The organism is Falsirhodobacter sp. 1013 (genome assembly GCF_051195255.1).
Taxonomy (GTDB): domain Bacteria; phylum Pseudomonadota; class Alphaproteobacteria; order Rhodobacterales; family Rhodobacteraceae; genus Falsirhodobacter.
In genome coordinates, this window is record NZ_JBNJLK010000004.1 from 162,036 (window position 1) to 216,139 (window position 54,104).

General features: G+C 65.8%; 61 protein-coding genes and 1 tRNA gene (2 of these 62 cut by a window edge). 31 read left to right on the forward strand and 31 right to left on the reverse strand.

Annotated elements, in window-relative coordinates; translation table 11 throughout:
• The 3 genes in view from sufB to ACSHZY_RS08845 are tightly spaced (at most 12 nt apart) and all read right to left on the reverse strand, a layout consistent with a single transcriptional unit that may run on beyond the window.
• Window positions 1–1,076, reverse strand: the 5' portion of a protein-coding gene (gene sufB / locus ACSHZY_RS08835; RefSeq protein WP_435168245.1) for a Fe-S cluster assembly protein SufB. 445 nt of this gene lie to the left of the window's left edge; 1,076 of the gene's 1,521 nt are visible here — the first part of the coding sequence; its start codon is at window positions 1,074–1,076; its stop codon lies beyond the left edge, outside the window.
• Between the two features lie 12 nt (window positions 1,077–1,088).
• Window positions 1,089–2,135 carry a cysteine desulfurase family protein gene (locus ACSHZY_RS08840; protein WP_435168246.1) on the reverse strand — a complete coding sequence of 349 codons (1,047 nt, stop codon included), beginning with the start codon at window positions 2,133–2,135 and terminating at the stop codon, window positions 1,089–1,091.
• A complete protein-coding gene (locus ACSHZY_RS08845; RefSeq protein WP_435168248.1) occupies window positions 2,132–2,593 on the reverse strand; it encodes an Rrf2 family transcriptional regulator in 462 nt (153 codons plus the stop codon). Before ACSHZY_RS08845 ends, ACSHZY_RS08840 begins: the two co-directional genes overlap by 4 nt.
• A gap of 139 nt (window positions 2,594–2,732) precedes the next feature.
• Here ACSHZY_RS08845 and ACSHZY_RS08850 point away from each other — a divergent pair, with 139 nt between their 5' ends.
• From ACSHZY_RS08850 to typA, 4 genes are all read left to right on the forward strand, one after another.
• Complete coding sequence (locus ACSHZY_RS08850; RefSeq protein WP_435168250.1) at window positions 2,733–3,392, forward strand: alpha/beta hydrolase; 660 nt, start codon at window positions 2,733–2,735, stop codon at window positions 3,390–3,392.
• Window positions 3,392–3,976 (forward strand): HD domain-containing protein, encoded by a 585-nt coding sequence (locus ACSHZY_RS08855; protein ID WP_435168252.1) that lies wholly within the window; start codon window positions 3,392–3,394, stop codon window positions 3,974–3,976. Before ACSHZY_RS08850 ends, ACSHZY_RS08855 begins: the two co-directional genes overlap by 1 nt.
• Before the next feature lie 81 nt (window positions 3,977–4,057).
• Entirely contained in the window at window positions 4,058–5,269 is a 1,212-nt protein-coding gene (locus ACSHZY_RS08860; RefSeq protein WP_435168253.1) for an NADP-dependent isocitrate dehydrogenase, read from the forward strand.
• Window positions 5,270–5,641: 372 nt separating this feature from the next.
• Window positions 5,642–7,462: a translational GTPase TypA gene (gene typA / locus ACSHZY_RS08865; protein WP_435168254.1), complete on the forward strand. Its 1,821-nt coding sequence runs from the start codon at window positions 5,642–5,644 to the stop codon at window positions 7,460–7,462.
• Between the two features lie 62 nt (window positions 7,463–7,524).
• Here typA and ACSHZY_RS08870 read toward each other — a convergent pair whose 3' ends face one another.
• Genes ACSHZY_RS08870 through recA form a run of 3 tightly spaced genes read right to left on the reverse strand, consistent with a single transcriptional unit; the run spans window position 7,525 to window position 11,592 of the window.
• On the reverse strand, window positions 7,525–7,812 hold the full coding sequence (locus ACSHZY_RS08870) for a DUF1330 domain-containing protein (RefSeq protein ID WP_435168256.1): 288 nt from the start codon (window positions 7,810–7,812) through the stop codon (window positions 7,525–7,527).
• A 3-nt stretch (window positions 7,813–7,815) separates the two neighbouring features.
• Window positions 7,816–10,464 (reverse strand): alanine--tRNA ligase, encoded by a 2,649-nt coding sequence (gene alaS, locus ACSHZY_RS08875; protein ID WP_435168257.1) that lies wholly within the window; start codon window positions 10,462–10,464, stop codon window positions 7,816–7,818.
• Between the two features lie 60 nt (window positions 10,465–10,524).
• Entirely contained in the window at window positions 10,525–11,592 is a 1,068-nt protein-coding gene (recA, locus tag ACSHZY_RS08880) for a recombinase RecA (RefSeq protein ID WP_435168259.1), read from the reverse strand.
• 187 nt (window positions 11,593–11,779) lie between these two features.
• Here recA and ACSHZY_RS08885 point away from each other — a divergent pair, with 187 nt between their 5' ends.
• Window positions 11,780–12,367 carry a hypothetical protein gene (locus ACSHZY_RS08885; protein ID WP_435168261.1) on the forward strand — a complete coding sequence of 196 codons (588 nt, stop codon included), beginning with the start codon at window positions 11,780–11,782 and terminating at the stop codon, window positions 12,365–12,367.
• Here the strand turns inward: ACSHZY_RS08885 and ACSHZY_RS08890 are convergent.
• From ACSHZY_RS08890 to ACSHZY_RS08930, 9 genes are read right to left on the reverse strand one after another with little or no spacing between them, the layout of a single operon-like run.
• Entirely contained in the window at window positions 12,360–14,390 is a 2,031-nt protein-coding gene (locus ACSHZY_RS08890; RefSeq protein WP_435168262.1) for an ATP-binding protein, read from the reverse strand. The genes ACSHZY_RS08885 and ACSHZY_RS08890 overlap by 8 nt on opposite strands.
• A 35-nt stretch (window positions 14,391–14,425) precedes the next feature.
• Window positions 14,426–15,571, reverse strand: a complete 1,146-nt coding sequence (locus ACSHZY_RS08895; protein WP_435168264.1) for an RsmB/NOP family class I SAM-dependent RNA methyltransferase — start codon at window positions 15,569–15,571, stop codon at window positions 14,426–14,428.
• 48 nt (window positions 15,572–15,619) lie between these two features.
• The gene (locus ACSHZY_RS08900; RefSeq protein ID WP_435168266.1) at window positions 15,620–17,383 is read right to left on the reverse strand and encodes an adenine deaminase; all 1,764 of its coding nucleotides are present in this window, start codon (window positions 17,381–17,383) and stop codon (window positions 15,620–15,622) included.
• Entirely contained in the window at window positions 17,380–18,282 is a 903-nt protein-coding gene (locus ACSHZY_RS08905) for a nucleoside hydrolase (protein WP_435168267.1), read from the reverse strand. The genes ACSHZY_RS08900 and ACSHZY_RS08905 overlap by 4 nt, the downstream gene beginning before the upstream one ends.
• Entirely contained in the window at window positions 18,275–19,282 is a 1,008-nt protein-coding gene (locus ACSHZY_RS08910) for an ABC transporter ATP-binding protein (protein ID WP_435168269.1), read from the reverse strand. The genes ACSHZY_RS08905 and ACSHZY_RS08910 overlap by 8 nt, the downstream gene beginning before the upstream one ends.
• A complete protein-coding gene (locus ACSHZY_RS08915; RefSeq protein WP_435168271.1) occupies window positions 19,275–20,048 on the reverse strand; it encodes an ABC transporter permease in 774 nt (257 codons plus the stop codon). The genes ACSHZY_RS08910 and ACSHZY_RS08915 overlap by 8 nt, the downstream gene beginning before the upstream one ends.
• Entirely contained in the window at window positions 20,045–20,869 is an 825-nt protein-coding gene (locus tag ACSHZY_RS08920) for an ABC transporter permease (RefSeq protein WP_435168273.1), read from the reverse strand. Before ACSHZY_RS08920 ends, ACSHZY_RS08915 begins: the two co-directional genes overlap by 4 nt.
• A 3-nt stretch (window positions 20,870–20,872) precedes the next feature.
• A complete protein-coding gene (locus ACSHZY_RS08925) occupies window positions 20,873–21,886 on the reverse strand; it encodes a polyamine ABC transporter substrate-binding protein (RefSeq protein WP_435168274.1) in 1,014 nt (337 codons plus the stop codon).
• Window positions 21,883–22,842, reverse strand: coding sequence for a LacI family DNA-binding transcriptional regulator (locus tag ACSHZY_RS08930; protein ID WP_435168276.1), 960 nt, complete (start codon window positions 22,840–22,842; stop codon window positions 21,883–21,885). The genes ACSHZY_RS08925 and ACSHZY_RS08930 overlap by 4 nt, the downstream gene beginning before the upstream one ends.
• Window positions 22,843–23,005: 163 nt before the next feature.
• Between ACSHZY_RS08930 and ACSHZY_RS08935 the strand changes: the two genes are divergently transcribed.
• Together ACSHZY_RS08935 and eno are read left to right on the forward strand one after the other, a co-directional pair.
• Window positions 23,006–23,419, forward strand: coding sequence for a Fur family transcriptional regulator (locus tag ACSHZY_RS08935; protein ID WP_435168278.1), 414 nt, complete (start codon window positions 23,006–23,008; stop codon window positions 23,417–23,419).
• A 75-nt stretch (window positions 23,420–23,494) separates the two neighbouring features.
• Complete coding sequence (gene eno, locus ACSHZY_RS08940) at window positions 23,495–24,772, forward strand: phosphopyruvate hydratase (protein WP_435168280.1); 1,278 nt, start codon at window positions 23,495–23,497, stop codon at window positions 24,770–24,772.
• 210 nt (window positions 24,773–24,982) lie between these two features.
• Here eno and ACSHZY_RS08945 read toward each other — a convergent pair whose 3' ends face one another.
• The gene (locus ACSHZY_RS08945; protein WP_435168282.1) at window positions 24,983–26,071 is read right to left on the reverse strand and encodes an anhydro-N-acetylmuramic acid kinase; all 1,089 of its coding nucleotides are present in this window, start codon (window positions 26,069–26,071) and stop codon (window positions 24,983–24,985) included.
• Window positions 26,072–26,133: 62 nt separating this feature from the next.
• Between ACSHZY_RS08945 and tyrS the strand changes: the two genes are divergently transcribed.
• From tyrS to ACSHZY_RS08960, 3 genes are all read left to right on the forward strand, one after another.
• Window positions 26,134–27,384, forward strand: coding sequence for a tyrosine--tRNA ligase (gene tyrS, locus ACSHZY_RS08950; RefSeq protein WP_435168283.1), 1,251 nt, complete (start codon window positions 26,134–26,136; stop codon window positions 27,382–27,384).
• A gap of 72 nt (window positions 27,385–27,456) precedes the next feature.
• Window positions 27,457–28,419: a L,D-transpeptidase gene (locus ACSHZY_RS08955; RefSeq protein WP_435168284.1), complete on the forward strand. Its 963-nt coding sequence runs from the start codon at window positions 27,457–27,459 to the stop codon at window positions 28,417–28,419.
• 92 nt (window positions 28,420–28,511) lie between these two features.
• Complete coding sequence (locus ACSHZY_RS08960; protein WP_435168286.1) at window positions 28,512–29,288, forward strand: gamma-glutamyl-gamma-aminobutyrate hydrolase family protein; 777 nt, start codon at window positions 28,512–28,514, stop codon at window positions 29,286–29,288.
• On the opposite strand, the gene ACSHZY_RS08965 is transcribed toward ACSHZY_RS08960, so the two are convergent.
• The gene (locus ACSHZY_RS08965) at window positions 29,285–30,481 is read right to left on the reverse strand and encodes a pyridoxal-phosphate-dependent aminotransferase family protein (RefSeq protein ID WP_435168287.1); all 1,197 of its coding nucleotides are present in this window, start codon (window positions 30,479–30,481) and stop codon (window positions 29,285–29,287) included. The two genes, ACSHZY_RS08960 and ACSHZY_RS08965, sit on opposite strands and share 4 nt — an antisense overlap.
• 216 nt (window positions 30,482–30,697) lie before the next feature.
• On the opposite strand from ACSHZY_RS08965, the gene ACSHZY_RS08970 reads away from it, so the two are divergent.
• From ACSHZY_RS08970 to ACSHZY_RS08995, 6 genes are all read left to right on the forward strand, one after another.
• On the forward strand, window positions 30,698–32,365 hold the full coding sequence (locus ACSHZY_RS08970) for an ABC transporter ATP-binding protein (protein ID WP_435168427.1): 1,668 nt from the start codon (window positions 30,698–30,700) through the stop codon (window positions 32,363–32,365).
• Window positions 32,365–33,090, forward strand: a complete 726-nt coding sequence (locus ACSHZY_RS08975) for a YgfZ/GcvT domain-containing protein (protein WP_435168289.1) — start codon at window positions 32,365–32,367, stop codon at window positions 33,088–33,090. Before ACSHZY_RS08970 ends, ACSHZY_RS08975 begins: the two co-directional genes overlap by 1 nt.
• The gene (locus ACSHZY_RS08980) at window positions 33,087–34,019 is read left to right on the forward strand and encodes an outer membrane protein (RefSeq protein ID WP_435168290.1); all 933 of its coding nucleotides are present in this window, start codon (window positions 33,087–33,089) and stop codon (window positions 34,017–34,019) included. Before ACSHZY_RS08975 ends, ACSHZY_RS08980 begins: the two co-directional genes overlap by 4 nt.
• A 118-nt stretch (window positions 34,020–34,137) precedes the next feature.
• On the forward strand, window positions 34,138–34,725 hold the full coding sequence (locus ACSHZY_RS08985) for a Hint domain-containing protein (RefSeq protein WP_435168292.1): 588 nt from the start codon (window positions 34,138–34,140) through the stop codon (window positions 34,723–34,725).
• A gap of 74 nt (window positions 34,726–34,799) precedes the next feature.
• Window positions 34,800–35,447, forward strand: a complete 648-nt coding sequence (locus tag ACSHZY_RS08990) for a protein-L-isoaspartate O-methyltransferase family protein (RefSeq protein ID WP_435168293.1) — start codon at window positions 34,800–34,802, stop codon at window positions 35,445–35,447.
• Window positions 35,448–35,481: 34 nt separating this feature from the next.
• Window positions 35,482–35,808 (forward strand): hypothetical protein, encoded by a 327-nt coding sequence (locus ACSHZY_RS08995; RefSeq protein WP_435168294.1) that lies wholly within the window; start codon window positions 35,482–35,484, stop codon window positions 35,806–35,808.
• A gap of 52 nt (window positions 35,809–35,860) precedes the next feature.
• On the opposite strand, the gene ACSHZY_RS09000 is transcribed toward ACSHZY_RS08995, so the two are convergent.
• Entirely contained in the window at window positions 35,861–36,187 is a 327-nt protein-coding gene (locus ACSHZY_RS09000; RefSeq protein WP_271974152.1) for a DUF6280 family protein, read from the reverse strand.
• Between the two features lie 311 nt (window positions 36,188–36,498).
• Between ACSHZY_RS09000 and ACSHZY_RS09005 the strand changes: the two genes are divergently transcribed.
• From ACSHZY_RS09005 to ACSHZY_RS09030, 6 genes are all read left to right on the forward strand, one after another.
• Window positions 36,499–37,683 (forward strand): ABC transporter substrate-binding protein, encoded by a 1,185-nt coding sequence (locus tag ACSHZY_RS09005; RefSeq protein ID WP_435168296.1) that lies wholly within the window; start codon window positions 36,499–36,501, stop codon window positions 37,681–37,683.
• Window positions 37,684–37,782: 99 nt separating this feature from the next.
• On the forward strand, window positions 37,783–38,562 hold the full coding sequence (locus tag ACSHZY_RS09010) for an ABC transporter ATP-binding protein (protein ID WP_435168298.1): 780 nt from the start codon (window positions 37,783–37,785) through the stop codon (window positions 38,560–38,562).
• Entirely contained in the window at window positions 38,555–39,265 is a 711-nt protein-coding gene (locus ACSHZY_RS09015; RefSeq protein WP_435168300.1) for an ABC transporter ATP-binding protein, read from the forward strand. Before ACSHZY_RS09010 ends, ACSHZY_RS09015 begins: the two co-directional genes overlap by 8 nt.
• Window position 39,266: 1 nt before the next feature.
• Window positions 39,267–40,277, forward strand: coding sequence for a branched-chain amino acid ABC transporter permease (locus tag ACSHZY_RS09020; RefSeq protein WP_435168302.1), 1,011 nt, complete (start codon window positions 39,267–39,269; stop codon window positions 40,275–40,277).
• Entirely contained in the window at window positions 40,274–41,560 is a 1,287-nt protein-coding gene (locus ACSHZY_RS09025; protein ID WP_435168304.1) for a branched-chain amino acid ABC transporter permease, read from the forward strand. The genes ACSHZY_RS09020 and ACSHZY_RS09025 overlap by 4 nt, the downstream gene beginning before the upstream one ends.
• A 125-nt stretch (window positions 41,561–41,685) precedes the next feature.
• Window positions 41,686–42,084 carry a pore-forming ESAT-6 family protein gene (locus ACSHZY_RS09030; protein ID WP_435168305.1) on the forward strand — a complete coding sequence of 133 codons (399 nt, stop codon included), beginning with the start codon at window positions 41,686–41,688 and terminating at the stop codon, window positions 42,082–42,084.
• A 27-nt stretch (window positions 42,085–42,111) separates the two neighbouring features.
• Here the strand turns inward: ACSHZY_RS09030 and ACSHZY_RS09035 are convergent, their stop codons facing one another.
• Complete coding sequence (locus ACSHZY_RS09035) at window positions 42,112–42,243, reverse strand: hypothetical protein (RefSeq protein ID WP_435168307.1); 132 nt, start codon at window positions 42,241–42,243, stop codon at window positions 42,112–42,114.
• A 129-nt stretch (window positions 42,244–42,372) separates the two neighbouring features.
• On the opposite strand from ACSHZY_RS09035, the gene ACSHZY_RS09040 reads away from it, so the two are divergent.
• Window positions 42,373–42,717, forward strand: coding sequence for a RidA family protein (locus ACSHZY_RS09040; RefSeq protein ID WP_435168309.1), 345 nt, complete (start codon window positions 42,373–42,375; stop codon window positions 42,715–42,717).
• Here ACSHZY_RS09040 and pgi read toward each other — a convergent pair whose 3' ends face one another.
• Genes pgi through zwf form a run of 3 tightly spaced genes read right to left on the reverse strand, consistent with a single transcriptional unit; the run spans window position 42,718 to window position 46,440 of the window.
• Entirely contained in the window at window positions 42,718–44,307 is a 1,590-nt protein-coding gene (pgi, locus tag ACSHZY_RS09045; protein ID WP_435168311.1) for a glucose-6-phosphate isomerase, read from the reverse strand.
• Window positions 44,308–44,317: 10 nt separating this feature from the next.
• On the reverse strand, window positions 44,318–44,989 hold the full coding sequence (gene pgl / locus ACSHZY_RS09050) for a 6-phosphogluconolactonase (protein ID WP_435168313.1): 672 nt from the start codon (window positions 44,987–44,989) through the stop codon (window positions 44,318–44,320).
• Entirely contained in the window at window positions 44,986–46,440 is a 1,455-nt protein-coding gene (gene zwf, locus ACSHZY_RS09055; protein ID WP_435168430.1) for a glucose-6-phosphate dehydrogenase, read from the reverse strand. Before zwf ends, pgl begins: the two co-directional genes overlap by 4 nt.
• A gap of 245 nt (window positions 46,441–46,685) precedes the next feature.
• Between zwf and ACSHZY_RS09060 the strand changes: the two genes are divergently transcribed.
• The 3 genes from ACSHZY_RS09060 to ACSHZY_RS09070 all read left to right on the forward strand — a co-directional run bounded on the left by ACSHZY_RS09060 (window position 46,686) and on the right by ACSHZY_RS09070 (window position 47,493).
• Window positions 46,686–46,871, forward strand: a complete 186-nt coding sequence (locus ACSHZY_RS09060; RefSeq protein ID WP_435168314.1) for a hypothetical protein — start codon at window positions 46,686–46,688, stop codon at window positions 46,869–46,871.
• A gap of 47 nt (window positions 46,872–46,918) precedes the next feature.
• A complete protein-coding gene (locus ACSHZY_RS09065) occupies window positions 46,919–47,242 on the forward strand; it encodes a hypothetical protein (protein WP_435168315.1) in 324 nt (107 codons plus the stop codon).
• Window positions 47,243–47,361: 119 nt separating this feature from the next.
• Window positions 47,362–47,493, forward strand: a complete 132-nt coding sequence (locus ACSHZY_RS09070; protein WP_435168317.1) for a hypothetical protein — start codon at window positions 47,362–47,364, stop codon at window positions 47,491–47,493.
• A 15-nt stretch (window positions 47,494–47,508) separates the two neighbouring features.
• Here ACSHZY_RS09070 and ACSHZY_RS09075 read toward each other — a convergent pair whose 3' ends face one another.
• Genes ACSHZY_RS09075 through ACSHZY_RS09090 form a run of 4 tightly spaced genes read right to left on the reverse strand, consistent with a single transcriptional unit; the run spans window position 47,509 to window position 48,836 of the window.
• Window positions 47,509–47,637 (reverse strand): hypothetical protein, encoded by a 129-nt coding sequence (locus ACSHZY_RS09075; RefSeq protein ID WP_435168319.1) that lies wholly within the window; start codon window positions 47,635–47,637, stop codon window positions 47,509–47,511.
• A 10-nt stretch (window positions 47,638–47,647) separates the two neighbouring features.
• On the reverse strand, window positions 47,648–47,881 hold the full coding sequence (locus ACSHZY_RS09080) for a hypothetical protein (protein WP_435168321.1): 234 nt from the start codon (window positions 47,879–47,881) through the stop codon (window positions 47,648–47,650).
• The gene (locus tag ACSHZY_RS09085; RefSeq protein ID WP_435168323.1) at window positions 47,878–48,087 is read right to left on the reverse strand and encodes a hypothetical protein; all 210 of its coding nucleotides are present in this window, start codon (window positions 48,085–48,087) and stop codon (window positions 47,878–47,880) included. Before ACSHZY_RS09085 ends, ACSHZY_RS09080 begins: the two co-directional genes overlap by 4 nt.
• 2 nt (window positions 48,088–48,089) lie before the next feature.
• On the reverse strand, window positions 48,090–48,836 hold the full coding sequence (locus ACSHZY_RS09090; RefSeq protein ID WP_435168325.1) for a lysozyme: 747 nt from the start codon (window positions 48,834–48,836) through the stop codon (window positions 48,090–48,092).
• Window positions 48,837–49,345: 509 nt separating this feature from the next.
• Here ACSHZY_RS09090 and ACSHZY_RS09095 point away from each other — a divergent pair.
• Window positions 49,346–49,744 carry a hypothetical protein gene (locus ACSHZY_RS09095; protein ID WP_435168326.1) on the forward strand — a complete coding sequence of 133 codons (399 nt, stop codon included), beginning with the start codon at window positions 49,346–49,348 and terminating at the stop codon, window positions 49,742–49,744.
• Between the two features lie 162 nt (window positions 49,745–49,906).
• Here the strand turns inward: ACSHZY_RS09095 and ACSHZY_RS09100 are convergent.
• Window positions 49,907–49,980 (reverse strand) — tRNA-Cys (locus tag ACSHZY_RS09100).
• Between the two features lie 174 nt (window positions 49,981–50,154).
• Here ACSHZY_RS09100 and ACSHZY_RS09105 point away from each other — a divergent pair.
• Window positions 50,155–50,415, forward strand: coding sequence for a hypothetical protein (locus ACSHZY_RS09105; protein ID WP_435168328.1), 261 nt, complete (start codon window positions 50,155–50,157; stop codon window positions 50,413–50,415).
• A 151-nt stretch (window positions 50,416–50,566) separates the two neighbouring features.
• Here the strand turns inward: ACSHZY_RS09105 and ACSHZY_RS09110 are convergent, their stop codons facing one another.
• Window positions 50,567–51,148 (reverse strand): lysozyme, encoded by a 582-nt coding sequence (locus ACSHZY_RS09110; RefSeq protein ID WP_435168329.1) that lies wholly within the window; start codon window positions 51,146–51,148, stop codon window positions 50,567–50,569.
• Window positions 51,149–51,348: 200 nt separating this feature from the next.
• Here ACSHZY_RS09110 and ACSHZY_RS09115 point away from each other — a divergent pair, with 200 nt between their 5' ends.
• Entirely contained in the window at window positions 51,349–52,350 is a 1,002-nt protein-coding gene (locus tag ACSHZY_RS09115) for an acyltransferase (protein ID WP_435168331.1), read from the forward strand.
• Between the two features lie 80 nt (window positions 52,351–52,430).
• On the opposite strand, the gene ACSHZY_RS09120 is transcribed toward ACSHZY_RS09115, so the two are convergent.
• From ACSHZY_RS09120 to ACSHZY_RS09130, 3 genes are all read right to left on the reverse strand, one after another.
• The gene (locus ACSHZY_RS09120; RefSeq protein ID WP_435168333.1) at window positions 52,431–52,766 is read right to left on the reverse strand and encodes a hypothetical protein; all 336 of its coding nucleotides are present in this window, start codon (window positions 52,764–52,766) and stop codon (window positions 52,431–52,433) included.
• A complete protein-coding gene (locus tag ACSHZY_RS09125) occupies window positions 52,753–52,914 on the reverse strand; it encodes a hypothetical protein (RefSeq protein ID WP_435168335.1) in 162 nt (53 codons plus the stop codon). Before ACSHZY_RS09125 ends, ACSHZY_RS09120 begins: the two co-directional genes overlap by 14 nt.
• Window positions 52,915–53,265: 351 nt before the next feature.
• Window positions 53,266–53,403 carry a hypothetical protein gene (locus ACSHZY_RS09130; RefSeq protein WP_435168337.1) on the reverse strand — a complete coding sequence of 46 codons (138 nt, stop codon included), beginning with the start codon at window positions 53,401–53,403 and terminating at the stop codon, window positions 53,266–53,268.
• A 61-nt stretch (window positions 53,404–53,464) separates the two neighbouring features.
• Between ACSHZY_RS09130 and ACSHZY_RS09135 the strand changes: the two genes are divergently transcribed.
• Window positions 53,465–53,617, forward strand: coding sequence for a hypothetical protein (locus ACSHZY_RS09135; RefSeq protein ID WP_435168339.1), 153 nt, complete (start codon window positions 53,465–53,467; stop codon window positions 53,615–53,617).
• A 246-nt stretch (window positions 53,618–53,863) separates the two neighbouring features.
• On the forward strand, window positions 53,864–54,104 hold the 5' portion of the coding sequence (locus ACSHZY_RS09140) for a hypothetical protein (protein WP_435168340.1). The gene runs 2 nt beyond the window's last position; 241 of the gene's 243 nt are visible here — the first part of the coding sequence; its start codon is at window positions 53,864–53,866; only part of the stop codon is in view: it crosses the right edge, with 1 base visible at window position 54,104.

The window sequence follows — 54,104 nt, forward strand, 5'->3', positions numbered from 1 at the left end:
ATGGCGATCGAATAGAACTCGCCCTGGCTCGCCTCACCGCGCAGGATGCAAGACGGGTATTTCCACGTGATCGCCGAGCCGGTCTCTACCTGCGTCCACATCACCTTCGCCCGGTCACCGCGGCAATCCGCGCGCTTCGTCACGAAGTTGTAGATGCCACCCTTGCCGTCCTCGTCGCCAGGATACCAGTTCTGGACGGTCGAATACTTGATCTCGGCATCTTCCAGGATCACGAGTTCCACCACCGCCGCGTGCAGCTGGTTCGTGTCGCGCTTCGGCGCCGTGCAGCCTTCCAGATAGCTGACATAGGAGCCCTTGTCGGCGATGATCAGCGTCCGTTCGAACTGCCCGGTGTTTTCCGCATTGATGCGGAAATAGGTCGACAGCTCCATCGGGCATTTCACGCCTTCCGGGATGTAGACGAACGATCCGTCCGAGAAAACGGCCGAGTTCAGCGTCGCGAAGTAGTTGTCGGATTGCGGCACGACGGTGCCGAGGTATTTTTTCACCAGCTCGGGATATTCGCGGATGGCTTCGGAGATGGAGCAGAAGATCACGCCGGCCTTGGCCAGTTCCGCCTTGAAGGTCGTGCCCACGGACACACTGTCGAAGACGGCGTCCACGGCCACGCGGCGCGGCTCGTCCGCGCCTTCGACGCCCGCCAGAAGCGCCTGCTCCTTCAGCGGGATGCCCAGCTTTTCATATGTGGCCAGCAGCTTGGGATCGACCTCCTCCAGCGACTTCGGCTTCACCTCCATGCTCTTGGGCTTGGCGTAATAGTAGATGTCCTGATAGTCGATCTCGGGGTAGTTGAGCATCGCCCATTTCGGCTCGGCCATCTCCACCCAGCGGCGATAGGCCTGCAGGCGCCACTCGGTCATCCATTCCGGCTCGTCGTTCTTGGCCGAGATCAGGCGGACGATGTCCTCGTTCAGGCCTTTCGGCGCGAACTCCATCTCGATCTCGGTGTCCCAGCCGTACTTGTACTTGCCGGCCATGGCCTGCACGGTTTCGATCGTCTCGCGATCGACGCCTTCGCGCACTTCGATCTCGGGGAGCGTGTCTTCCAAAGCCATTTTTCTCTCCATCTACGCGAGGCGTGCCAGATGCCGCGCCCGCGCCTTTGTCCAGGTGTCCGCAAAGCGGTCCGCCTGATCCTTCGTCACATCCGGTCCAAGCGAGATGCGCAGCGCCGAGGACGCCCCCACCTCGTCAAATCCCATGGCCCGCAGCACCCGGCTTTGCCGGACCTTGCCGCTGGAACAGGCCGAGCCCGCCGAAACGGCAAAACCGGCCAGATCCATCTGCATCACCTGCGTCTCGCCCTTCCAGCCGGGGGTAACCAGGCACAAAGTGTTCGGCAGGCGCGGGGTTTCCTTGCCGACTGAAATAGTCACATTTCCATCCCCGCACAACGTGGAATCAAGAATGTTTCTAATTTCCGCGACCCGGTCCCAGACCCCGCTGGCCAGATCACGCGCCGCCGCTTCCGCCGCCGCACCAAACCCCGCGATGCCCAGGATGTTCTCGGTCCCGGCCCGCCGGCCCATCTCCTGCCCGCCGCCCTTCAGCTGCGCCGCCACATCCAGCCCACGCCGGATCACCAAGGCGCCGACCCCCTTCGGGCCGCCCAGCTTGTGCGCCGACACCAGCGCCATGTCGCAGCCCAGCCAGTTGAAGGCCAAGGGGACCTTGCCAAAGGCCTGCGTCAGGTCGCTGACCGCCAGCCCTTCCGGCAGTGATTGCAGGATGCCCGTTTCGGAATTGGCGTATTGCAGCGCGGTTCCGGCGGGATCGGTAACCTCCACCTGCCCCTTTGTGTCCGTGGGCAGGACGGCCCGGCACCAGGCGGACACGGCCTCATGCTCGATATCCGAACAGACGAGCCCGCGACCGGCGCAGGCCAATGCCGCCGCTTCCGTCGCGCTGGACACGAAGACGACGTCCGCCCCATCCGCGCCCAAAGCCCCGGACACCTGCGCGCGCGCCTTCTCGATCAGGGTCTTCGCCGCCCGCCCCTCGGCATGAACCGAGGACGGGTTGCCCGCCACGTCCATCGCCGCGATCATCGCGGCGCGCACCTCGGCCCGCAGCGGCGTCGTCGCATTCCAGTCAAGATAGACGCGCTCCGTCATTCCTCGTCCACCACCCGGAACAGGGCGGGCACGGCAGGGCATGGGGCCATGCCGTTAGTGATCACGTCGGACAGGCGCGTCTGGTGCAGGAACACGTAGACATGCGCCGACAGCCCTTCCCACAAGCGGTTGGTCATGGATTGCGCGCGGCTGCCCGACACCCCGCCAGACGCGCCGGCGCCGCTGTGCATGGCGTTCACATGCTCCTCCACCGCCTCCATGATCTCGCTGATGCGGATGGCGTCGGGGCTGCGGGACAGACGGTAGCCGCCGCCGGGGCCGCGCACCGCCTCCACCAGGCCCGCGCGGCGCAGTTTCACGAACAACTGCTCCAGATAGGGAAGGGAAATGTCCTGGCGCTTGGACACCTCGGCCAGGGACACCAGCCCCTCGCCCCGCTGCAGCGCCAGATCCGCCAGCGCCACCATCGCATATCGTCCCTTGGTCGAGAGTTTCATGTCCGGCCCGCCCCAGATAGATTGACGTCGGCCCACCGGCCGCTTAACTGCTTTCCATCCCGAGGGGGCCCGATTGTCAAGCCCTTTTGGAATGATTCTAAAGTAATGGCGCGCTGCGCCCGCAAGAAGAAGGCGCACGATGCCCGAAGTGATTTTCGCCGGTCCCGAGGGACGTCTGGAAGGACGTTATCACCCCCAGAAGGAACGCGACGCGCCGATCGCCATCGTGCTGCATCCGCATCCGCAATTCGGCGGGTCCATGAACAACCGCGTTGTCTACAACCTGCACTATGCCTTCTACAATCTGGGCTTCACCGTGCTGCGGTTCAACTTCCGCGGCGTGGGGCGCAGCCAGGGCGAATACGATCAGGGCATCGGGGAGTTGTCGGACGCGGCCTCGGCGCTGGATTACCTGCAGTCGATGAACCAGAACGCCAAGCATTGCTGGGTGGCGGGCTTTTCGTTCGGGGCGTGGATCGGCATGCAGCTTCTGATGCGCCGGCCCGAGATCACGGGCTTCGTATCCGTTGCCCCGCCGGCCAACATGTACGACTTCTCGTTCCTCGCGCCCTGCCCGGCGTCGGGCCTGATCATCAACGGATCGGCCGATCGCGTGGCGCAGCCCAAGGACACGGTCAGCCTGGTGAACAAGCTGCACGAACAGAAGGGCATCACCATCACCCACGAGGTGATCGAGGGTGCCGACCACTTCTTCAAGGACGACGAGACGCACATGAAGCCGATGATCGATACCGTCAGCGGCTATGTGAAGCGTCGTCTGGGCGAAACGAGCCGCTGATGACGGATCGCCTCTCGCAGCAATTCGCATTCCTGCAAGAGGCGGACCGGCTGAAGGGCGTCCTGCGCGCGGGACGCCTGTGCGACGGGTCGCGGTTCGAGAATTCGGCCGAACACAGCTGGCACCTGACGCTTTATGCCATGGTGCTGGCCGATCACGCCCCGTCGGGCGTGGACATGGCGCGCGTCCTGAAGATGCTGATCCTCCATGATCTGGTGGAGATCGACACGGGCGACGTGCCGATCCACTCGCAGAACGGCACCGCCCACGCCTCCGACGCGCAGCAGGCGGCCGAGGCGCAGGCCGCAGACCGTATTTTCGGCCTTCTGCCGCCCGATCAGGCCGCCGACTTCCGTCGCATCTGGGAAGAATTCGAAGCCAACAGCACCCCCACCGCCATCTTCGCCAAATCGCTGGACCGCGTGCAGCCGGTTCTGCAGAACGTGGCCAATGGCGGCGGCTCCTGGACGGATTACGATGTCACGCTGGAGCAGCTCGACGCCCGCGTCGGAAGCAAGATCGCACGGGGGCTGCCGGATGTCTGGCCATGGCTGCGCAACCGCATCCTGCCCTTCTTCCCGTGACCGTATACATCTGCATACTTTCCTTTTGATTTTCCCCGCGCTACACCTATCCCCGAAACCTGCAACCACCCGAGGACATTCATGTCGAAGATCAAGGTAGCCAACCCCGTCGTCGAGCTTGACGGCGACGAGATGACCCGGATCATCTGGGACTTCATCAAGAAGAAGCTGATCCTTCCCTATCTCGACGTCGACCTGAAGTATTACGACCTCGGGATCGAGGAGCGTGACCGCACCAACGACCAGATCACGATCGATGCGGCCAACGCGATCAAGCAGTACGGCGTCGGCGTCAAATGCGCCACGATCACGCCCGATGAGGCGCGGGTCGAGGAGTTCGGCCTGAAGCAGATGTGGCGTTCCCCGAACGGCACGATCCGCAACATCCTGGGCGGCGTCATCTTCCGCGAGCCGATCATCTGCCGCAACGTGCCCCGTCTGGTGCCGGGCTGGACCCAGCCGATCGTCGTCGGCCGCCACGCCTTCGGCGACCAGTACCGCGCCACCGACTTCCGCTTCCCCGGCAAGGGCACGCTGACGATCAAGTTCGTCGGCGAGGATGGAGAGACGATCGAGCGCGAGGTCTTCCAGGCCCCCGGCGCCGGCGTCACGATGGCGATGTACAACCTTGATGAATCGATCATCGACTTCGCGCGCGCGTCGTTCAACTACGGTCTGGTCAAGGGTTGGCCGGTCTACCTGTCGACCAAGAACACGATCCTGAAGGCCTATGACGGCCGCTTCAAGGACCTGTTCCAGCAGATCTTCGACGAGGAGTTCGCCGACAAGTTCAAGGCGGCCGGCATCCATTACGAACACCGCCTGATCGACGACATGGTCGCGTCCGCGATGAAATGGTCGGGCGGCTATGTCTGGGCCTGCAAGAACTACGACGGCGACGTGCAGTCGGACACCGTGGCGCAGGGCTTCGGCTCGCTCGGCCTGATGACCTCGGTCCTGATGACACCCGATGGGAAAACGGTCGAGGCGGAAGCGGCGCACGGCACCGTGACGCGCCACTACCGCCAGCACCAGAAGGGCAAGGAAACGTCGACGAACTCCATCGCGTCGATCTTTGCCTGGACGGGCGGCCTGAAGCACCGCGCCAAGCTGGACAACAACACCGCGCTGGCCAACTTCGCCACCACGCTGGAAAAGGTCACGGTCCAGGCGGTCGAGGACGGCTTCATGACCAAGGACCTTGCCCTGCTGGTGGGTCCGGACCAGCAATGGCTGACCACGATGGGCTACCTTGAAAAGGTGGACGAATACCTGAACAAGGCGCTGGCCTGATCCTGAACGGCCCGGAGGACACTCCGGGCCGTCTTCGTGTGAAACGGACGGAACCGGTTGGTGCCAAACTCGTTACCTTCCCGAGCGTCGCGGTGACGCAGAAACTGGAGGAACGTGATGAACAGCATCATTTATCTTGTCGGCCTTGTGGTCATCGTTGTCGCCATCCTGTCGTTCATCGGCATTGGCTGATACGGCATCGCTTTCCGCGTTCACCGCGCGGCCGGACGTGACACGCAGAGACGGGCACCCCCCGCTCTGCGTTTTTCATTTGTTGCATGCGCGGGCCGCATGGGGGCCGCCCGCCACTCGGGGCTGGCAATTTGCGCCAACCCCGTGTATCGCGACAGCGCAGCATCTAAAGGGCATCGGATGGAACTCCGCAACATCGCGATCATCGCGCACGTCGACCATGGCAAGACCACATTGGTGGACGAGCTTCTGAAGCAATCGGGCGCGTTTCGCGACAACCAGGCCGTGGCCGAACGCGCGATGGACAGCAACGACATCGAGCGTGAGCGCGGGATCACCATCCTTGCGAAATGCACCTCGCTGGAATGGAACGGCACCCGCATCAACATCGTCGACACCCCCGGCCACGCCGATTTCGGCGGCGAGGTGGAGCGCATCCTGAGCATGGTCGACGGGGTCGTCCTGCTGGTCGATGCCGCCGAAGGCCCGATGCCGCAAACGAAATTCGTGACCTCCAAGGCGCTGGCCCTGGGCCTGCGTCCGATCGTGGTGCTGAACAAGGTCGACAAGGCCGATGCCGAGCCCGACCGCGCGCTGGACGAGGTGTTCGACCTTTTTGCAAGCCTTGGCGCCGACGACAACCAGCTCGACTTCCCGACAATGTACGCCTCGGGCCGTTCGGGCTGGGCGGACATGGAGCTGGACGGCCCGCGCAAGGACCTGTCGGCGCTGTTCGACCTGATTCTGAAGCACGTCCCGCAGCCCAAGCAGATCGCCCGCCGGAACGAGCCGTTCCAGATGCTGGCGACCACGCTGTCGGCCGACCCCTTCATCGGCCGCATCCTGACCGGCCGTGTCGAGGCGGGCACGCTGAAGGCCGGTGACACTCTCAAGGCGATGACCCGCACGGGTGAGCGGATCGAGCAGTTCCGCGTGTCCAAGGTCCTCGCCTATCGCGGTCTGGTCCAGACGCCGATCGACGTGGCCGAGGCCGGTGACATCGTGACGCTGGCGGGCATGACCAAGGCCACTGTGGCCGACACGCTGTGCGACCTGTCCATCGACGTGCCGCTGCCCGCACAGCCGATTGACCCGCCGACAATCTCCGTCACCTTCGGCATCAACGACTCGCCGCTGGCCGGCAAGGATGGCAACAAGGTGCAGTCGCGCGTCATCCGCGAACGCCTGATGAAGGAAGCCGAGGTCAACGTCGCGATCAAGGTCACCGACACCCCCGGCGGCGACGCCTTCGACGTGGCAGGCCGTGGCGAACTTCAGATGGGCGTGTTGATCGAGAACATGCGCCGCGAAGGGTTCGAGCTCTCGATCTCCCGCCCGCGCGTGCTGTTCAACGAGGTGGACGGCGTCCGGATGGAGCCGATCGAGGAAGTCACGATCGACGTCGACGACGAATACACCGGCGCCGTGATCGAAAAGCTGACCGGTCCCCGCAAGGGCGACCTGACCGAGATGAAGCCCGCGGGCGCCGGCAAGACGCGGATCATCGCGCATGTCCCGTCGCGCGGCCTGATCGGCTATCACGGCCAGTTCATGACCGACACGCGTGGCACCGGCGTGCTGAACCGCGTGTTCCACGAATGGGCGCCCCACAAGGGCCCGATCGAGGGCCGTCGTGCCGGCGTTCTGATCTCCATGGAAAGCGGCATCTCGGTCGCTTATGCCATGTGGAAGCTGGAAGATCGCGGCCACTTCTTCATCGGCGTTCAGGAACCGGTCTATACCGGCATGATCATCGGTGAGCACAACCGCGAGAATGATCTGGAAGTGAACCCGCTGAAGGGCAAGCAGCTGACCAACGTCCGCGCTTCGGGCACGGACGAGGCGGTTCGCCTGACGACGCCGGTCACGATGTCGCTGGAACAGGCGATCGCCTATATCGACGACGACGAACTGGTCGAAGTCACGCCGAAAGCGATCCGCCTGCGCAAGCGTCACCTGGATCCGAACGAGCGCAAGCGCCACTCGCGCGCCGCACAATAAAAGAAAGCCGCCCCTCGGGGCGGCTTTTTCGTATCCGGTGGGGGGGAAAAGGCCGGGCGGCCTCACTCCAGTTCTTCGACCACAACCAGATCGCGGACGGAGGCATTCTTCGAATGCTCCATCGCCGCCTGATACTCCGCCGAACGATAGCAGGCCACCGCCGCATCAAGCGACGGGAAGCGGACGACGACGTTGCGCTTCCGCTCCTGCCCCTCCAGCTGCACATAAGGGCCGTTGCGGTGCAGGAATACACCGCCATGGGCCGCGATGGCCGGTCCCGCCGCCTTGGCATACAGCGCATAGCTATCGGGATCGGTCACTTCGACATGGGCAATCCAAAGCGCGGACATCTCTCAAACCTCCAGATAGGTTTCCACGGCCTTCACGGCCTCTTCGGCCTTCGACGCGTCTGCGGCACCGGCTTGCGCCATGTCGGGACGGCCACCACCGCCCTTGCCGCCAAGCGCTTCGGCCGCGGCTTTCACCAGATCCACCGCCGACAGACGACCCGTCAGATCCGCCGTGACGCCTGCCGCCAGCGCCGCCTTCCCGCCCGTGTCGGAGATGAGGAGAACGGCACCCGAGCCGATCTTGGTCTTCATCTCGTCGATCAGGCCCGGAAGCTCCTTGCCCGATACGCCTTGGACGATGCGCGACAGGAAGCGGACGCCGCCGATCTCCTTCGCCTCGCCATCCGCGCCCGACATCGCAGCCTCGCGCTTCAGCTGCGCCAGTTCGTTGGCCAGCGCCCGGCGTTCTTCCACCAGCGCCCGCGTCCGTTCCACCACCTCGGCCGGAGAGGCTTTCAGCACCGCCGCAACCTCGGCAAGCCGCTTCACCTGCTCAGACAGATGGGCCAGCGCCGCATCGCCCGTCAGCGCCTCGATCCGCCGTACACCGGCCGAGGAGGCGGAGTCGCTCAGCAGAACGAACAGACCGATCTCTCCCAAACGGCCGACATGGGTGCCGCCGCACAATTCCAGCGAGTAGGTCGTCCCGTCGGTGCCCTTGCCCGAACCGTCGAGGTTGCCCATCGACACGACCCGAACCTCGTCGCCGTACTTTTCGCCGAACAGCGCCTGCGCGCCCAGTTCGCGCGCGTCGTCGGGGGCCATGACGCGGGTCACGACTTCACCGTTCTGACGGATCAGCGCGTTGACCTCGGCCTCCACCGCCGCGATTTCGTCCGCCGTCAGGCCCTTGGCATGGCTGAAGTCGAAGCGCAGACGATCCGGCGCGTTCAGGCTGCCCCGCTGCGCGACGTGATCGCCCAGCGTGCGGCGCAGCGCCTCGTTCAGCAGGTGCGTGGCGGAGTGGTTGCTTTCGATCGCCCCGCGACGTGCACGGTCCACCACCAGTTCGGCGCCCTGACCCGTCGCGATCTCGCCCTCGATCACCTCGGCCGAATGGATGAAGAGGCCCTGGCTGCGCTTCGTGTCGGTGATGCGCGCGCGGCCGGTGTCGGTCGACAGCACCCCCGCATCGCCCACCTGGCCGCCGCTTTCGCCATAGAAGGGCGTCTGGTTCAGCACGATCTGCACCACGTCGCCGGCCACGGCCTTAGGCGCCGCGGCACCCTGCATGACGATGGACTGGATCTGCCCTTCGGCCGCGACGGTGTCATAGCCCAGGAATTCGGTCGCGCCGAAGCTGTCGGCCAGATCGAACCAGATCGCGGCGTCCTTCGTCTCGCCCGAACCGGACCAGCTGGCGCGCGCCTTGGCCTTCTGTTCGGCCATGGCGGTGTCGAAACCGGCGGTGTCCACGGCACGACCCTTTTCGCGCAGCGCGTCCTGCGTCAGGTCCAGCGGAAAGCCGTAGGTGTCGTACAGCTTGAACGCCGCCTCGCCCGGCAGGGGCGCATCTTCGGGCAGACCGGCCAGTTCGTCGTCCAGCAGCTTCAGGCCACGGTCCAGCGTTTGGCGGAACTTCGTTTCCTCCTGCCGCAGCGTTTCCTCGATCAGGGCCTGCGCGCGGGTCAGCTCGGGATAGGCGGCGCCCATCTGGCGGACCAGCGCCGGCACCAGGCGGTGCATCAGCGGATCCTGCGCGCCCAGCTGGTGGGCATGGCGCATCGCGCGGCGCATGATGCGGCGCAGGACATAGCCGCGACCTTCGTTCGACGGCATCACGCCATCGGCCAGCAGGAACGAGGTGGAGCGGAGGTGGTCGGCGATCACGCGGTGATGCGTCTTGCCCGAACCGTCCGGATCGGAGGAGGTCGCGTGCGCGCTCGCCTCGATCAGGCTGCGCATCAGGTCGGTGTCGTAGTTGTCGTGCTTGCCCTGCAGCAGCGCGCCGATCCGCTCCAGCCCCATGCCGGTGTCGATCGACTGCATGTCGAGGGCGCGCATGGAGCCGTCCTCGAACTGCTCGTTCTGCATGAAGACGAGGTTCCAGATCTCGATGAACCGGTCGCCATCCTCGTCGGCGGAACCGGGGGGGCCGCCCCAGATCTTGTCGCCATGGTCGAAGAAGATCTCGGTGCAGGGGCCGCAGGGGCCGGTCGGACCCATCATCCAGAAGTTGTCGTTCGTGGGGATGCGGATGATGCGGTCGTCGGACAGGCCCGCGACCTTCTTCCACAGCGCCGCCGCCTCGTCATCCGTGTGGTACACGGTGACCAGCAGGCGGTCCTTGGGGATGTCGAAATCCTTGGTCAGCAATTCCCACGCGAAGGGAATGGCCTGTTCCTTGAAATAGTCGCCGAAGCTGAAGTTGCCCAGCATCTCGAAGAACGTGTGGTGCCGGGCGGTGTAGCCCACGTTGTCCAGATCGTTGTGCTTGCCGCCCGCGCGCACGCATTTCTGCGCCGTGGTGGCGCGTACGTAGTCCCGCGTCTCGTCCCCGGTGAAGCAGTTCTTGAACTGCACCATGCCCGAGTTCGTGAACATCAGCGTGGGATCGTTGCGCGGAACCAGCGGGCTGCTTGGCACGACCGTGTGCCCGTTCCGCGCAAAGAAGTCGAGGAAGGTGGATCGGATATCGTTCAGCGACGGCATGGGGGCCCCTGTTCTTGTCTTGCCCCCGTTTACCCCCCGCCGGGCCTTACAACAAGGCCCTCACTCTTCCATCAGGTCGTCCGCGTCCGGCTTGAAGCTGAGGTCGAGGCCGTGCGCCGCACGGACCTTGTCCTCGATCGACCGGGCGGTCTGCGGGTTGGCGCGCAGGAACTGCTTGGCGTTCTCACGACCCTGCCCGATCCGTTCATCCCCGTAGGAATACCACGAGCCGGACTTTTCGACCACGCCGGCCTTCACGCCAAGGTCCACCAGCTCACCCAGCTTGGAGATGCCTTCGCCATACATGATGTCGAATTCGACCTCTTTGAACGGAGGGGCGACCTTGTTCTTGACGACCTTCACGCGCGTGGCGTTGCCGATCACCTCGTCCCGGTCCTTGATCGCGCCGGTGCGGCGGATGTCCAGACGGACCGAGGCGTAGAACTTCAGCGCGTTGCCGCCCGTGGTGGTTTCCGGCGAGCCGAACATCACGCCGATCTTCATGCGGATCTGGTTGATGAAGATCACCATGCAGTTCGACCGTCCGATGGACGCCGTCAGCTTGCGCATCGCCTGGCTCATCAGACGGGCCTGCGAGCCCATCTGCATGTCGCCCATGTCGCCCTCGATTTCGGCCTTCGGCGTCAGCGCCGCGACCGAATCGACCACGATCAAGCTGACCGCGCCGGAACGGACCAGCGTGTCCACGATCTCCAGCGCCTGCTCGCCGGTGTCGGGTTGCGAGATCAGGAGTTCGTCCAGGTTCACGCCCAGCTTCTTGGCATAGGACGGGTCCAGCGCGTGTTCGGCGTCGACAAAGGCGCAAACGCCGCCCTTCTTCTGTTCCTCGGCCACCACATGCAGCGTCAGCGTGGTCTTGCCCGAGCTTTCGGGGCCGTAGATCTCGATGATCCGGCCCTTGGGCAGGCCGCCGATCCCGAGTGCAATGTCGAGCCCCAACGAGCCGGTGGAGGTCGCCTCGACCTCCATCACCGCGTTGTCCTGCCCGAGTTTCATGATCGAGCCTTTACCGAACTGCCGTTCGATTTGTGCCAGTGCGCTTTCGAGCGCCTTCGCCTTGTCCATTTCGCGCTTTCCGTCCAAATCAAAAAGGTTCGCAGTCGCCATACGGGGATCCTTTTCGCACAGCTGCCAGCCGCGGGCAAATCTGACGATGTTCTTGTCTTGTTCTTATATGGTGGAACAGGGTCCGGATCGCAAGGGATTTCGTTAAGAAAGCTTTTCACCTGAAAATGCTTAAGCAATGGTTTACGGGTCCGTCAGACACGGATTCCAAAGAAGGGACGACACGACGATGCTGGTTTTCTGGGAACAACGACTGGTCTTTCTGGCGACGCCGAAAACCGGTTCGACCGCCGTGGAGGCGGCCTTGGAATCCTTGGCCGCCGTCACGATAACCCGCCCCCCCTTGCTGAAGCACACGACCGTCCACCGCTTCCAGCGCTTCATTGGCCCCTATCTTCGCGCGGCGTCCGGCCATGATTTCCAGACGGTGGCCCTGATGCGCGAACCGCGCGACTGGCTGGGCAGCTGGTTCCGCTACCGCACCCGGCAGGCCGTGGACGAAACCAAGGCGACCCGCGGGATGAGCTTCGAGGATTTCGTGCGCGCCTACGCCTCGGACCCCCAGCCGGCCTTCGCGGATGTCGGTTCGCAGGAACGGTTCCTGCGGCCGAAGCAGGATCAGGGCATTGACCACCTGTTCCGCTACGAGGAGATCGACCGCTTCGTCGCGTTTCTGGAGGAGCGCCTGGATTGCGAGATCACGCTGCCCCGGCTGAACGTCTCGCCTCCCGGCCAGACGGAACTGTCGGCCGAGGGCGAGGCGCTTCTGCGCTCCGCCTGCGCCCGCGACTACGAACTGTACGACAGCCTCAGCTGAGCACGCGCTGCACCGTTGCCGTCAGGTCGTTCAACGAGAAGGGCTTGGGCAGGAAGACCGAGTTCGGGAACTGCATCTGTTCGTCCGCGAAGGCTTCCTGCGCATAGCCCGACACGAAGACCACGCGGGCCGTGGGGCGCTGGCGCAACGCTTCCCGCACCCAGGTGGGACCGTCCATGCCGGGCATGACGACGTCGGTCACGAAGACGTCGACGGCCAGATGCGGATCCTCCAGCAGCTCCAGCGCCTCCTCGGCGCTGCCGGCTTCCAAGACCGTGTAGCCGCGCAGGCGCAGCGCCCGTGATGCGAAGGCCCGCACCGGCGCTTCATCCTCCACCAGCAGCACTATGCCGCCATCGGTGCTTTGCGGCTGGCGGGCAATGGCCGGTGCGGCCGGGGCAACGTCCGGCTCCTGAACCGTGACGGGGAACAGAAGATGGAAGGTGCTGCCCTTGTCCGGCGTGCTGTCCACGAAGATGTAGCCGCCCGTCTGCTTCACGATGCCATACACGGTCGACAGGCCAAGACCCGTGCCTTCTCCGGGGCGCTTGGTGGTGAAGAACGGCTCGAAGATCTTGCCCAGATGGTCGGCGGCGATGCCGGTGCCATGATCCACCACGCGAATCACCGAATAGTCGCCGGGGGGTACGACCGCGCGGTTGCGGTGCAACTCCTCGGTCAGGGACAGCGCCTCGGTCACGATGCGGATGGTGCCGCGGGTGGGCATCGCGTCGCGCGCGTTCACGACGAGGTTCATGATCACCTGTTCCAGCTGACGGCGGTCGGCGCGGATATGGCCAAGGCCGTTGCCATGCTCCAGCCGCAGGGTCACCCGTTCGCCCACCAGGCGGTTCAGCAGATGAGCGAGGTCGGACAGAACCTCCTCCAGCTCCAGCGTTTCCAGCTTCTGGGTCTGCTTGCGCGAAAAGGCCAGAAGCTGCCCCACCAGACTGGCCGCGCGGTTGGCGTTCTGGTGGATCTGCATCAGGTCCGCGTATTCCGGATCCTCATGATCGTGGCGCAGCAGCAGCAGATCGCAATGGCCCGAGATCGCGGTCAGCAGGTTGTTGAAGTCATGCGCCACGCCCCCCGCCAGCTGCCCGATGGCCTGCATCTTCTGGCTTTGGATGAACTGCGCTTCCAGAACGCGCACGGCGGTGGCATCGATCATCACGCCCAGGACCACGTCGCGTCCGCGTTCCTGCATCCGGCGCAAGGTCAGCTGCACATGCGCGTCCTGATCGCGGCGCACGCGAAGAACCTCGCCCGGTGCCACCAGCCGCCCAACGGCCACGTCCTGCAGCCACGCCGTCATGGACCGCCCCAACCCTTCAAACAGGTCGGAGATCGTGATCCGCTCCCCCAGATCGAGTCGCAGGGTTTCGCGCGCCAGCGCGTTGGCCGTCAGCACCTTTCCTTCCGGGGAAAAGATCACCAAAGGAATGGGCACCTGTTCGAAACGGATGCGCGTGGGCAGCACCAGTTCCGGCTCCGGCAGCGCCACCTCCTGCACGTCGGCCCGCTCCAGCCGCCACAGGAACAGGCCTTTTCCGCCGTCATGCACGCTCAGGCTCGACCGGACGGCACCGGCCGTCACCTCCTCCAGAACCGTTCCGTCGATGCGGGCGCGCGCCAGCATCCGCAGCGTCACGAAATCAGGTTCGGCGAACAGGCCGGGAAAGCGTGGTTTCTGCCCTTCGATCGCCCCGGCGGCGCGGGCGCTGGCATTGGCGAACCGAACATGTCCCTGCCCGTCCGTGGCAAAGCACAGGTCCGGGTCCCGCTCCAGAAGGCGGCGCAGGACGTCCCGCTGCGCCCGGTCCCGGCAGGCCTGCACGCTCCAGACCACCAGCGCGCCCACGGCCAGCGTCCAGAACGTCGCGACCACCGCCAGCCCCGCATCCACCATCGCGTCGGATTGCGACAGCCAGGTCGGCCCCAAGGCCAGAAGACCGGCGACAACAAGACCCGCCGCCCAAAGCAGCAGGGGGTTCACGTGCGAAAGGAAGGCGCTTTTCAACATGCCGCGATGGGTCGCAAATAAAGGTTAACCCCCTCTTAAGCCGAAGGGGCCTGAAGCAGCGCCAGATAGAAGCCGTCGCCCCCGTCCAGCGGGGTCAGGCGGCGATCCGCCGGCCGCTGCCAGCCGGGGTGGCGGGACAGGAAGGCGTCGATCTGGTCGCCGTTTTCCGCCTCCAGCAGGGAACAGGTGGCATAGGCAAGAATGCCCGCGGGCCGCAGCGTCGGCGCCACCTGATCGAGGATGTCCGCCTGAACCTGCCGCAAGGCGTCCAGCCGTTCGGGCGTCAGCAGCCATTTCCCTTCGGGGGCACGCCGCCAGCTTCCCGACCCGGAACAGGGCGCATCCACCAGAACAAGGTCATAGGTCCGCGACAGCGCCGCCTTCGTGTCGATCCGCGCGACGGACACTCCGGCCCGCGCCGCCCGTGCCGGAAGGTCCGTCATGCGTTTCGGGTCGATATCATGCGCCGACAGGTCCAGCCGGGCGCGCGCGGCCATGGCCAGCGTCTTGCCGCCCCCGCCCGCGCAGAAATCCAGCACGCGGTCGCCGTCCTTCAGCGGCAACGCCTCGATCACCGCCTGAGAGGCGGCGTCCTGCAATTCCACCCTCCCCGTGCCATAGGCGTCGGAGTTCTGGATGCGCCGTGCGCCCTCAACCACTTCCAGCGCGGACCGGGCAAGGGGATGCGGGCGGGCCACGATCCCTTCCCCGGCCAAGGCGCGCGCCACGGCGTCGCGATCGCCCACGGCCCGCAGGAAGACCCGCGCGCGATAACGCAGCGCCTCCATCACCGGGGCGAAATCCGGCCCGAGGGAGGATTCCAGCTGCGGCGCGATCCAGTCGGGGCAATCCAGCGCCTCCAGCCGTTCAGGGGGCCGCCCCGTTTCCACCACGGGCGCAGGGGCATGGCCTTCGCCGGTGAAGAGCGGTGCGGGATCGGCACCCGACGCCAGCACCCCGCCCAGGATAAGCCCCCGTCCCGTTTCCCCGCCGCCCAGCGCGGCAAAGCTGCGGCGGCAGCGGATCGCGTCGAAGACAAGATCACGCACCGCCGCCCGGTCGCCCGATCCGGCGAAACGGCTGCCGCGCGCCCAGTTGATCAGCGCCTTTTCGGCAGGGACGCCGGAAAGCCAGCGGTCCAGAACGGTCATGGCGGCGGAAAGGCGGGCGGCTGGGGTCATGGCATCCTCGTTCGGCTGCGCGGCCCATAACGCAGCCCGCGCGCCATGTCACGCGAAGGGACCGATCAGAACCCCCGTGGCCCCGTCCCCGATTCCCAGATCCGTCACCCGTGGGCCCGGATTGCAGGCGAGCGAGGCGCCGACCAGCGCCTTGAACGTCCGCAAGGGCGGCGCCCAGTCAGCCACCTCGTCGGCGGCGGCACGCAGGCGCACCAGCGCGTGGGCCGTGCGTTCCGCCGCGGCGTCCGACAACAGGCCGCACACCGGCAGGGGCAGCACCGCCAGAACGCGGTCGCCCTTCGCCACGGCCATCCCGCCCCCGCAGTCGCGCAGCGCGTTGGCCGCCGCCGCCATGGCCACCGGATCGCGCCCGAAGACGCACAGGTTGTGGCTGTCATGGGCCACGGTGGTCGCGATCGCGCCCGTCCAGCAGCCCCAGTCGTCCAGCACGCCCAGCGAGGGCACGGCCTCCCGCAGGCCGTGACGGTGGATCACGGCCATCATCAGCTTGTCTTCGGGCAGAACCACCGCGCCATCCCGCATCGGCAGCTCCTGCACCCGAAGTTCGGTGAAGCGGGGGCGGAAGACGGTGTTGACGGCCACGGTCCCCACCGCCTGCGTCCGCAGCACGAAATCCGACGGCACAAGCAGCGGTACCTTCACCGTGTCGGTGAAGCGCGTCTCCCCGGCCCCCCGCACACGGTCCAGCGCCACGCCGTCACGCCCCACCTCGCGGCCCGAGGCGAAGACATGCGCCATCCGGAACCGCTTCAGATCGTCGATCACGATCAGGTCGGCCCGCCGCCCCGGCGCCACGAGGCCGAGGTCCGGCCGCCCGATCCGCATGGCGGCGTTCAAAGTGGCCGCACGCAGGGCGTCCAGCGCGGGCATTCCGTATCTTACCAGCCGACGGATCACGTCCACCATGCCGCCGCGCACGATCAGGTCATCGGGGAACACGTCGTCAGTGCAGATCGTCAGGGTCTGGGGCAGATGGGGCAGCGTCTTCAGCGCCTCCACCACCCCCGGCAGCACGTAATCGTGCGAGCCGCGCAACTCTACCGTCAGGCCGGCGCGCAGCTTGGCCAGAAGATCCTCACCCGACGTGATCTCGTGATCGGATCCGACACCGGCGGCGGCATAGCCCTGAAGATCCGCCCCCTCCAGCCCGCGCGCGTGGCCGCAGACCAGCTTGCCCGAGGCGAGCCCCTCGCCCACGATGCCGCGCATCTTCGGGCTGCGGTCCAGCACACCGCGCATGTCCATCACCTCGGCCACGCCGCAGATCTCGGGCATGGCCAGCATGCGGGCCATCTCCTCCGCCTCGAACACGGCGCCGCCCTGTTCCAGCCCGGGGGCCGAAGGCACGCAGGACGGGGCCAGTGGCAGCACGCGCAGCGGCAGGCCGCGGATCGCCCCCACCGCCCAGTCGATGCCGGCAAGGCCCGCGACATTCCCCACCTCGTGCGGGTCCCAGACCACGGTGGTCGTGCCCTGCGGAACCACCACCTCGGCATATCGTCGCGGCGTGGTCATGGAGCTTTCGATGTGCATGTGCGTGTCGATCAGCCCCGGCGCGATGAAGCGTCCCGTGACGTCGATCACCTGCGCCGCATCCGCCCGCGTTCCCCCCGAATGGACCGAGGCGATGAGCGGCCCGACCAGCCCCACATCGGCCACCCGCAGTTCGGATGTGGCCATGTCGACCACCGTGCCCCCGCGCAGCAGGATGTCGAAGGGCGCACGCCCCGTGGCGGCCGCGACGGCGCGATCCCGCAGAACGGTTTCGTTCAGATCCTGAGGTTCGTTCATGCCTGCGCCGCCCGTTTCAGCCCATCATGGAACAGACCGCTTATTCGTTCCGCGTCGGCCCGCACCGCAACCCGGGCGTTGGGGGCCGCGCGGTGGGCGCGCCATTCCACGACGGTCATCCCCCGCGTGTGGGTGCCCGTCAACTCCATGTCCAGGCGGGCGGACCGGAACTCCACCACCGACGCATCGATCAGGACGGCCGCCGCCACCGGATCGTACAGCGCCATCGGACGGCCCGCCGCGATCGCCACGTAACCTTCCAGCAGATCGGCCAGAAGCTGGCCGCGTTCGGTCGCAATGGCCCGCAGCGGGGCCACATCGGCCATCGTCAGCGTGACCTGACGGCAGACGTCCAGCCCCACCATCGCCAGATCCACCCCGGCGGCCAGCAGGACGTCCAACGCCTCCGGATCGATGGCGGCGTTGAACTCGGTCGCCGCCGTATGATTGCCGCCCGACGCGGCACCCCCCATCCACGTCACGCGGATGCGCCCCGCCACCTCGGGATGGGCCTGCACCAGCCGCCCGATGTTCGTCAGAGGACCGAGGGCGAGGATATCCACTCCACCCGCGTTGATCCAGCAAAGCAGCGCACCGATGGCGTCATTATCATCAGCAACACCATCGGCTGGCGGCAGCTTGCGCCCCGTGCCCGGCATGCCGTCCGTCCCCAGAACGTAATCCGCCGTCACGAGCGCCCCGTTCAGCGGGCCTTCGGCACCCGCATGGATGGGAACCGGCCAACCGAACACCTCACGCGCGGCACAGGCATTCCTTACCGCCTGATCCAGCGTGACGTTCCCCGCCACGACCGACAGCCCCGCCACGCGGTCCCACAGCATGCACCACGCCGCCAGATCGTCGAAACCCATATCCGTGTCGATCCACAAGTCACGCACGCGGCAGCCTCACGGCGCTGGCCTCGGGCAGGTCGAAGGCGATGGTTTCGCCCGCTTGGTGACGTGGGGCGGAGGCGGGCGCTTCGGCCTTGATGTCGCCCAGCGGCGTGGTCAGCAGATATTCCACCACCTGCCCCAGATAGGAGGCGCCGGCCACCGTGCCGCGATGCGGACCCTGCCCCAGCACCACGGCATGCGGACGCCAGGCCAGACCGACGGCGTCGCGCACCTCGAACCCGATGGGGGCGATGCCGGCCAGCAGGCCGTTGTGGATGACGAAGGTGTTCTCGAACCCCATGAAGCCCGCCACGAAGACGGACGCCGGACGTTCATAGATCGCGTCCGGCGTGCCCGCCTGCTCGATCCGGCCGTCGCGCATGACGATGATGCGGTCTGCCAAGGCCAGCGCCTCGGATTGGTCGTGGGTCACGTAGATCATCGCGATCCCCAATTCACGCTGCAACCGGGACAGTTCGGACCGCATCTCCAGCCGCAGGCGGGCGTCCAGATTGGACAGAGGTTCGTCCAGAAGCAGCAGCTTCGGTTCCACCACGATGGACCGCGCCAGCGCCACGCGCTGCTGCTGGCCGCCGGACAATTCGCGCGGCAGGCGCTGGGCCAGATGCAGAAGGCCGGTGGAGGCGAGGGCCTTGTCCACCCTTTGCGTCAGCTCCACCCGTGGGACACGTGCAAGGCGCAGGCCGAAGGCCACGTTCTCGAACACGGTCAGGTGGGGGAACAGGGCATAGGACTGGAAGACCAGCCCGACCCCGCGCTTGTTCGGCGGCACGCGGGTGATGTCGCGCCCGTCCAGCGTGATGGTTCCCCCCAAGGGTGTCATCAGGCCGGCGATGGCGCGCATCGTGGTGGTCTTGCCGCAGCCCGACGGACCCAGAAGCGCCACCAGCTCCCCCGGCTGCATCGCGAAGTCCAAAGCCTCCACGGCCACCGTGTCGCCGTATCCCAGCGTCAAACGGTCCAGTTTCAGAAATTCAGACATAACGCGACAACCCCAACAATTTCTCGGCCACCATCACCACCGCCAGCGACATCAGGGCCAGAAGGCCCGACAGCGCCGCCACCGAGGGGTCGTAGTTGAATTCCATGTAGAACATCATGTCGATCGGCAAGGTCGTGACCCCCGGCCCCGACAGGAACAGCGACACCGGCACCTGGTTGAAGGACGTGATGAACCCGATGATGAAGGCGGCCATGATGCCGGACCGGATGTTCGGCAACACCACCTTCAGGAACGCGCCCATGCGCGAGGCGCCCAGCATCACCGCCGCCTCCTCGATGTCGGGGCGCAGGTTGACGAGGCTGGCAGACACCACGCGCACGGCATAGGGCACCAGCAGCGCCGTGTGCCCGATGAACAGCGCGATCGTCACGCCCATGCCGGTCGGGATCACCAGATGACGCAGCAGTGCAAGGCCCACGATGATGCCCGGCACCACGATGGGTGCCGTGACGATGTTGCGGATCACCTCCGCCCCCGGCGGGCGATAGCGTTCCAGCGCATAGGCGGCCGGTATCCCCAGAAGCAGCGCCGCCAGCGTGGCCACGATGGCCAGCGTCATCGACAGGGCGAAGGCGTTGCGGAAACTTTCCACCTCGAACACCCGCGCCACCCAGCGCAGCGACAATCCCTGCGGCGGGAAGGACAGCGTTTCCCCCGCCGAAAGACCCGCGATGCAGATGATGACGAAGGGCCCGATCAGGAACAGCAGAACCGCCGTCAGAAGAAGGTTGCCGGAGATCCTCATGCTTTCCTCACGCTGGCAAGCTTTTTCAACAGGATGTTGGTCAGCACCGACATCGCGATCAGGATCACCGCGATCACGGCGGCCGAGGCGTAGTCGTTCGCCACCGACACCCGCTGATAGAGCAGCGTTTCCAGCATCAGCACCTTGGACCCCCCAAGGATGGCCGGCGTGACATAGGCGGTCAGCGACCCCACGAAGACGAGCGTGCCGCCCACGACCAGCCCTTCCTTCGTCAAGGGCAGGATCACCTTCCAGAACACCGTCAGCCAGTTCGCGCCCAGCACCCGCGCCGCCGGCACCACGTCGCGGGGCATGTTCTCCAGCGCCGAGATCAGGGGCAGGACCATCAGCGGGAAGAACAGCTGGATCAGCCCGATGAACACCGCCGTTTCCGTAAACAGGATGCGCAAGGGGCGTTCGATGATCCCGAGGTTTTCAAGCCCCACGTTGACGAACCCCGTCCGCCCCAGGATCACCAGCCACGCATAGGTCCGCGCGACCGGAGAGATCATGAGCGGCAGGACCAGCATCGCGATCAGCCGCCCCTTCGTCTTCGGCCCCTTGTCCACGACCGCCATCGCCACGCCATAGCCGAGGATCGCCGACACCAGCGTCACGGTCAGGCCCAGCCGGAACGTGCGCCAGAACACCTCGCGGTTCAGGGCCGACCCGAAGAAATCGAGGGTGTTCCCGAAGCCCCACCCCCCGCCGGTGCGAAACGCGCCCGACAGCAGGACAAGAACGGGAACAAGGAACCCCACGGCGACGAACAGCGTCGCGGGGGCCAGAAGCCAAAGGCCGATGCGGCGGTCCTGGAACATGGCTTACTGCGCGACCTTGGCGTTCCACCGGGACAGCCAGTCCTCGCGGTGTTTCAGCTGCTGATCGGCGGGCAGGAAGTGGATCTGCGCGGCCATGTCCTCGCCATAGGTCAGGGCTTCGGCGGTTTCACCTTCCACCGACACCTGCGTGTTGACGGGGCTGTCCACCAGACCGTCGGCCAGCTTCTGCTGCACCTCGGCCGACAGCCAGAAGTCGATGAACTGCTGCGCCAGTTCCGGATCCTTCGTGCCCTTGACCATCGACAGCACGTTCATGCCGCCCGTCTGGCCTTCCTTGGGCTGCGCCCATTCCACCGGCAGGCCCAGCTTGGCGATGTTGGCCCAGCCGAAACGTCCGACCACGGCCGCCAGGATCTCCTCCTGCTGCAGCAGTTGCGGGATCTGCGACCCGCGTTCGTAGAAGGTCACCACGTCGTCCTTGTGTTCGGCCACAAGGTCGATGGCGTCGGCAAAGGTCGGATCCTCTTTCCCCAAGGCCTTTTGCAGCATCATCAGCGTGATCGGGCCTTGCGTGGTGGAGATGTTCGGAAGCGCCACATAGCCCGCCAGATCGTCCGAGAAGAGGTCGAGCCAGCTGTTCACCTGAACCTCGTCCGAACGGTAGACGATCGAGGTGCCGTAGAAGGTGTAGCCCACCGCCATCGCGTCCCCCACCGGATTGCGAGCGAAGTCGTAGATGCTGGCAAGGTTCGGCAGCGCCGCCGGATCCAGCGGCGCAAGCAGGCCCTTGGACGCCGCTTCCAGCGCGTTCGCGTCGGAAAACGCGATCACGTCCACCACGGGCGCGCCGGCATTCGCCTCCAGCTTGGCCAGACGTTCGACGCTATTGCCGGATTCCACCACCAGCTTGCAGCCGCAGCGCGCTTCGAACGGCGTGTACAACGCCTCCTGATAGGCGTCCTGGGCGATGCCATAGACGGAGATAGTCAGCGTGCGGTCCTGCGCCAGTGCAGGACCGGCCAGCGCCGTCAGGGCCAGCGCGGTGCGAAGGATCATGGGTCTCTCCTGTCGGAAGGGGGTGTTGTTGTGGATCCGCGGATCACGAGTTCGACCGGGAACAGCCGCGCGCCTTCGGCCCGGCCGGTCAGGACGTCCAGCGCGTGGTCGGCGATGGCGGCCAGATCCTGCCGCACCGTGGTCAGTTGCGGGGTGATGATGCGCCCCCAGATCACGTCGTCGAAACCGGACACGGACACGTCCTGCGGCACGCGGTGCCCCGCTTCCAGCAGGCCGTTCACGATGCCGATGGCGCAACCGTCATAGGCGGCGGCGATGGCGGTCGCGGGCCTTGTCCAAGCAAGGCCATAGGCATGCCCGCCTTCCAGCCCCGGGGGAATCAGGTCGATCGTGAAGTCCACGCCGCGGGCGCGAAACACCTCTGTCATGCCGGCCACGCGTGCCTCGCTGACATGGGAACGGGTGGTGACGCCCACGACCCGCACGTGGCGGTGGCCCAGATCGGCCAGATGTCCCGCCACCAGCCGCCCGCCCGCCCCATGATCGCAGGACGCGGTGTTGGCCGGATTGCCTTCGGCGTCCACCACCGCCAGCGCCACCGGAAGGCCCTCCAGCTGAAGGGAGGCGCCGCGCATGGGGATGACCACCAGACCGTCCACGCCCCGCGCCACGAAATCCTGCATGCGCTGCCGTTGCAGCTGCGGATCGTTCAGCGCGTCCGCCACCATGAGCGCGAGGCCCCGTGCGCGGGCCGCACGTTCGAAGGCCTGGGCAAAGCTGGCGAACAGCGGCATGGAGAAGTCGGGAACGACCATCCCGATCAGCGTGCTGCGCCCCAGACGCAGGGTGCGCGCGGCGTGGGACGGGACGTAATTCATCTCCTCCGCCATGGCGCGGATGCGTTCCACCAGCACCGCCGAAACGCGGCCCTTGCCCGTCAGCGCGTTTGACACCGTGGCGCGCGACACGCCAAGCGCATCCGCGATCCGTTTCATGGAGGGCGATTCTGACATGGTTACTCGTGTCAAAAGGATGATTTCTCGTGTAATCTACGCAGGCGAAAAGTTAAACCTTTCCGATGCGCAGCGGGCCTCCGCCCAGTTTTTATTGGTGCAGGGCCGCAAGATCGCCTAAATGGCCGAAAACCGGGGGGCGCACATGTCCGATGATATCATACGCCGCTGCGAGGCAAAGGGCCTTCGCATGACGGAGCAGCGCCGCACCCTGGCCCGTGTCCTGAACGACAGCGGCGACCACCCGGATGTGGAGGAGCTCTATGTCCGCGCCAGCGCGCTGGATCCGCGCATCTCCCTCGCAACCGTCTACCGCACCGTCAAGCTGTTCGAGGAGGCGGGCATCCTGGACCGGCTGGAATTCGGCGACGGCCGCGCCCGCTACGAGGATGCCGAGCGCGAGCATCACGACCACCTGATCGACCTGCACACCGGCGCCGTGATCGAGTTCGTGGACCCCGAGATCGAGGCGCTTCAGGAAAAGATCGCGGCCCGCCTCGGCTATCGCCTGAAGGGCCACCGGCTGGAGCTGTACGGCGTTCCCGCCAAGAAGGACTGACGTTCGCGCAAACAACCTTTCCTTGGAGTTTCCGGCCCGTTAGACACTGGGCAGGCGCCAAAGGAGGACTGGGCAATGAGCACCATCATCGACATCCACGCACGTGAAATTCTCGACAGCCGCGGCAACCCCACGGTCGAGGTCGACGTGACGCTGGAAGACGGCTCCATGGGCCGGGCCGCCGTTCCCTCGGGCGCCTCCACCGGCGCGCACGAGGCGGTGGAACGCCGCGACGGCGACGCCGCCCGCTACAAGGGCAAGGGCGTGCTGGAAGCGGTCGCCGCCGTGAACGGCGAACTGGCCGAGGAACTGGTCGGCTTCGACGCCACCGAACAGGTCGGCATCGACCGCACCATGATCGAGATGGACGGCACGCCGAACAAGTCCCGCCTGGGCGCGAACGCGATCCTGGGCGTGTCGCTGGCGGTCGCGAAGGCCGCGGCCGAATTCACGACGCAGCCCCTGTTCCGCTATGTCGGCGGCACCTCGGCCCGCGTGCTGCCGGTTCCGATGATGAACATCATCAACGGCGGCGAACACGCCGACAACCCGATCGACATCCAGGAATTCATGATCATGCCGGTGTCGGCGGACAACGTGAAGGACGCGATCCGCATGGGGTCGGAGGTGTTCCACACGCTGAAGAAGGAACTCTCGGCGGCCGGCCACAACACCAATGTGGGGGACGAGGGCGGCTTCGCGCCGAACCTGAACTCCAGCCGAGACGCGCTTGATTTCATTCTGAAATCGATCGAAAAGGCTGGTTATCGCCCGGGCGAGGACATCTTCCTCGCGCTCGACTGCGCCTCCACGGAATACTTCCGCGACGGGCGCTACGACATGAAGGGCGAGGGCAAGGTCCTGTCCTCGGCGGAGAACGTCGACTACCTGGCGGCCCTGTGCGCCGACTATCCGATCATCTCGATCGAGGATGGATGCGCCGAGGATGACTGGGACGGCTGGAAGCTGCTGACCGACCGTCTGGGCAACAAGGTCCAGCTGGTGGGCGACGACCTGTTCGTGACGAACCCCCAGCGTCTGGCCGAAGGCATCGCCAAGGGCTGCGCGAACTCCATGCTCGTGAAGGTCAACCAGATCGGCACGCTGACGGAAACGCTCCAGGCCGTGGACATGGCCCACCGCGCGCGCTTCACCAACGTCATGTCCCACCGTTCGGGCGAAACGGAAGACGCGACGATCGCCGACCTTGCCGTGGCCACGAATTGCGGCCAGATCAAGACCGGCTCGCTGTCGCGCTCGGACCGTCTGGCGAAATACAACCAGCTGATCCGGATCGAGGAGATGCTGGGCGAAGTGGCCGAATATGCCGGCCGCTCCATCCTGAAGGGCTGAGGATCGCCCTGCGGCGCGTCGGGAAGCCCCCTTCGCGCCGCACCCATCGGCCGTCCGCGGCAGCCGCCCGCGCCGATGGCTCCCGAAGGGGCCTGAGGTGCGGGCGTCACTCCCCAGCCTTGCGGTTGCCCCGCCTGCCCTCAGATCACCCGGTCAGTCTTGCGGTCACCCGTCTGCCTTTGGGTCACCCGGCCCCCGCCAGCCTTCCGGTCACCCCGCCAGTCTTCCGCCCGCGATCGCCCTCGGCACCCCGGTCGTCATCGGGGCGGAGATCGGCAGCCCCCGCGCCACGCGCACTGCGAGGAACGCGAAGGCCTGCGCCTCCAGCATGTCGCCGTCCAGGCCCACCGCCTCCACCGGATGCACGTCAAGGCCGGTGCGCGCGGCCAGCATCTGCATCAGTGTCGCGTTGTGACGCCCGCCGCCCGTCACCAGGATGCGGCTCACGGGCACCGGAAGATGCGGCAGGCCCGCCGCCACCGTGGCGGCGATCAGGGCCGTCAGCGTCGCGCAGGCATCCGCATCGGACAGATGCGCCACCCGGTCCATCACCGCTTGAAAGTCGTTTCGATCCAGTGACTTCGGCGGAAGTCTTGAGATGTAGTCATGGCCGACGAAGGCCTCCAGAACCGCTTCGTCGACCTGACCCGTCGCCGCCAGCTGCCCGCCGTTGTCCTGCGCCCAGCCCCGCCGCGCCGCGACCAGATCGTTGACGGGGGCGTTGGCCGGTCCCGTGTCGAAGGCCAGAAGCGCGCCTTCCTCCTCGGGGGAAGCCTTGCGCGGATCCACCCAGGTGATGTTGCCGACGCCGCCCAGATTCAGGAAGGCGACCGGCTGCGCCTCGTTCGTCCAGTGGGCCGCGGCGAAGTGGAAGAAGGGCGCCAGCGGCGCGCCCTGCCCGCCCTGACGCACATCCTCGGACCGGAAGTCCCAAGCCACGGGAAGGCCAAGCCGCTTTGCCAGCGCCTCGCCCGATCCGACCTGCAAGGTGCCGCGCCCGCGCGGATCATGGGCCAGCGTCTGCCCGTGAAAGCCGATCACGTCGGCGCTGTGGAAGGTCGCCAGCAGCTCGGCATGCGCCTCCTCAACCACGCGCGCGGCGGCCTCCACCGCCTCGCCTTCCCACATCCCCAGGGCCGCGCGCAGCACGGCGCGTTCCGCCCCGGAATAGGGGCGATAGCGGCTGGCCCCGAACTCCAGCACCCGCTCCCCGTCCGTCAGCACCATCGCGGCGTCCACGCCGTCCAGCGACGTGCCCGACATGGTGCCGAGCGCCCAGACCGGCCCTGAATTCAACATGGTCAAACCTCCACCCTCGGGTTATACCGCAGCCCTGCACGATATAACGCATGAGAACAACCATGACCTATCATCCCAAATCGGACTTCCTGAACGTGATGATGGCCCGCGGTTATCTGGCCGATTGCACTGATCTTCAGGGCCTCGACGAGAAACTGCGCGCGGGCACGGTGTCGGCGTATATCGGCTACGACGCGACGGCGGCCTCGCTGCATGTCGGCCACCTTCTGAACATCATGATCCTGCGCTGGCTGCAGAAGACGGGGCACCGTCCGCTGACGCTGATGGGCGGCGGCACGACGAAGCTGGGCGATCCGTCCTTCCGGTCGGAGGAACGCCCGCTGCTGACCGACGCACAGATCGGGCAGAACATCGACGGGATGAAGAAGGTCTTCGCCCGCTACCTGTCCTATGGCGAGGGTGCGACGGACGCCGTCATGCTCAACAACGCCGAATGGCTAGACAACCTGAACTACCTGACCTTCCTGCGCGAGATCGGGCGTCACTTCTCGGTCAACCGGATGCTGTCGTTTGAGTCGGTGAAGACGCGTCTGGATCGCGAACAGTCGCTGTCCTTCCTCGAATTCAACTACATGATCCTTCAGGCCTACGACTTCCTGGAGCTGCACAAGCGTTATGGCTGCGTGCTGCAGATGGGCGGGTCGGACCAGTGGGGCAACATCATCAATGGCGTGGACCTGACGCGCCGCGTGATGGACGCGCAGCTGTTCGGCCTGACCTCGCCGCTGCTGGCGACGTCGGACGGCAAGAAGATGGGCAAGTCGGCGGGCGGCGCCGTCTGGCTGAACGGCGACATGCTGGCGCCTTATGATTTCTGGCAGTTCTGGCGCAACTCGACCGACGCCGACGTGGGCCGGTTCCTGAAACTCTACACCGAACTTCCAGTGGAGGAGTGCGAGCGTCTGGGCGCCCTTCAAGGGTCCGAGATCAACGAGGCGAAGGTCATCCTCGCCAACGAGGTGACGACGCTGCTGCACGGGGCCGAGGCCGCGCAGGCCGCCGAGGCCACCGCCCGCGCCGTCTTCGAACAAGGCGGCGTCGGAGGGGAGCTGGACGTGGCGACCCTGCCACGCGACACGCTGGGCGAAGGCCTTTCCGTCGTGAAGTTCCTGGTGGAGGCGGGCCTTGTCACTTCGGGAAAGGAAGCCAAGCGGCTCGTGTCCGAAAACGGCCTGCGCTTCAACAACGACACGGTGTCCGACGCCAACATGCTGGTCACGGCCGACCTGATCGGGGCCGAACTCAAAGTCTCCATCGGGAAGAAAAAGCACCATCTCGTGCGTCTGGCCTGAACCGACCTTGTGGTCCCGCGCCGTCGCTGCATTATGTACCGTCGTGAAAACGGCAATGACAGGCACGGGACCATGACACTGAAGGCAATGCTGGCAGCCACGGCAATGATGGCGGCGCTGGCGGGGTGCGAACAGATCGACCGCTTCAAGGAGCCGCCGGTCGCCGTGGTCAGCGAACCGCAGTTCTTCGAGAACGCCTATGCGGCGCGCAGCGACGGCAAGTATTCGATCCCGGCCATTCCGGAAGACCAGATTCCGGCCGCGTATCGCCGGCAGATTGTGAATTACACAACAGCCGAAGCGCCGGGCACCATCATCATCGATCCCGCCCATGCGGTGCTGTACCTCGTGCAGCCCGAAGGCAAGGCGATCCGGTACGGCATCTCGGTCGGGCGGGACGGCTTCGGCTGGTCTGGCACGGCGGTGGTCGCGCGCAAGGCGACCTGGCCCACCTGGACCCCGCCGGCCGAGATGATCGAGCGGCAGCCGAGCCTTGAGAAATGGCGCGACGGGCAGCCGGGCGGGCCGACGAACCCGCTGGGCTCGCGCGCGCTGTACCTGTATATCAACGGCAAGGATTACGGCTTCCGCATCCACGGCACGCCGGAATGGCGCACCATCGGCAAGCGAGCCTCCTCAGGGTGCTTCCGCATGATCCAACAGGACGTGATGGACCTGTACGCACGCGTGCCCAGCGGCACCAAGGTCGTCGTGCTGACCCCCTCGGGTGAGGTTCCGACGAAGCTGACTTTGCCGCCGCCCGCGCCCGCGCCGAAACGTGCGGCCCCGAAGCCCGCGGCCACGGTGACCCCCGCCCCGGTGGAAACGACGACGCTCGATGCCTCGAAAACGCCCGAGACGGCGGATTCGCTGGTCGATGACACGGCCAAGGCGCTGGATGATGCCCCCGCCGCCGACACGACGGCCCCGGAGGATGACACGACCGGCGCCGACGCCCCGGCCCCTGCGGGTGACGCGGCACCGGAAGCCGAACCGGCCACGCCCTCGACCGTCTGGACCACGCCGCTGCGTTAAGCTCTGCCCGCAATTCGGGCGCTTCACGAATGCGCGGTCCCTTCCGGGGGACCGCGTTCCCGCTTATGTTGGACTCATTGCGGGAGAAGACCATGTCATCACGTCCAATCATCGGGATCATCGGGAACAACCAGTCGCTGCGCGAAGGCTTCAATGCCCATGTCAGCGGACATCTCGCCTCGGAAGCCGTGGCGCAGGCGGCGGGCGGCATGCCGATCGTCATCCCGTCGGACCCGCGCCTTGTGTCCACGCGCGAGCTTCTGGATCTGTGCGACGGCTTCCTGCTGACCGGCGGCCGCCCCAACGTCCACCCCGAGGAGTACGGCGAAGAGGCAACGCCCGCCCACGGTGCCTTCGACCGCCAGCGCGACGCCGTGACCCTGCCCCTGATCCGCGCCTGTGTGGAGCGTGGGCAGCCCTTCTTCGGCATCTGCCGCGGCTTTCAGGAGGTGAACGTGGCCATGGGCGGCACCCTCTGGCCCGAGATCCGCGAACTGCCGGGCCGGATGAACCACCGCATGCCCCCCGACGGCACGACCGAGGAGAAGTTCGCCCTGCGCCACGCCGTGCGCTTCACCGAAGGCGGCCCGTTCCACCGCCTTCTGGGACATACGGAGGTGATGACGAACACCCTGCACGGCCAGGGCATCAAGACGGCGGGAACGCGCGTCATCATCGACGGCCACGCGCCCGACGGCACGCCGGAGGCCATCTTCATCGACGGCGCCCCCGGCTTCACCCTGTCGGTGCAATGGCATCCCGAATGGCAGGCGGCCGTCGATCCCGTGTCGCGCCCGCTGTTTTCGGCCTTCGGGGACGCGGCGCGCGCCTGGTCCGTCGCGCGCCACGGGTTGCGCAAAAGCGCTTAGGCGTTCTGCGCCACGATCTTCGCGGCTGCGGCCATCGCCCCGGACCCGTGGGGGATGTCCAGCGCCAGCATCGCCGCCTCGATCACGCCGATGACGCCAAGGGTCATGTGGGCGTTCACATGGCCCATATGCGCCACGCGCAGGAAGCCGTGATATTCCGGGGTGGAAGGATCGGCCATGCCAAGGCCGATGCCCAGCGTCACGCCCGCCTTCTGTTCCGTCCAGCGGCGGATGGCCGTCGCATGGGGGGAACCAAAGCGCGCCGCCGTAACGGAGCGGCCGCGATGGGCGGGATCGGCCACGTTCAGCCCGATCTGCGGGTTGCCCACGCTCCACGCATCGAAGGCGGCCCAGACCGCGCGGGCCAGCGTGTCGTGGCGGTGCCAGACGGCTTCCAACCCTTCCTCCTTCAGCATGTCCAGCGCTTCCCGCAGCGCGAACAGGTGATGCGTGGGCGCGGTGCCACCGAACCGTTCGTGGAACAACCGCGGGTCGGCGCGGTGCGTCCAGTCCCAGGTCGGCGTGCGCAGATCGGACGTTCGGCCCGCCGCCAGCGCCTTGTCCGAAAACCACACGAAGCTGAGGCCAGGCGGCACCATCAGCCCCTTCTGGCTGGCCGCGACCATCACGTCGACGCCCCAAGCGTCCATCAGGAAGCGGTCGCATCCCAGCGACGCAATGCTGTCCACGGCCAGAAGCGCCGCTGATCCCGCCGCGTCGATCGCGCGGCGCACCGCCGCCACGTCGTTCAGCACCGTCGTCGCCGTGTCCACCTGCGTGACCAGCACCGCCTTCACGTCGGAATGGGCGCGCAGGGCCTCCTCCACTCGGGCGGGGTCCACGGGGGTGTTGCGGCCGAAGTCGATCACCTCGACCTCCACCCCCATGGCGCGGGCGGCGGCGGCCCAGCCCAAGCCGAAATGGCCCGTCACGCAGACCAGCGCCTTGTCCCCGCGCGAGAACATGTTGGAAATCGCCGCTTCCCACGCCGCATGGCCGTTGCCGATGTAGATCGCGACGTTCTGCGCGGTTCCGGCCACCCATTTCAGGTCGGGCACGATCCCGTTCACCATCTCGTGCAGGGCGCCTTCATAGATGTTGGGCGCGGCGCGGTGCATGGCGTTCAGAACGCGGTCCGGCATGGCGGAAGGACCGGGGATGGCAAGATAATGGCGACCGTTGGCAAGACTCATGCGACACTCCTTTGGACGCATGATCGCTACGACCGGGCGAAAGGCGCGTCAATGCCGCGCCTTGCCTCGCGCGGACGCGCAAGTTAGACCCAAGGCCCCAGACGGAGAGGCACCGTGGCCATCGAGAAGCTGAACGACACCCGTGATCCCCGCTACGCCTCGCACCGCCTGTTCGGGCGGCTGTGGAAGGGCTACCTGCGCCAGCACAAGGGTCTGATGGCGGTCGCCTTCCTTTTGATGATGGTCGAGGGGTCGACCCTTGGCGCGCTGTCCTGGATGATCAAGCCGCTGTTCGACAAGGTGTTCACGCCCGAAGGCGCGGGCGCGCTGGTCTGGGTGGGGCTGGGGATCTTCGGGCTGTTCGCCCTGCGGGCCACGACCTCGATCCTGTCGAAGGTGGTGATGACGCGCATCTCGCAGAAAAGCTCCACCGCGATGCAGGCAGACCTGCTGCGCCACATGCTGACGCTGGACCAAGACTTCTTCCAGGTGAACAGCCCCGGGCAACTGATCGAGCGCGTCCAGGGCGACACCTCGGCCGTTCAGGGGGTCTGGTCCTCGGTCATCGCGGGTCTGGGCCGGGACGCGATCTCGCTTGTCGGGTTGCTGGTGGTGGCGCTGAACATCGACGTGCACTGGACCCTGGCCGCCCTGATCGGGGCGCCGCTGCTGATCCTGCCCGCGATCGTGGTGCAGCGCTACATCCGCAAGAAGGTGAACCAGTCGCGGGCGCAATCGGGCCTGCGCGCCACCCGCCTGGACGAGATCTTCCACGGCATCCAGGCGATCAAGCTGAACCGGATGGAGAATTACCAGATCGGCCGGTTCCGGTCGATCGTGCGGAAGCTGGTGCGCAACGGCATCAAGACCGCCGCCAGCCGCGCGGCGATGCCCGCGCTGGTCGACTTGATCACCGGCCTTGGCTTCTTTGCCGTGCTGATGCTGGCGGGGCGCGAGATCGTGGCCGGAGAGCGCACGGTGGGGGAATTCATGTCCTTCTTCACCGCCATGGCCCTGACCTTCCAGCCGATGCGCCGCTTGGGCGACCTGTCGGGCTTCTGGCAGGTGGCTGCCGCCAGCCTGACCCGCATCTTCCGGCTGTTCGACCTGCAACCGGCGCCCCGCCCTGTACCGACGGCCGTGCCGAAGAACACGCCCCCGCAGATCGAATTGCGCGACGTGCATTTCGCCTATACCGACCTTCCAGTGCTGAACGGCGCCAGCTTTACCGCCAAAGCCGGGAAGATGACGGCGTTGGTGGGCGCGTCGGGCGCCGGCAAAAGCACCGTGTTTCACCTGCTCACCGGCCTTGCCCAGCCCACATCCGGAGAGATCCTGATGGACGGCGTCGACATCTCCCGCTTCTCGCTGGAGGATCTGCGCGGGCAGTTCGCGGTCGTGTCGCAGGACAGCGCCCTGTTCGATGAAACCATCCGCGAAAACGTGGTTCTGGGCCGGAAGATCCCCGACGAGAAGCTGCACGCCGCGCTGGACGCCGCCCATGTGACGGAGTTCGTGAAGAACCTGCCCGCCGGCGTCGAAAGCCCCGCGGGCCCGCGCGGCTCCGCCTTGTCGGGTGGCCAGCGGCAACGGGTCGCCATCGCGCGGGCCCTGATCTCCGACACGCCGGTGCTGCTGATGGACGAGGCGACCTCCGCCCTCGACGCGCAGTCCGAGGCGGTGGTGGCCAGCGCCCTGGCGCAGCAAAGCCACGGCCGCACGATGCTGGTGATCGCCCACCGCCTGTCCACCATCCGCGAGGCCGACAGCATCGTCGTGATGGACCAGGGCCGGGTGGTCGACCAGGGCACGCATGACGATCTTCTGCGGCGGGGCGGCATCTATGCCGACCTGTACCGCCTTCAGTTCAAGGACCAGGCCTGATGCGCACGATCTGGAGCGTGACCGGCGCCGACCGGCTCGATTTCCTGCAGAACCTCGTGACGAACAACGTCGCGCGGCTGACGCAGGACGGCATCGTCTGGGCAGGCCTCCTGACCCCGCAGGGCAAGTATCTGGCCGACTTCTTCGTGGTCCGTCAGGAAGACGCGCTGCTGATCGACATCGCGGATGGCATCGCCGACGCCACGCTGCGCCGGCTGACCATGTATCGCCTGCGGGCCGACGTGCAGATCGCTCCCTCCGGCCTGCAGGTCCGCCGCGGCGTGGATCGGGCCCCGCCCGGTGCCTTCGCCGACCCGCGCCATCCGGCCATGGGCTGGCGCCTCTACGGCACCGGGGCGGACACCTCCATCCTCGACTGGGACGCCCTTCGGGTGGAACATGTGGTGCCGGAAACCGGGATCGAACTGACGCCCGACACCTTCATCCTGGAAGCGGGGTTCGAGCGTCTGCACGGCGTCGATTTCCGCAAGGGCTGCTATGTCGGGCAGGAGGTGACGGCCCGCATGAAGCACAAGACGGAGCTTCGCAAAGGCCTGCTGCGGGTTCGAATCAACGGGGCGGCCCCGGTGGGAACGCCGATCCTGTCGGGCGACCGTGTGGCGGGAACCCTGTTCACGCAGTCGGGCGATCGGGCCATCGCCTATCTGCGCCATGACCGGACGGAGGGTCTTGTGGCCGGGGGCGCGAAAATCAGCGTCGATTGACCAGATTTTTCTTGGCCTTGGCGTCCGGAACCTTACGTCATCCGGCGCTGTCGGATATTCGCGCTCTGGTTGATGCAACGGGGCAACAGAATTCGGCGCATGCGCCTGAGACGATAAAAAAACGTTCCGGCATCCGCGGCCCCCGCTGTAAAAGACATGCAGAGTTTCCGCGCTTGACCGTGAACGAGGACATTGGAGCTAAGATGATGATCAGCCGTTACGCCGCCCTGGGCCTCGGGCTTGTTGGCCTGACCGCCACCCCCCTCTTCGCCGGCGGACCCGTGGTTCCCGCCCCCGAGCCTGTTGTCGTGGCCCCCGCGCCCGTCGTGGTGGCCTCCTCGCCGCTGTTCGCAGGCGGCTATGCGGGTGCCGGCATCGGATACGCCTTCGGCGGTTCGGACACCGTGGGCGTGCGCCCCTTCTCCGACGACGTGGGTGATGTGGAGCTTAGCGGTCCAATGGCCGAACTCCATGCCGGCTACCGCTGGCAGCAGGCGGGCAGCAACCTCGTTTACGGCGTGGAGGCTATGGTCTCCGGTGGAGAGATCAGCGACGACATCGAAGGCTCCGCCGACGGCGTCGACTTTGACGCTGAGTCGAAGATGAAGTGGACGGCTGAACTGCGCGGTTCGCTGGGTTACACCGTGCGTCCGGACACTCTGCTGTACGGCTTTGCCGGCTACACGGTTGGTCGCTCCGAATATACGGTGTCCAGCGATGCCGGGATCATCGACGAGAGCAACAACATGGACGGCTATGTGGCCGGTGTGGGCGTCGAGCGTCTGCTGAACGACCGCTGGTCGCTGCGCGGAGAATACAAGTACAGCAACTTCGGCAAGGACGAGCTGGAGTCGGGGAACGACCTGTATAGAACGAGCAACACGCCGGAATATCATCTGGTCAACGTCGGCTTCAACTACCGCTTCTGATCTACGTCTTGCGCGAACCATCGACGGCCCCGCATCTGCGGGGCCGTTTTTTCATGCGGGATGTTTACAATCGCCCGCACCTGTCACAGTGTCCCGGGGCCTGCTGGCCCGGACGTCCATGACACGAACACCCATCGACCTGCCCCCTTTGCCCGCCTGCATCAGCCGCGGCACGCTGATCGACACGTATCACGGCCCCCTTCCGGTCGAGGATCTGGTGATCGACGATCAGGTCATGACGCGCGACGAAGGCTTCTGCCCCGTGCGCTGGATCGGCTGCTTCCGGGCCGAGGCGCGGGGCCGCCTGTCCCCCGTCCGCATCGCGCCCGGCGCCCTTGGCAACAACCGCAGCCTCATCGTGTCGCAGCATCAGCTTCTGCTGCTGAACGACTGGCGGGCGGAACTTCTGTTCGGAGAGCGCGAGGTCCTTGCCCCCGCCCGCGCCCTTGTGAACGAGGACACGATCTGGATCCAGGAAGGAGGCGTGATCGACTATTACGCGATCCTGATGGACCGCCACCAGATCCTGTACGTGGAGGAGGCCTTTGCCGGCAGCCTCCAGCCCTCAAGCCCCGGATGCGAGGTCATGGGGCCGGAACTGGCCACGCAGATGCGCATCGCCGCGCAGGACACGGGCAGCGACCGCGCGGCGCGCCTGGTCCTGAAGCCGTTCGAGGTGCGGGCCATGCGAAATTACATCGAATGATCCCCGCCCGTTGCCGCGCCCGGCCGATTGTGCCAGAACGAAGGGGACGTGCAACCGATCGACAAGTGTGTGCCATGCCCGATTTCGCCGCCCGCCGGACCGTGATGGTCGACTCCCAGATCCGTCCTTCGGATGTGACCAAGTATTCGATCATCGACGCCATGCTGAACGTCCCCCGCGAATGCTTCGTGCCGGACGGCCGGGAAGAGGTGGCCTATCTGGGCGAGAACATTCCCCTGTCCCGCGGCCGCGTGCTTCTGGACCCGCGCTGCTTTGCCAAGCTGCTGGACGCGCTGGATGTCCAGCCGAACGAGGTGGCGCTGGATGTGGGCGCGGGCCTTGGCTACTCGACCGCCGTGCTGGCCCGGCTGGCGGAAGCCGTGATCGCGGTGGAGGATGAATTCGCCGCCGAGGCGGAACGTCGTCTGTCGGACATGGGCGTGGACAATGCCGTCGTGATATCCGGCACCCCGGCCGAGGGTGCGCGCCGTCATGGCCCCTATGACGTGATCCTGGTGGAAGGCGGCGTCGAACAGGTGCCGTCCGCCCTGACGGATCAGCTGAAGGATGGCGGCCGGATCGGCGCGCTGTTCATGGAAGGCAATCTTGGCGTGGCCCGCATCGGCTATCGCGCCGAAGGGGTGATCAGCTGGCGCCCCATCTTCAACGCCTCGGCCCCCGTCATGCCGGGCTTTGCGACGGTCCGCCAGTTCGCCTTGTGAACACCGGCGGTCACCCACGGGAACGGAGGCTTCGATGACCGATCGTCTGGTGGAACCGCAGGTCGAGGATGTTCTCGGCTCCATCCGCAGGCTCACGGCGGGCGTTCCGGCGGAAGCCGCACCCCTGCCCCCGCTTGTGCTGACACCCCAGCAGCGGGTCTATCCCGAACACGGTGCGGATGCCTCTGACGGCGTCCACGACCGCCTGGCCCCCATCGACGAGGAGGTTCTTCACGACCTCGTCCGCGAGTTGCTGAGCGAGGAGCTGCAAGGGCCGTTCGGCGAGAAGATCACCCGCAACATCCGCAAGATGGTCCGGGCCGAGATCGGCCGCGCCCTTGCGGAACGTGACATGAAATGACAACGCCCCGGCCAAAGGCCGGGGCGTTTGTCGAAAGACGGGGCAGAACCGATCAGGCGGCTTCGGCCTGATCCAGCTCCAATGCGTGACGGCGCTCGCTTTCCTCGCGCGACAGCGCAACGGAAGTGCGGATGCCCTTGGCCACGAACTCCATCAACCCCTTGACCACACGTTCGTTCGGGTCGATCCCGGCGCAGGACAAAACTTCACGTCCGTCACGCGAACGTGCCCAGCGGGCGATCTGGTCGGGGCCGTTGCCATACTTCTTGTCGTCCGCAATCGCGTCGTCCAGAGCGGCCAACACCACCGCAGCAAACAGCTTGCGTGCACGTTGCCCTTGTTCGAAATTGAAGGCAGTGCTGTCTACGAAATCGGCCATCGGTTTTCCTGTTCTTGCTCTTGCGTCTCTGGCGTTGGGTGGGGATACGCCGAATGGCCCTGCGGGAGCACTACGGATTTGGAACCCCCGTCATGCATTTGGTGCATGACGGTCCGCGTGCACCACAATCTGGGCCAAGACGCTCACATCACAAGGCCCGCATATAACCTGTCATTGGAATCGATCAAGAACCAACAGGGGCAATTTTCATTTATCGTTTACAATTGGCAACCATGACGGGGCCCGTCAGAGGCGCTTTTCTTTTCACCCACCGCCCCTTACCCTGCGCCAAAACCACAGGGGAGAAACAGATGAAACGTATCCTTCTTGCCACCGCAGCCAGCGCCCTGGTCGCCGCCGCCGCGCAGGCCGAGGACGTCAAGGTCGGGGTGATCTTCGGCTATACCGGCCCGCTGGAATCGATCACCCCCGGCATGGCCGCGGGCGCGGAGCTTGCGCTGAAGGAAGCCAGCGAATCGGGATCGTTCCTCGACGGCTCCACCCTGACGCCGGTGCGCGCGGATTCGACCTGCGTGGACGCGACGGCCGCCACCGCCGCCGCCGAACGTCTGGTCACGGCCGAAGGCGTGAAGGCGATCATCGGCGGCGACTGTTCGGGCGTGACGGCGGCGATCCTGCAGAACGTGTCCCGCCCGAACGGGATCGTGCAGATCTCCCCCTCCGCCACCTCCCCCGGCCTCAGCCAGACCGAGGATGACGGCCTGTTCTTCCGCACCGCCCCCTCCGACGCCCGTCAGGGTCAGGTGATGGCGGACATCATCAGCGAACGCGGCATCAAGTCCGCCGCCGTGACCTACACCAACAACGACTATGGCAACGGTCTGGCCAACAGCTTCGCCGAGGCGTTCAAGGCCAAGGGTGGCGAAATCACCATTCAGGCCGCGCATGACGACGGCAAGGCCGATTACTCGGCCGAGATCGGGGCCCTGTCCTCGGCCGGAGGCGAAATTCTGGTGGTCGCGGGCTATGTCGACCAGGGCGGCCGCGGCATCGTCCAGGGCGCGCTGGACACCGGCGCCTTCGACACCTTCTATTTCCCCGACGGGATGTATGGCCAGTCGCTGCTGGACACCTTCGGCTCGGACCTCGACGGCTCGTTCGGCGATCTTCCGTCGGCCGAGGGCGAGGATGCGCAGCTGTTCCAAGGTTTGGCCAAGGAGGCGGGATTCGACGGCACCTCCACCTATACGGGCGAAAGCTATGACGCGGCGGCGCTGGTCCTGCTGGCGATGCAAGCCGCGAAGTCCAGCGATCCGGCCACCTACAAGACCCATGTCTTCGACATCGCCAACGCCCCCGGCGAGAAGATCCGTCCGGGTGAGCTGGACAAGGCCCTGAAGCTGCTGTCCGACGGGCAGGACATCGACTATGTCGGCGCGACCAATGTGGAACTGGTCGAACCCGGCGAAAGCCGTGGCACCTTCCGCGAATACGCCATCAAGGGCGACGCATTCGAGACTGTCGGTTTCCGCTGATATCGTCTATGAGCGTCTGAAAATGGCCCGGCGATTTGCCGGGCCATATCCATTCATGCACCGCGCACGGACCCCCGTTTGCGGCTTTCGGGGGAAGACATGCTGACCGTCGAAAACCTTCACAGGCATTTCGGCTCGTTCCGTGCGGTCAACGGCGCGTCGCTGGAGATCGAGAAAGGATCGATCACCGGGTTGATCGGGCCGAACGGGGCGGGAAAATCCACCCTGTTCAACGTGATCGCCGGGCGGTTGCCGCCCACCTCGGGCCGCGTCCTCATGGACGGGCGCGACATCACGGGCCTGCCCCCGCACGAGCTGTTCCACCGCGGGCTGCTGCGCACCTTCCAGATCGCCCATGAATTCGGCTCCATGACGGTACGCGAAAACCTGATGATGGTGCCCGCCCGTCAGGCGGGGGAAACGCTGGTCAACGCCTGGTTCCGCCGTGGCCGCATCAAGGCCGAGGAACGTGCCCTGCGCGACAAGGCGGACGAGGTTCTGGACTTCCTGACCATCAGCCACATCGCGGATGAAAAGGCCTCCAACATTTCGGGCGGGCAGAAGAAGCTGGTGGAGCTGGGCCGCACCATGATGGTGGACGCGCGCATCGTCTTTCTGGACGAGGTGGGCGCGGGCGTGAACCGCACCCTCCTGAACACCATCGGCGACGCGATCGTGCGGCTGAACCGGGAACGCGGCTACACCTTCTGCGTGATCGAGCATGACATGGATTTCATCGGCCGCCTGTGCGACCCGGTGATCGTGATGGCCGCGGGCGAGGTTCTGGCCAAGGGCTCCGCCGCCGACATCATGAAGAACGAGGCGGTGATCGAGGCCTATCTAGGCACCGGCCTGAAGAACAAGGTGGCGCATGGCTGACCCCTTCCTGATCGGCGAAAGCATGACCGGCGGCTACGGCGCCGCCAACATCCTGCACGGCTGCACCATCGCGGTCGAAAAGGGTGAGATCGCGGTCATCGTCGGCCCCAACGGTGCCGGCAAGTCCACGGCGATGAAGGCCGTCTTCGGCATGCTGCGCCTGCGCGGCGGCCATATCCGGCTGGAGGGGGAGGACATCACCGCCCTGTCCCCGCAGGACCGCGTGGCCAAGGGCATGGCCTTCGTGCCGCAGACCCACAACATCTTCGGATCCATGTCCGTGCAGGAGAACCTTGAGATGGGCGCCTTCCTGCGCCGCGACGACATCCGCCCGACGATGGAGATGGTCTATGACCTGTTCCCCATCCTGCGCGACAAGCGCCACCAGCCGGCGGGCGAACTGTCGGGCGGCCAGCGCCAGCAGGTGGCCGTCGGCCGCGCGCTGATGACGCGGCCGAAGGTGCTGATGCTGGACGAACCCACGGCGGGCGTGTCCCCCATCGTCATGGACGAACTGTTCGACCGCATCATCGAGATCGCGCGCACCGGCATCTCCATCCTGATGGTCGAACAGAACGCCCGGCAGGCGCTGATGATCGCCCACAAGGGCTACGTCCTCGTTCAGGGGGCGAACCGTTTCACCGGCACGGGGGCCGAGCTTATGGCCGACCCCGAGGTGCGCCGGACCTTCCTCGGGGGCTGACATGGACCTTCTGAACGCCCTTGTGGCCTTTGCCAACTTCGTCTTCGTACCTGCCGTCGCCTATGGCGCGCAGCTTGCGCTTGGCGCGCTTGGCGTGACGCTGATCTACGGCATCCTGCGCTTTTCGAACTTTGCCCATGGCGACACGATGGCCTTCGGGACGATGTGCACCATCCTGGTCACCTGGGGCCTGCAAAGCTGGGGCATCGGGCTGGGGCCGCTGCCCACGGCTCTTCTGGCCCTGCCCATCGGTATCGCGGTGACGGGCCTGTTCCTCGTGGCAACCGATCGCACCGTCTATCGCTTCTATCGCCGCACACGCGCCGCTCCGGTCATCCTGACCATGGTGTCGCTGGGCGTGATGTTCGTGATGAACGGGCTGGTGCGCTTCATCATCGGTGTGGACAGCATCGATTTCGCCGATGGCGCCCGCTTCCTTGTCAACGCCCGCGACTTCCGTGACGCGACGGGCCTCGACGAGGGGCTGGCCATCCGGTCCACGCAGGCGATCACGATCGTGATCGCGGCCATCGCGATGGCGCTCTTGTTCTGGTTCCTGAACCGCACCCGCACCGGCAAATCCATGCGCGCCTTTTCCGACAACGAGGATCTGGCCCTGCTGTCGGGCATCAACCCCGAACGCGTGGTGACGGTGACCTGGCTGATCGTGGCCGCGCTGGCGACGACGGCGGGCGTCCTTTATGGACTGGACAAAAGCTTCATGCCCTTCACCTATTTCCAGCTTCTGCTGCCGATCTTCGCGGCGGCGGTGGTCGGCGGCCTTGGCAGCCCCATCGGCGCGGTGGCCGGCGGCTTCGTCATCGCCTTTTCCGAGGTGGCGGTGACCTACGCCTGGAAGAAGGTCGCGGGCTACGCGCTGCCCGAAAGCCTTCAGCCCGACGGCCTCGCCCAGCTTCTGTCCACGGATTACAAGTTCGCGGTCAGCTTCGCGATCCTTGTGCTTGTGCTTCTGTTCCGGCCCACGGGGCTGTTCCGGGGGAAATCGGTATGATGCGTCCTGTTCTTCTGTTCGTTCTGATGGCGGCCCTGTTCGTCGTCACCGGTATCACGCAAAGCTGGTCGGTCGCGCTGACCATCCTGAACATGGGGGTCGTGTCGGCCATCATGGCACTGGGCGTGAACATGCAATGGGGCTATGCGGGCCTGTTCAACATCGGCGTGATGGGCTTTGCCGCGCTTGGCGGCCTTGCCGTCGTGCTGACCGCAACCCCTCCGGTCGAGGGCGCGATGGCCGCAGGCGGCTGGCGCATCCTTGGCGCGCTGGCCGTGGGGCTGGCCGCGCTGGTGGCGGCCGTGCAGGCGTGGCGGCGTATGGGGCGTGGGCGCGGGGTCGCCGTGCTGGTCATTGTGGTGGCGGGCTTCATCCTGTTCCGCCACATCTTCGACGCCGGCGTGGCGGGGGTGGAGGCGATCAACCCCACCGTCCAAGGCAACATCGGCGGTCTGGGCCTGCCCGTCTGGATGGCCTGGCCGGTGGGCGGGCTTCTGGCGGCCATCGCCGCCTGGGGCATCGGCAAGACGGCCCTTGGCCTGCGGTCGGACTACCTCGCCATCGCGACCCTCGGCATCGCCGAAATCGTCCTCGCCGTCATGCGGAACGAGGAGTGGCTGGCCCGGGGCGTGAAGAACGTCATCGGCCTGCCCCGCCCGGTGCCGTACGAGGTGGACCTTCAGCAAAGCGCGGGCTTCGTGTCCTGGGCGCAGGGGTATGGGTTCGATCCCGTCGCCGCGTCGTCCATCGTGGTGAAGCTGGGCTATCTGGGCCTGTTCGCACTGGTGCTGGCGCTGGTGATGCTGCTGGCCGAACTGGCGTTGAAATCGCCCTGGGGCCGGATGATGCGCGCCATCCGTGACAACGAGATCGCGGCCGACGCCATGGGCAAGAACGTCAAGGCCCGGCATCTGCAGATCTTCATCATCGGATCCGCCGTGATCGGGATCGCGGGCGCGATGATGACTACGCTGGACAGCCAGCTGACGCCCGCCAGCTATCAGCCGCTGCGCTACACCTTCCTTGTGTGGGTCATGGTGATCGTGGGCGGGTCGGGCAACAACTGGGGCGCGATGCTGGGCGGCTTCCTGATCTGGTGGCTGTGGGTGATGGTGGAGCCGATCGGCCAGGGTGTCCTGTCCGCCATGACGGCCCCCATGGCCGATGGCTGGCTGAAGGCGCATCTTCAGGAAGGTGCCGCGCATATGCGGCTGCTGACCATGGGCGTGATCCTGCTTCTGGTACTGCGCTTCAGCCCGCGCGGCCTGATCCCGGAACGTTGAAGGCGAAATCCCGCCCCGACGCCGTTCCCGCCCTGCAAGATGCCGCCGAACCCCGGCGGCATCGCTTTACGGCAAGGCTCAGGCTGGTAGCGTGCCCGCATGACAGCACAGAACGGAGCAGTCTTTTGAACGCACGCAACCTTATCGCCGCCCTCGTGGCCTCCCCCCTTCTGGCCGGCGCCGCGCTGGCGCAGGAGGCCACCATCCCGCAGATGAGCATGGAGGACGCCTATGCCGCCGCGCAGAACCAGCTGGGCGTTCTGGAATATTGCCAAACCAAGGCCAGCGTCGGGAACGAGGTCATCGATACGCAGAACCGCCTGCTGGGCATGATCCCCACGCCGTCCGACACGCGCGAAGCGATCGACGCCTATCAGAAGGGCAAGACGGGCACCGTGGCGTCGATGGGGCAGGAAGTGGCGCTGGCCGACGTGGCGCAGCAGCGGTCCACCAGCGAGGAAAGCCTGTGCCAGCAGATGGCGCAGCTTGTGACGCAGGCCGGCGACCAGATCCCGCCGGGCTGAGCGTGACGCGTTCCCGAAGGGGATCGCCTATTCGTCGTCGTGCCGGGTGCGGATCGCCCGCACGATGACGAAAACGGCGAAGATCGCTGCCGCAAGGCAGATGATGCCCGCGGCCCAGAAGCCGTAGAAGAAGATATAGCCCATCGCCGTGTCGGACATCCGCGCCTCCGTTGCCTTTGGCCCTGTCTAGGGCGAATGCCGGGCCGGAACAATGGGGCCACCTGACGCAAGGCTTGCCCTTCCGCCCCCGTCCGCCCAAACTGCCCCGACTTTGGATGGAGAGGCCTGATGAGCGAAATCAAACGCATCGACTGCGGCAAGAGGATGAGCGAGGCCGTGATCTGCAACGGCGTCGCATGGCTGGCCGGCCAAGTGGGCAACGGCGCCACGGTGGCCGAACAAACGCAGGATGCGCTGGCCGAAGTGGACGCCCTTCTGACCCGCATCGGCAGCGACCGCACGAAGATCCTGTCGGCCCAGATCTGGCTGGCCGACATCGCCGATTTCGAGGAGATGAACGGTGTGTGGGACGCCTGGGTCGTTCCCGGTCACACCCCGGCCCGCGCCACCGGCGAAGCCAAGCTTGCCAGCGCGCAGTACCGGGTGGAGATCATCGTGACTGCGGCCGTCTGATCACCGCAGAAAATCGACCAGCTGGCGGGTGGAGCCGTCCTTGCCTTCGGCGGAGGCGCCTTCAAGGATCGGCTGCAACGCCAGCGCCAGCTCCTTGCCCAGTTCCACCCCCCACTGGTCGTAGGAGTTGATGCCGAGGATCACGCCTTCCACAAAGACGCGATGTTCGTACAGCGCCACGATCTGGCCCAGCACGAAGGGCGTCAGCTTCAGATAGCACAGCGTCGTCGACGGGCGGTTGCCGGGGAAGACGCGGTGGCGGGCCTGGCGGTCCAGTTCCGGCCCTTCCAGGCCCTTCTTGCGCTGGATCTCCGTCGCCTGCTCCAGCGACCGGCCACGCAGCAGCGCCTCGGACTGGGCCAGGCAGTTGGCGACCAGCAGGCGGTGCTGATGGGCCAGTTCCGGCTCATGCCCTTCACGCCCCACAAGGAATTCGCAGGGGATGACGCGCGTGCCCTGATGGATCAGCTGATAGAAGGCGTGCTGGCCGTTGGTGCCAGGCTCGCCCCAGACGACGGGGCCGGAATGGACCGCAAGGTCCACGCCGTCCATCGACACGCGCTTGCCATTCGATTCCATCTCCAACTGCTGAAGATAGGCCGGAAGCCGCGCCAGACGCTGTTCATAGGGCAGCACCGCCCGCGTGGCATAGTCGCAGATCTGGTTGTGCCAGATGCCGACCAGCGCCAGCAGGACGGGCAGGTTTTTCGACAGATCCGCATCACGGAAATGCGCGTCCATCGCGGCGCCGCCGGCCAGAAACTCGTCGAACTCCTCCGGTCCGATGGCGAGCATCAGGGCGAGGCCGATCGGGCCCCACATGGAATAGCGCCCGCCGACCCAATCCTCGAACCCGAAGACGCGGGACGGATCGATGCCGAAGGCGGCCGTCTTGTCGGCCGCGGTGGACACGGCGGCGAACTGGGTCGCAGGTTCGGCCACGCCTTGGGCCATCCACGCCTTGGCGGTTTCGGCGTTGGTCATCGTCTCAATCGTGGTGAAGGTCTTGGAGGCGACGATCACCAGCGTGGTGGCCGGATCCAGCCCCTTCAGGACATCGGCGATATGCGCCCCGTCCACGTTCGACACGAAATGCGTGCGCAGGTCCTCGGCATAAGGGGACAGGGCGATGGCGGCCATGGCCGGGCCAAGGTCCGACCCGCCGATGCCGATGTTCACCACGTCGGTGATGCGCCCGCCCTGCCCGGCAAAAGCGCCGCTGCGCACGTCGCGCGCGAAAGCCTGCATCCGGGCATGCGTTTCGCGCAGCGCCACGGTCACGTCCACGCCGTCCACCAGGACGGGGTCGTTCATGTTGCGCAGCGCGGTGTGCAGGACGGCGCGATGCTCCGTCTCGTTGATGCGCGCGCCCGAAAACATCGCGTCGCGCTTCGTGGCAAGGTCCGCCCCTTCGGCCAGCTGCAGCAGCAGGTCCAGCCCCGTGTCGCAGATGTTCGTCTTGGAAAAGTCGAACAGAAGCCCGTCCGCGCGGGCCGAGAACGCCTTTGCCCGGTTGTCGTCGAACAGGGTCAGGATGGGACGGTCCGCGACCATCCGGTGATGGTCGCGCAGGGCCTGCCAGTCGTTCATGGAAGTCTCCTCATTCGGCCCAGTGGACCGCGATGTCGTTCAGGAAGGCGCGGATCGGCGCTTCCGTGGGGGATAGCTTTTCCGCCCGTTCCAGCGCGGCGCGCTTTTCGGGGCCGGTGATCAGCAGATGCGAATAGATGGCCTGTTTCAGTGGCCGCGCCGTCAGGGTGATGCGCGCCTCTCCGGCCCCCTCGGCCCGCATGGGCAGAAGTATGGGGGCCTTGTCGGACAGCGCCTCCTCCAGCCGGTCGGCGCCGGGGAAGAGGGACGCCGTGTGCATGTCCGTGCCCATGCCCAGCAGCAGGACTGAGATGGGAAGATGCGGCTCCACCCCCTCGATCAGGGCATCCATTGCGTCTTCGGGCTGTTCGGTCGGGGCATGGAGGGGCGCGAAATTGGCGGCGGCCGCGCGGCCCGTCAGCAGGCGCTGGCGCAGCAGGCGGGTGTTCGACCGCGCGTTGTCCTCGGGCACCCAGCGTTCATCGTTCAGGAAGACGGTGACGTTTTCCCAGTCCAGATCCACGCCCGACAGCGTGTCGAAGATCGGACCCGGCGTGCTGCCGCCCGGAACGCACAGGCTCGCCCGCCCCTCGCGCCGCAGGACGTCGCCCAACTGGCTCGCAATCTTGTTGGCCAGGCGCAGATACAGGAACTCGCGATCCGGATAATCGTGAAAGTTCATTCGTGGATCTCCCTCCAGCGACGGCCGTCGCGATGCAGAAGCATCAACGCATCTTCCGGCCCCGAGGTTGCAGGTTCATAGGCGTGGGGACGGTCGCCGCGCTTTTCCCAGCCTTCGATGATCGGGTCGGCCCAGGCCCAGGCGGCCTCCACCTCGTCGCCGCGCATGAACAGGGTCTGGTTGCCGCGGATCACGTCCATGATCAGGCGTTCGTAAGCGTCGGGGATGTCTTCGCCATCCGCGCCCAGCGCCTTGGCAAAGGACATGTCCAGCGGCACCTGCGTCAGGCGCATCCCGCCCGGCCCCGGTTCCTTGATCATGACCTTCAGGTTGATTCCCTCGTTCGGTTGAAGGCGGATCACCAGCACGTTCTGGCGGCCTTCCTCGGGATCGTCGAAGATGGAATGCGGCGGACGGCGGAAGAAGACCGCGATTTCCGACGTGCGGGCGCGCAGGCGCTTGCCGGTGCGCAGATAGAAGGGCGTGCCCTTCCAGCGCCAGTTGGAGATTCCGACCTTCAGCGCCACAAAACTTTCCGTCCGGCTGTCGGGATTCTCGGAATCCTCCAGATATCCTGGTTTGCCGCCGCCGGCCTTGTATTGCCCGCGCACGATGCTTTCGGGCCGCACCGGTTCCAGCGCGCGGATGACCTTCAGCTTCTCGTCCCGCACGGCATCGGGGTCGAAGTGGTAGGGCGGCTCCATCGCGATCAGGCACAAAAGCTGCATCATGTGGTTCTGCACCATGTCGCGCATCGCGCCCGAGGTGTCGTAGTAGGCCCCCCGCCCGTCCACGCCCACGGTTTCGGCCACAGTGATCTGCACGTGGTCGATGTATTCGGTCTTCCACAGCGGTTCGAACAGGATGTTGGCGAAGCGGACGGCCATCAGGTTCTGGACCGTTTCCTTGCCCAGATAATGATCGATCCGGTAGATCTGCTGTTCCGTGAAATGTTCGGCCAGCGTGGCGTTCAGCTTCCGGGCCGAGACGAGATCCTTGCCAAAGGGCTTTTCCACCACGATCCGGCTTTGCGCATCCGCGATGTCGAACTGGTGCAGCCGTTCCGCCAGCGCGCCGAATAGCGACGGCGCGACCGAGAAGTAGAAGGCGTGGATCTTGCCCGGTCGCATTTCGGCTGCAAGCTCGGGCCAGCCGGCGTCGCCGGTCGCGTCGATCTGGACGTAGCGGACATGGCCAAGGAAGTCCTGCAACGTCTTCGCGTCGCGCTTGCCTTCGGGCAGGAACTCCTCCACCGCGGCGCGGATCATTTCGCGGAACTGCTCGCCGTCCATCTCGGACCGGGCGGCGCCGATGATGCGGCTGTCCTCGGGGATCTGTCCGGCCAGATAGCGGCGGTACAGGCTGGGAAGGATCTTGCGGCGCGCAAGATCGCCCGTCCCCCCAAAAATCACCAGGTCGAAAGGATCCACCGGGATCGTGCGCGAGACCATGAGCATCCTCCAGCCGGTCAATTCCTTGAACCGCGCGCCGTTGGCGGGCCACGCGATCCACCGGACCATAGGAACTGCCGTGCCGCCCCGCAAGCGGTTGATGCGCAACCTCGATACCGCCCGGCGCAGGGCGGCCCGCCGGCAGACGAAGGCGATCCGGGGCAGCTTTCTGCGGCCGGTTCGGAACCTTACGCTTCACAGCCTTGTTTCCAGACCGAACACTGCACCAGACCCGAGGACTGACCATGGCCGATCTGCACAAGAAGGGACCGAAACGTCCCACGAAAGTGATCTACATCATCGCGGCGATCGTGGCGGTCATCATCGTCACCATCTTCGTCGGCATGAACGTGTCGCACACGAACGACATGCAGGACTCGCAGGAACAGAACCAGACGCCAAACGGTCAGGGCGTCGATCCGAACCGCTGACACTCCGCATCCACAGCCCGCATCACACAGCCCGAAAGGACACCGCCATGGTCGAAGGTCTCTTCCACGCGCATTTCTCCACCGACAAGGATCAGGGGGATGGCGTGGCCTATCTTCAGGATGGCAAGCTGCATGGAGGGGACTCCGCCATGTATTACCGCGGCACCTATTCGCTGGACGGCGACCGGTTCGAAGCGGACCTGGAAGTCGGCTGTCACACCCAGAACACGCCCATCACCTCCATCACCGGGGCAGAGGCGGCGCGCCACAAGATCAGCGGCACGGTTCAGGGCGACAAGATTGTGTGCAAGGCACAGACCGACCAGTCGCCAAGCGTGGAACTGGATCTGGTCCTGACGCCGATCGGATGACAGGATCCGTCCGTGGGGCACCGGATGCCCCACGGACCGCGACGTCGAAACTTTTCGCGGCGTTGCAACATTTCGCGCCTTGGGCAGTTAGACCTTAACTACAACAGGACTGCCAACCCATGAAACTCGCATTCACCCTCCTCGCCCTTGGCCTGTTCGCAGGCGCCTCCGCCACCGCCGGCCTGACGGAACATGACGACACCTGCGAAACGCTGGTCGTGTCGCAAGTGATCTTCGATCATTCGTGCTGACGGTCCGTCCCGCCTTCAGCCGGCCGGGCAGCCGCCTTCAAACCCGATGACAACATCCGTGGCCGCCTCCCCCACGGGGGCGGGCGTGTCGGGATTCGCTTCAAGCGCCGTCCGCAGGCTCGCCACATAGGGCGTCAGTGGCACGCACAGCGCGTCACTCCTGACGTGAGGCGCGCAGCCGCTCATGCCAATCGCTGCCACCAGCCCTGGAATCCACCACTGCATCCTGCACGTCCTTCTGTTTCTGGATGGCCGCCTCAGCCTGCTGCTGCCGGACCTTGGTTGTCGTTTCCGCCTTGCCCTGCGACCGGCCGCGCAGATACGCGACCAGAACGCCGATGATCGCCGCCCCGACCGTTCCGAGGATCGCCCCCAAACTATCCATCATTCCACCACCGTGTTGGGGCGGTCGGGCACGAAATAGCCGATCAGCATGGCGATCAGGATGCCGGCCAGCGTCGACATGCCGGGGCCCGAGATGGGGGGCCAGAAGGCGAACACCTCCGACCAGGCCGAGGTGATGACGGCCGCGCTGATCCCGCCCGCCATCAGCTTGTTGGTCGGCGCGGCCGAGGTCTGCTTTGCAAGGGGCATGGTCATTCTCCATCGATAAGGGATTGGATCTGGCTTTTGCGCACATCCAGCGCCTCCAGCGCGGCCTGCTGCCCCGGCCCCCATTCGTCGTCGATGCGGCGGGTATAGAGGCCGAGGTCCGTCAGGAGGGTCTGGATCTGCCGGTTCCGCGCATTGCGGCTGCCAAGGGCCAATGGCCCGGCGGGGGCGACCGGACCACCGCGCATCAGCGCCAGCGCCTCGGCCGCGCTCAGGGTGCGGGCGGGGGTCCAGATGACGCGGCGCCGCGTATCCACCTGCCAGACGGTGACAACGCCTTCGGGATAGGTGCCGTGCAGGAACAGGTCGCGTTCCGCCGTACGCCGCGGAAGGATTTCGGCCGGTTTCTTCCAGTTGAGGAACAGCGCCCCCGCCCGCGCGCGGTCGCCCGCGTTCAGCGCCTCGGTCAAGGACGCCTGCGCGATGGCGCCCGTGTTGTAATGGAAGCTGACCAGCGCATCGAGTTCGTGGGGCGCAAGATCCACCCGCACCGCTTTCAGCACATCCGCGGTGTAACGCGCGATGTCGCGCCGGAAGACGGCCGCCACGTCGGCCAGCGCCGTGTCCAGATCCGCCGGCATGCCCAAGGGCAGGTCGGCCGGATCGGGGGCACCTGCGGCGGCCGTGTGACCGATCCCGTAGGTGGCCACGTTCACGCTGTCCATATAGGGCCCCGGCACGATGCCTTCGTGCTGCATCAGGGCCACGAGGCCTTGATCCGATACCTGCATGTTGATCTCCTGACAGGAAGACGTCGCCTTCAGCGTGGGGCAAGGTTGCTTTGGAGCGTTCAAGGCGTGGTACGGCCCGGAAACAATGTTCCTTCCCCCCTCCGAAAGTTCGCGAGGGCTTCATATGGCACCGGCAGGGTTGACCCCCGGCAAAGCCCCCGTGCGGGGCGTTGCAACATACCGGAACGGTCACGAAAACCGCGCCCCACCCCACGGTCGACTTGCCCGATCCACGCCGCAGGTGTTCAGAAGGGCGACCATCCGGTTGCCTGACCTTCGCCTCATGGTCAGGGAACAGGTGTCAGGGGCATGTCGCCGATGTGGCGCCGCCTAGACGACCTCATGCCCGCGAGGCGACCAAATCGGGGATGGTGTGTTGGATGGAAAACAGCGATCTGCCCGCTCACATCTACCGCAAACCGACGGGGCTGTGTTTCCAGCGCCGGGTTGGACCACCGTCCGGATCCGCAGCCAGCCTGGAACGCCGGCCTTTGCCGTGGAATACGCCCTTGATCCTGAACGGCGCGCTGCGGGCGCCGCCAAAGCGGACCTTCGCCACGCCTGTCGCGCAGTACCGCCAAAGCCCGCGCTATGCCCGTCTGGCGCCGCGGACGGCCCGCGACTATGACCGGGTTCCGGGACTGGTGACACAGGCGCTCGGGGATGTTCCCGTGGCCGCCTTCGGGCGGCGGGACGTGCTGCGGGCCCGCGACGCGCACACCGCCACTGTCCGCTTTGCCAATCACATCGTGCAGGTGATGCGGATCCTGCTGGAACATGCGATCGGGCTTGGCTGGCGTCCGGACAATCCGGCCCGCGGCGTCGGCCTTCTTCAGGCCGAGGGGGACCCGCGGCAGGCCTGGCCGCCCGACAAGATCGCCGCCTTTCGACGGGCCGCGCCCTTCTGATCTTCGCACTGTGCCTTGGGACCGGCCAGCGAATCGGTGACGTCCTGCGGATGCGATGGGCGATATTGACGTCGACGGGGTCCGGGTGCGCGGATGTTGCCAATCCTGTTGCCACACGGATCAAGATGCGGCCGCAGGATCATCTAAGGGATTGAGGTTATTTGGAGGCGGGTACCGGAATCGAACCGGTCTTCACGGATTTGCAATCCGGTGCATAGCCTGCCTGCCCACCCGCCGTAGACCAAGACTGACAAGGGTTTAGACCAAGGTTATTCCCCATGCAAGCCCCTGCTCTCAACAAAGCTCTCAACGTTCCTGATTCGCGCTTCGTGCGTTCCAGAAGATTGGCGCCTCTTGAGACTTCATTTGTGACTTCCAGAGTCTGCCCATGTTCTGCAAGTGTTCACGGCATGGTACTTAAGGTCGCAGACATCATCGCATCGCGGGGGCGCATCACCGCGTGGTGCCCCCAGTGCAAGCCGATGTACGTGTTGGCAGATCCATGGCTGTGCCTGCGCGTGGCGATCGACGCCGACGTTCTCGACATCCAGCGCAGTCTGAAGTGCACCGGACGCGCCCAGCAGACCGATGGCCAACGTGACGATATCTCCGCGACCTGCTGGGCCGCGATGCTTGCGATGATGTCCTGCATGGTCAAGCTCCTTGGATGAGGGATTGGATGTCGGATTGGCGGGCAGAAAGGGTGTCCAGCGCGTCCTGCTACCCCGGCCCCCCAAACGTCGTCGACGCGGCGGGTGTAGAGGCCGAGGTTCTTGAGGATGGTCTGGACCTGACGGTTGCGCGGGTCGCGGCTGCCGAAGGTCAGCGGGGTGTCGAAAGTGAGGTCGACAGCCTCCACCAGCGCCAGTGCCTCGGCCGCCGACAGAGTGCGGGCGGGCGTCCAGATTGATCCGGCCAACGTTGGACGCCTGCCAGACGGTGACCCGCCCGTCGGGATAGGTGCCGTGGAGGAACAGGTCGCGCTCCGCTGTCCGGCGGGGGATGATCTCGGCAGGCTTCTTCCAGCTGAGGAACAGGGCCCCCGCCCGTGCCCGGTTGCGAGCGTTCAGCGCCTTCGTCAGTTCCAGCCCGAGCGATGGCGCCGGTGTTGTAGTGAAAGCTGGCCAGCGCATCGAGTTCGTGAGGCGCCAGCGGCACCTTCACCGCCTTCGGCACGTCTGCGGTGTAGCGGGCGATGTCGCCACGGAAGACGGCCGCCACCTCGGCCAACGCGGCGTCTAGGTCGGCGGGCATACCCATCGGTAGCGTTGCCGGGTCCGGATCGCCGGCCGCCGCCGTGTGGCCGATGCCATAGGTGAGGATGCCGACGCTGTCCGCGTAGGGCGCCGGCACGATGCCCTCGTGCTGCATCAGGGCCACAAGACCCCGATCCGATACCTGCATGCTACCCTCCCATAATGAAAACGCCCCGTCAGAGACGGGGCTGTTGTCGTACCGCTTCGAAGATCATTGGAAACGTTTCGGCGCACCGGCGGGGGCATGAAGCCCGCAGTGACTGCCGACAGTCTTCATTCGAGATAGAAAGCGATCCACCTGACGTCCGGAAAGACTATAAGGATCCGGTCAAATCAAAGGCGTAATACATGGCTTCCAAAACTACCCGCGCCCCGCCCGGCTCGACCCGGACAAGGAACGGCAATATCGACGGGCTGCGCCTGATCGCAGCGATCGGCGTCATATCATTGCATGTGGGACAATATCATGAGCTTCCACCGGTGGCTGGCGACGTCATCCGAAGCTCGTTCCGTTGGTGCGTTCCATTCTTCTTCATGCTGACCGGATACTATCTCTTCGATCCGCAGGAGGCGAAGTGGCGGATCACGATCGAGAAACTGGCGATGCCGCTGCGTGCGTTCGTCGTGGCCAGTCTGGTCTTTTTCCCCGTGCTTGCGGCGACATCAGGTGCGGACGGCATCACCCTGACGACCATGGTGGGTGGAACGTACCACCATCTCTGGTACCTGACGGCTCTGATTTTTGCGCTTCTTGCTGTCTATACGTTTCAGAGTGGCTTAGCGCTGAAACTGCTTTGGATCTTCTCGGCGCTGATCGTCTTCAGCTACGTTGGAATAAGCTACTTTCATGTGTTCACCCGTGGCGGATATGAAGCGGTTATACCGATACGCGACCTTTCGGGAATTCCTGCTGTCCTTATCGGCGGGTGGTTGCGAGGCGTTCGCCGACTTGAGTCCGCGGCACCGCTCCTCTTCGGAATAGGGTTGACGGTGACCGTGATCGAAGGGCTGGCACTGTCCGCTCTGGGTGTCCGCCCGGCCAACGTTCAGCTGTTCATAGGAACGCTTCCATTGGCAGCCGGTCTTCTGGGGCTGGCAATATCGGCTAAGGACATCACCCCCTACTGGATGTCTGAACTGGGACGACGTGAAAGCCTCGGGATCTACCTTTATCATCCACTCGCGATCCTTGTGGCCGCGAGCGTAGTGTCCGGAGATCTTCGCATAGAAAGGTATGACGCTCCGGGGTTATCTGTTTGGATCTTGGCTTCGATCCTGACGATCGCAGGTGTGTTACTGCTGCGAATACGGCTTCCCCGCGTGCGGACCGCTCTTGATGGAGTGCGATAGTGCCGTAACCGTGTTTCGAGCCGTAGTCGGTGAGGTAGGCAAAGCAGGGGGCGGTCTGGCGCCCCCCCCCCCCCCGCCGCCTACCGCTCGATGCGGTCCTTCAGCACGACCCCGATCTGCTCCATCCGCTCGGATCGATCTTCAAGCTGATCCAGGCGGCGATTCATCTGGTCGAAACGCTGGTCGAGGTGCTGCCGCAGATCCCGCAACAGGCGATTGCCCTCCCGCGCCTCCTCCAGCTCGAATGGGATCAGCTTGGCGTTCTCCTTCACCGCTTCCATGGGCGATGAAGGGGGCTCGGGCGGCGGGCGCTTCCACAGGTAGACGATGGCGAAGATGAGGCCGAGCAGAGCCAGCGTGTCGATCAGGCCATATTCGCAGAGGGATTGTTCGGTCAGGGCATCAATAGGTGGCATAGTGGATGCGCTCCCAACGCAGGCGAGAAGCCGCGCGGAACTCGGCTATGACAAAGGCGGGATAGATGGCGAGAAGGAAGCCAGGCGCGGCCGAGGCGCCTGACAGGTAGTCGAACCAGACGTTGTAGGAGAGCATCCCGAAGAACATGCACGAGCAGAAGGACATGAGCGCTCGCCATCTAGGGGTGCGGAAGTGGAAGCCGTTGACGTAGAGCGCAAGGAACCTCCAGCCCCCGAACCCGCACAGCACGGCTGCGGCAAGGGTTTCGGACAGGCACTGGCTACCGGCTGACCCGGAAGTTGGACCTCGGCTCCGCCCCCGTGACGGCCCGCAAAAGCGCCGGTGATCGGTGGACGGAGCAAGACGACGAGGATCCTCGCCGCATGATGGATAGCGGCTCCGATCTGCACGTGATCGCGGATGAATTGGACCGCAGCGAGCGCGGCATTTCCGAACGTTGGCGTGTCCTGTGCCGAGGGAGGGTATGATGGCCGTGTGTCAGCCCTCGTATTTGGCCTGCGCGTCTTCGGAGGTCTGATCCGGGTTCGGGCTTCGGTCATTGCTCTGCGGCTGGCCCGCCGGTGCGTCGTCGCGCTTGGGTTCGTCGTCGCGATGCTGGTCGGTTTTGTCGGTCATGTTGGTCTCCCTTTGGCGATCAACCGGCGAGCCACCGTTTTGTTCACATGCAGGAGAAGCCATGACCGCTAATCCCCAGCCCCACCTCACCGCCGCCCAGCTTCGGATGCTCCGCGACGCCACCCGCATCCAGAAGCGCAAAGAGCGCCGCCAGCAGCACCAGCAGGACGCCTACCGGGCCACCCACGACGAACGAGAGGACGAGGACCAATGAGCATCGACCGCTACGCCAAATAGATCGCAGCCGTGAGCAAGTCCAAGGTGACCGCGGCCAAGCAGGTGTCGAAGGACCACGCCAAGAAGGCTCGCCAGCGCGAGAAGCGGCGGATGAAGGACGCTACCTCCGCCGCTGTCACGGCCGACATCTGGCAGGACAGGGAAGGCGCGGCCGACCGAGGAGCGCCGGCGTCAGGGCTCGTGGGTGCTGCGGGATGGAGAGGACGCCGGGGTTATAGTGACGGTGGATGAGCACGCCCACGTTCTCGATCAGTTAGCGGGCAAAGAGATCATCGACAGCGACCAGTGTCAGGCGGGCCATGACTTTGCCGCCTTAATGGAGCGGACACGTCTCGTCGCCGGCGGTCGGTCGTGCCTGAACCTGGATCCGGTCGGGCATGAAGGCGACGCGGTGCCGACGCACAGCGAATTGCGGGACGCCGACGAACGCCGCGACCTGAACAAGCGCATAGGCTCATGGGTCT

Coding starts and splice junctions, on each gene's coding strand:
- ACSHZY_RS08975 (WP_435168289.1), top strand. CDS start 32,365: ATGCGCACGATCTGGAGCGTGACCGGCGCCGACCGGCTCGATTTCCTG.
- typA (WP_435168254.1), top strand. CDS start 5,642: ATGGAACTCCGCAACATCGCGATCATCGCGCACGTCGACCATGGCAAG.
- ACSHZY_RS09070 (WP_435168317.1), top strand. CDS start 47,362: ATGAAACTCGCATTCACCCTCCTCGCCCTTGGCCTGTTCGCAGGCGCC.
- ACSHZY_RS09035 (WP_435168307.1), bottom strand. CDS start 42,243: ATGTCCGACACGGCGATGGGCTATATCTTCTTCTACGGCTTCTGGGCC.
- ACSHZY_RS08915 (WP_435168271.1), bottom strand. CDS start 20,048: ATGAGGATCTCCGGCAACCTTCTTCTGACGGCGGTTCTGCTGTTCCTG.
- zwf (WP_435168430.1), bottom strand. CDS start 46,440: ATGGTCTCGCGCACGATCCCGGTGGATCCTTTCGACCTGGTGATTTTT.
- tyrS (WP_435168283.1), top strand. CDS start 26,134: ATGACCTATCATCCCAAATCGGACTTCCTGAACGTGATGATGGCCCGC.
- ACSHZY_RS08945 (WP_435168282.1), bottom strand. CDS start 26,071: ATGTTGAATTCAGGGCCGGTCTGGGCGCTCGGCACCATGTCGGGCACG.
- ACSHZY_RS09015 (WP_435168300.1), top strand. CDS start 38,555: ATGGCTGACCCCTTCCTGATCGGCGAAAGCATGACCGGCGGCTACGGC.
- ACSHZY_RS09135 (WP_435168339.1), top strand. CDS start 53,465: ATGACCGCTAATCCCCAGCCCCACCTCACCGCCGCCCAGCTTCGGATG.
- ACSHZY_RS09085 (WP_435168323.1), bottom strand. CDS start 48,087: ATGCCCCTTGCAAAGCAGACCTCGGCCGCGCCGACCAACAAGCTGATG.
- ACSHZY_RS08890 (WP_435168262.1), bottom strand. CDS start 14,390: ATGTTGAAAAGCGCCTTCCTTTCGCACGTGAACCCCCTGCTGCTTTGG.
- ACSHZY_RS09025 (WP_435168304.1), top strand. CDS start 40,274: ATGATGCGTCCTGTTCTTCTGTTCGTTCTGATGGCGGCCCTGTTCGTC.
- ACSHZY_RS08965 (WP_435168287.1), bottom strand. CDS start 30,481: ATGAGTCTTGCCAACGGTCGCCATTATCTTGCCATCCCCGGTCCTTCC.
- ACSHZY_RS08925 (WP_435168274.1), bottom strand. CDS start 21,886: ATGATCCTTCGCACCGCGCTGGCCCTGACGGCGCTGGCCGGTCCTGCA.
- ACSHZY_RS08900 (WP_435168266.1), bottom strand. CDS start 17,383: ATGAACGAACCTCAGGATCTGAACGAAACCGTTCTGCGGGATCGCGCC.
- ACSHZY_RS09010 (WP_435168298.1), top strand. CDS start 37,783: ATGCTGACCGTCGAAAACCTTCACAGGCATTTCGGCTCGTTCCGTGCG.
- recA (WP_435168259.1), bottom strand. CDS start 11,592: ATGGCGACTGCGAACCTTTTTGATTTGGACGGAAAGCGCGAAATGGAC.
- ACSHZY_RS09120 (WP_435168333.1), bottom strand. CDS start 52,766: ATGCCACCTATTGATGCCCTGACCGAACAATCCCTCTGCGAATATGGC.
- ACSHZY_RS08935 (WP_435168278.1), top strand. CDS start 23,006: ATGTCCGATGATATCATACGCCGCTGCGAGGCAAAGGGCCTTCGCATG.
- ACSHZY_RS08870 (WP_435168256.1), bottom strand. CDS start 7,812: ATGTCCGCGCTTTGGATTGCCCATGTCGAAGTGACCGATCCCGATAGC.
- ACSHZY_RS09110 (WP_435168329.1), bottom strand. CDS start 51,148: ATGCAGGTATCGGATCGGGGTCTTGTGGCCCTGATGCAGCACGAGGGC.
- ACSHZY_RS09115 (WP_435168331.1), top strand. CDS start 51,349: ATGGCTTCCAAAACTACCCGCGCCCCGCCCGGCTCGACCCGGACAAGG.
- ACSHZY_RS09065 (WP_435168315.1), top strand. CDS start 46,919: ATGGTCGAAGGTCTCTTCCACGCGCATTTCTCCACCGACAAGGATCAG.
- ACSHZY_RS09080 (WP_435168321.1), bottom strand. CDS start 47,881: ATGATGGATAGTTTGGGGGCGATCCTCGGAACGGTCGGGGCGGCGATC.
- pgl (WP_435168313.1), bottom strand. CDS start 44,989: ATGAACTTTCACGATTATCCGGATCGCGAGTTCCTGTATCTGCGCCTG.
- ACSHZY_RS08995 (WP_435168294.1), top strand. CDS start 35,482: ATGACCGATCGTCTGGTGGAACCGCAGGTCGAGGATGTTCTCGGCTCC.
- ACSHZY_RS09000 (WP_271974152.1), bottom strand. CDS start 36,187: ATGGCCGATTTCGTAGACAGCACTGCCTTCAATTTCGAACAAGGGCAA.
- ACSHZY_RS09125 (WP_435168335.1), bottom strand. CDS start 52,914: ATGTTCTTCGGGATGCTCTCCTACAACGTCTGGTTCGACTACCTGTCA.
- ACSHZY_RS08860 (WP_435168253.1), top strand. CDS start 4,058: ATGTCGAAGATCAAGGTAGCCAACCCCGTCGTCGAGCTTGACGGCGAC.
- alaS (WP_435168257.1), bottom strand. CDS start 10,464: ATGCCGTCGCTGAACGATATCCGATCCACCTTCCTCGACTTCTTTGCG.
- pgi (WP_435168311.1), bottom strand. CDS start 44,307: ATGAACGACTGGCAGGCCCTGCGCGACCATCACCGGATGGTCGCGGAC.
- ACSHZY_RS08990 (WP_435168293.1), top strand. CDS start 34,800: ATGCCCGATTTCGCCGCCCGCCGGACCGTGATGGTCGACTCCCAGATC.
- ACSHZY_RS08970 (WP_435168427.1), top strand. CDS start 30,698: ATGGCGGTCGCCTTCCTTTTGATGATGGTCGAGGGGTCGACCCTTGGC.
- ACSHZY_RS08845 (WP_435168248.1), bottom strand. CDS start 2,593: ATGAAACTCTCGACCAAGGGACGATATGCGATGGTGGCGCTGGCGGAT.
- ACSHZY_RS08985 (WP_435168292.1), top strand. CDS start 34,138: ATGACACGAACACCCATCGACCTGCCCCCTTTGCCCGCCTGCATCAGC.
- ACSHZY_RS09130 (WP_435168337.1), bottom strand. CDS start 53,403: ATGACCGACAAAACCGACCAGCATCGCGACGACGAACCCAAGCGCGAC.
- ACSHZY_RS09020 (WP_435168302.1), top strand. CDS start 39,267: ATGGACCTTCTGAACGCCCTTGTGGCCTTTGCCAACTTCGTCTTCGTA.
- ACSHZY_RS08930 (WP_435168276.1), bottom strand. CDS start 22,842: ATGAAACGGATCGCGGATGCGCTTGGCGTGTCGCGCGCCACGGTGTCA.
- ACSHZY_RS08850 (WP_435168250.1), top strand. CDS start 2,733: ATGCCCGAAGTGATTTTCGCCGGTCCCGAGGGACGTCTGGAAGGACGT.
- ACSHZY_RS08855 (WP_435168252.1), top strand. CDS start 3,392: ATGACGGATCGCCTCTCGCAGCAATTCGCATTCCTGCAAGAGGCGGAC.
- eno (WP_435168280.1), top strand. CDS start 23,495: ATGAGCACCATCATCGACATCCACGCACGTGAAATTCTCGACAGCCGC.
- ACSHZY_RS09090 (WP_435168325.1), bottom strand. CDS start 48,836: ATGCAGGTATCGGATCAAGGCCTCGTGGCCCTGATGCAGCACGAAGGC.
- ACSHZY_RS09040 (WP_435168309.1), top strand. CDS start 42,373: ATGAGCGAAATCAAACGCATCGACTGCGGCAAGAGGATGAGCGAGGCC.
- ACSHZY_RS08895 (WP_435168264.1), bottom strand. CDS start 15,571: ATGACCCCAGCCGCCCGCCTTTCCGCCGCCATGACCGTTCTGGACCGC.
- ACSHZY_RS09005 (WP_435168296.1), top strand. CDS start 36,499: ATGAAACGTATCCTTCTTGCCACCGCAGCCAGCGCCCTGGTCGCCGCC.
- ACSHZY_RS08920 (WP_435168273.1), bottom strand. CDS start 20,869: ATGTTCCAGGACCGCCGCATCGGCCTTTGGCTTCTGGCCCCCGCGACG.
- ACSHZY_RS09060 (WP_435168314.1), top strand. CDS start 46,686: ATGGCCGATCTGCACAAGAAGGGACCGAAACGTCCCACGAAAGTGATC.
- ACSHZY_RS08910 (WP_435168269.1), bottom strand. CDS start 19,282: ATGTCTGAATTTCTGAAACTGGACCGTTTGACGCTGGGATACGGCGAC.
- ACSHZY_RS08840 (WP_435168246.1), bottom strand. CDS start 2,135: ATGACGGAGCGCGTCTATCTTGACTGGAATGCGACGACGCCGCTGCGG.
- ACSHZY_RS09105 (WP_435168328.1), top strand. CDS start 50,155: ATGGTACTTAAGGTCGCAGACATCATCGCATCGCGGGGGCGCATCACC.
- ACSHZY_RS08960 (WP_435168286.1), top strand. CDS start 28,512: ATGTCATCACGTCCAATCATCGGGATCATCGGGAACAACCAGTCGCTG.
- ACSHZY_RS08955 (WP_435168284.1), top strand. CDS start 27,457: ATGACACTGAAGGCAATGCTGGCAGCCACGGCAATGATGGCGGCGCTG.
- ACSHZY_RS08885 (WP_435168261.1), top strand. CDS start 11,780: ATGCTGGTTTTCTGGGAACAACGACTGGTCTTTCTGGCGACGCCGAAA.